The 57,671-nt window shown below is 72.6% G+C and carries 45 protein-coding genes and 1 other RNA gene (1 of these 46 running past the window's edge); 30 read left to right on the top strand and 16 right to left on the bottom strand.

Annotated elements, in window-relative coordinates; genetic code table 11:
* Positions 1 to 178 carry the beginning of a winged helix-turn-helix domain-containing protein gene (locus IE096_RS30240; protein ID WP_189457147.1) on the bottom strand. 1,085 nt of this gene lie to the left of the window's left edge, so only the first 178 of its 1,263 coding nucleotides appear in the window; it begins with the start codon at positions 176 to 178; its stop codon lies off the left edge, out of view.
* A gap of 13 nt (positions 179 to 191) precedes the next feature.
* Complete coding sequence (locus tag IE096_RS30235) at positions 192 to 785, bottom strand: GNAT family N-acetyltransferase (RefSeq protein WP_189457145.1); 594 nt, start codon at positions 783 to 785, stop codon at positions 192 to 194.
* Between the two features lie 227 nt (positions 786 to 1,012).
* On the opposite strand from IE096_RS30235, the gene secA reads away from it, so the two are divergent.
* Complete coding sequence (gene secA / locus IE096_RS30230) at positions 1,013 to 3,832, top strand: preprotein translocase subunit SecA (protein ID WP_189457143.1); 2,820 nt, start codon at positions 1,013 to 1,015, stop codon at positions 3,830 to 3,832.
* A 64-nt stretch (positions 3,833 to 3,896) separates the two neighbouring features.
* Here secA and IE096_RS30225 read toward each other — a convergent pair whose 3' ends face one another.
* Complete coding sequence (locus tag IE096_RS30225; RefSeq protein WP_229820720.1) at positions 3,897 to 4,427, bottom strand: Rv3235 family protein; 531 nt, start codon at positions 4,425 to 4,427, stop codon at positions 3,897 to 3,899.
* 292 nt (positions 4,428 to 4,719) lie between these two features.
* Here IE096_RS30225 and IE096_RS30220 point away from each other — a divergent pair, with 292 nt between their 5' ends.
* The 4 genes from IE096_RS30220 (at position 4,720) to IE096_RS30205 (ending at position 12,564) form a co-directional block, all read left to right on the top strand.
* Complete coding sequence (locus IE096_RS30220; RefSeq protein ID WP_189457139.1) at positions 4,720 to 5,223, top strand: DUF6912 family protein; 504 nt, start codon at positions 4,720 to 4,722, stop codon at positions 5,221 to 5,223.
* 50 nt (positions 5,224 to 5,273) lie between these two features.
* Entirely contained in the window at positions 5,274 to 5,981 is a 708-nt protein-coding gene (locus tag IE096_RS30215; protein WP_189457168.1) for an HAD family hydrolase, read from the top strand.
* A 331-nt stretch (positions 5,982 to 6,312) separates the two neighbouring features.
* Positions 6,313 to 11,319 carry an NAD-glutamate dehydrogenase gene (locus IE096_RS30210; RefSeq protein ID WP_189457138.1) on the top strand — a complete coding sequence of 1,669 codons (5,007 nt, stop codon included), beginning with the start codon at positions 6,313 to 6,315 and terminating at the stop codon, positions 11,317 to 11,319.
* Positions 11,320 to 11,403: 84 nt separating this feature from the next.
* Complete coding sequence (locus IE096_RS30205) at positions 11,404 to 12,564, top strand: hypothetical protein (protein WP_189457137.1); 1,161 nt, start codon at positions 11,404 to 11,406, stop codon at positions 12,562 to 12,564.
* On the opposite strand, the gene IE096_RS30200 is transcribed toward IE096_RS30205, so the two are convergent.
* Entirely contained in the window at positions 12,492 to 13,055 is a 564-nt protein-coding gene (locus IE096_RS30200) for a GtrA family protein (protein WP_189457166.1), read from the bottom strand. The two genes, IE096_RS30205 and IE096_RS30200, sit on opposite strands and share 73 nt — an antisense overlap.
* Positions 13,056 to 13,188: 133 nt before the next feature.
* On the opposite strand from IE096_RS30200, the gene manB reads away from it, so the two are divergent.
* The 6 genes from manB (at position 13,189) to IE096_RS30170 (ending at position 22,144) form a co-directional block, all read left to right on the top strand.
* On the top strand, positions 13,189 to 14,268 hold the full coding sequence (gene manB, locus IE096_RS30195; protein WP_189457135.1) for a mannose-1-phosphate guanylyltransferase: 1,080 nt from the start codon (positions 13,189 to 13,191) through the stop codon (positions 14,266 to 14,268).
* A gap of 127 nt (positions 14,269 to 14,395) precedes the next feature.
* A complete protein-coding gene (locus IE096_RS30190; RefSeq protein ID WP_189457133.1) occupies positions 14,396 to 15,211 on the top strand; it encodes a polyprenol monophosphomannose synthase in 816 nt (271 codons plus the stop codon).
* A 3-nt stretch (positions 15,212 to 15,214) separates the two neighbouring features.
* The gene (locus IE096_RS30185; RefSeq protein WP_189457131.1) at positions 15,215 to 16,792 is read left to right on the top strand and encodes a hypothetical protein; all 1,578 of its coding nucleotides are present in this window, start codon (positions 15,215 to 15,217) and stop codon (positions 16,790 to 16,792) included.
* Positions 16,789 to 18,087, top strand: coding sequence for a glycosyltransferase family 87 protein (locus tag IE096_RS30180; RefSeq protein ID WP_189457129.1), 1,299 nt, complete (start codon positions 16,789 to 16,791; stop codon positions 18,085 to 18,087). The genes IE096_RS30185 and IE096_RS30180 overlap by 4 nt, the downstream gene beginning before the upstream one ends.
* A gap of 2 nt (positions 18,088 to 18,089) precedes the next feature.
* Positions 18,090 to 20,948 (top strand): bifunctional glycosyltransferase/CDP-glycerol:glycerophosphate glycerophosphotransferase, encoded by a 2,859-nt coding sequence (locus IE096_RS30175; RefSeq protein ID WP_189457127.1) that lies wholly within the window; start codon positions 18,090 to 18,092, stop codon positions 20,946 to 20,948.
* Positions 20,945 to 22,144: a glycosyltransferase gene (locus tag IE096_RS30170; RefSeq protein ID WP_229820718.1), complete on the top strand. Its 1,200-nt coding sequence runs from the start codon at positions 20,945 to 20,947 to the stop codon at positions 22,142 to 22,144. The genes IE096_RS30175 and IE096_RS30170 overlap by 4 nt, the downstream gene beginning before the upstream one ends.
* Positions 22,145 to 22,209: 65 nt before the next feature.
* On the opposite strand, the gene IE096_RS30165 is transcribed toward IE096_RS30170, so the two are convergent.
* Positions 22,210 to 24,057, bottom strand: coding sequence for a glycosyltransferase family 2 protein (locus IE096_RS30165; protein WP_189457124.1), 1,848 nt, complete (start codon positions 24,055 to 24,057; stop codon positions 22,210 to 22,212).
* Between the two features lie 89 nt (positions 24,058 to 24,146).
* Between IE096_RS30165 and IE096_RS30160 the strand changes: the two genes are divergently transcribed.
* On the top strand, positions 24,147 to 25,712 hold the full coding sequence (locus tag IE096_RS30160; protein ID WP_229820717.1) for a glycosyltransferase family 39 protein: 1,566 nt from the start codon (positions 24,147 to 24,149) through the stop codon (positions 25,710 to 25,712).
* A gap of 43 nt (positions 25,713 to 25,755) precedes the next feature.
* On the opposite strand, the gene IE096_RS30155 is transcribed toward IE096_RS30160, so the two are convergent.
* From IE096_RS30155 to IE096_RS30140, 4 genes are all read right to left on the bottom strand, one after another.
* Positions 25,756 to 26,637, bottom strand: a complete 882-nt coding sequence (locus tag IE096_RS30155; RefSeq protein WP_126914394.1) for a carbohydrate ABC transporter permease — start codon at positions 26,635 to 26,637, stop codon at positions 25,756 to 25,758.
* 109 nt (positions 26,638 to 26,746) lie between these two features.
* Entirely contained in the window at positions 26,747 to 28,114 is a 1,368-nt protein-coding gene (locus IE096_RS30150) for an ABC transporter permease (protein WP_189457122.1), read from the bottom strand.
* Positions 28,115 to 28,128: 14 nt separating this feature from the next.
* The gene (locus IE096_RS30145; RefSeq protein ID WP_189457120.1) at positions 28,129 to 29,565 is read right to left on the bottom strand and encodes an ABC transporter substrate-binding protein; all 1,437 of its coding nucleotides are present in this window, start codon (positions 29,563 to 29,565) and stop codon (positions 28,129 to 28,131) included.
* Between the two features lie 210 nt (positions 29,566 to 29,775).
* Positions 29,776 to 33,426 carry an FtsK/SpoIIIE domain-containing protein gene (locus IE096_RS30140; RefSeq protein ID WP_189457162.1) on the bottom strand — a complete coding sequence of 1,217 codons (3,651 nt, stop codon included), beginning with the start codon at positions 33,424 to 33,426 and terminating at the stop codon, positions 29,776 to 29,778.
* Between the two features lie 267 nt (positions 33,427 to 33,693).
* On the opposite strand from IE096_RS30140, the gene IE096_RS30135 reads away from it, so the two are divergent.
* The 5 genes from IE096_RS30135 (at position 33,694) to IE096_RS30115 (ending at position 40,051) form a co-directional block, all read left to right on the top strand.
* A complete protein-coding gene (locus IE096_RS30135) occupies positions 33,694 to 33,972 on the top strand; it encodes a hypothetical protein (protein ID WP_189457118.1) in 279 nt (92 codons plus the stop codon).
* Positions 33,960 to 35,804 (top strand): serine/threonine-protein kinase, encoded by a 1,845-nt coding sequence (locus IE096_RS30130; RefSeq protein ID WP_189457116.1) that lies wholly within the window; start codon positions 33,960 to 33,962, stop codon positions 35,802 to 35,804. The genes IE096_RS30135 and IE096_RS30130 overlap by 13 nt, the downstream gene beginning before the upstream one ends.
* 212 nt (positions 35,805 to 36,016) lie before the next feature.
* On the top strand, positions 36,017 to 37,360 hold the full coding sequence (locus IE096_RS30125) for a serine/threonine-protein kinase (protein ID WP_189457114.1): 1,344 nt from the start codon (positions 36,017 to 36,019) through the stop codon (positions 37,358 to 37,360).
* Between the two features lie 264 nt (positions 37,361 to 37,624).
* A complete protein-coding gene (gene prfB, locus IE096_RS30120; RefSeq protein WP_189457112.1) occupies positions 37,625 to 38,731 on the top strand; it encodes a peptide chain release factor 2 in 1,107 nt (368 codons plus the stop codon).
* 270 nt (positions 38,732 to 39,001) lie between these two features.
* On the top strand, positions 39,002 to 40,051 hold the full coding sequence (locus IE096_RS30115) for a hypothetical protein (protein ID WP_189457110.1): 1,050 nt from the start codon (positions 39,002 to 39,004) through the stop codon (positions 40,049 to 40,051).
* Between the two features lie 104 nt (positions 40,052 to 40,155).
* On the opposite strand, the gene IE096_RS30110 is transcribed toward IE096_RS30115, so the two are convergent.
* Entirely contained in the window at positions 40,156 to 40,350 is a 195-nt protein-coding gene (locus IE096_RS30110; RefSeq protein WP_189457108.1) for a hypothetical protein, read from the bottom strand.
* Positions 40,351 to 40,592: 242 nt separating this feature from the next.
* On the opposite strand from IE096_RS30110, the gene ftsE reads away from it, so the two are divergent.
* The 5 genes from ftsE (at position 40,593) to ssrA (ending at position 44,672) form a co-directional block, all read left to right on the top strand.
* A complete protein-coding gene (gene ftsE, locus IE096_RS30105) occupies positions 40,593 to 41,282 on the top strand; it encodes a cell division ATP-binding protein FtsE (protein WP_126914385.1) in 690 nt (229 codons plus the stop codon).
* A gap of 28 nt (positions 41,283 to 41,310) precedes the next feature.
* Positions 41,311 to 42,225, top strand: a complete 915-nt coding sequence (gene ftsX, locus IE096_RS30100; RefSeq protein ID WP_126914384.1) for a permease-like cell division protein FtsX — start codon at positions 41,311 to 41,313, stop codon at positions 42,223 to 42,225.
* A gap of 131 nt (positions 42,226 to 42,356) precedes the next feature.
* A complete protein-coding gene (locus IE096_RS30095) occupies positions 42,357 to 43,664 on the top strand; it encodes a S41 family peptidase (protein WP_189457106.1) in 1,308 nt (435 codons plus the stop codon).
* A gap of 18 nt (positions 43,665 to 43,682) precedes the next feature.
* Entirely contained in the window at positions 43,683 to 44,192 is a 510-nt protein-coding gene (smpB, locus tag IE096_RS30090; RefSeq protein WP_189457104.1) for an SsrA-binding protein SmpB, read from the top strand.
* A 110-nt stretch (positions 44,193 to 44,302) separates the two neighbouring features.
* Positions 44,303 to 44,672: a transfer-messenger RNA gene (ssrA, locus tag IE096_RS30085) on the top strand.
* 67 nt (positions 44,673 to 44,739) lie between these two features.
* On the opposite strand, the gene IE096_RS30080 is transcribed toward ssrA, so the two are convergent.
* From IE096_RS30080 to IE096_RS31695, 3 genes are all read right to left on the bottom strand, one after another.
* Positions 44,740 to 44,940 carry a hypothetical protein gene (locus IE096_RS30080; protein ID WP_189457102.1) on the bottom strand — a complete coding sequence of 67 codons (201 nt, stop codon included), beginning with the start codon at positions 44,938 to 44,940 and terminating at the stop codon, positions 44,740 to 44,742.
* Between the two features lie 78 nt (positions 44,941 to 45,018).
* Complete coding sequence (locus tag IE096_RS30075; protein WP_189457100.1) at positions 45,019 to 45,840, bottom strand: hypothetical protein; 822 nt, start codon at positions 45,838 to 45,840, stop codon at positions 45,019 to 45,021.
* Positions 45,841 to 46,054: 214 nt separating this feature from the next.
* Complete coding sequence (locus IE096_RS31695; protein ID WP_229820716.1) at positions 46,055 to 46,498, bottom strand: GNAT family N-acetyltransferase; 444 nt, start codon at positions 46,496 to 46,498, stop codon at positions 46,055 to 46,057.
* Between the two features lie 73 nt (positions 46,499 to 46,571).
* Here IE096_RS31695 and IE096_RS30065 point away from each other — a divergent pair, with 73 nt between their 5' ends.
* The 3 genes from IE096_RS30065 to IE096_RS30055 all read left to right on the top strand — a co-directional run bounded on the left by IE096_RS30065 (position 46,572) and on the right by IE096_RS30055 (position 49,692).
* A complete protein-coding gene (locus IE096_RS30065) occupies positions 46,572 to 47,846 on the top strand; it encodes a hypothetical protein (protein ID WP_229820715.1) in 1,275 nt (424 codons plus the stop codon).
* Positions 47,847 to 48,129: 283 nt separating this feature from the next.
* Positions 48,130 to 49,107: a LysR family transcriptional regulator gene (locus IE096_RS30060; RefSeq protein WP_308430399.1), complete on the top strand. Its 978-nt coding sequence runs from the start codon at positions 48,130 to 48,132 to the stop codon at positions 49,105 to 49,107.
* Between the two features lie 18 nt (positions 49,108 to 49,125).
* On the top strand, positions 49,126 to 49,692 hold the full coding sequence (locus IE096_RS30055) for a flavodoxin family protein (protein WP_189457094.1): 567 nt from the start codon (positions 49,126 to 49,128) through the stop codon (positions 49,690 to 49,692).
* Here the strand turns inward: IE096_RS30055 and IE096_RS30050 are convergent.
* From IE096_RS30050 to IE096_RS30040, 3 genes are all read right to left on the bottom strand, one after another.
* Complete coding sequence (locus IE096_RS30050) at positions 49,689 to 49,889, bottom strand: DUF397 domain-containing protein (RefSeq protein ID WP_189457092.1); 201 nt, start codon at positions 49,887 to 49,889, stop codon at positions 49,689 to 49,691. The genes IE096_RS30055 and IE096_RS30050 overlap by 4 nt on opposite strands.
* 384 nt (positions 49,890 to 50,273) lie before the next feature.
* Positions 50,274 to 50,645, bottom strand: a complete 372-nt coding sequence (locus tag IE096_RS30045) for a hypothetical protein (RefSeq protein ID WP_189457090.1) — start codon at positions 50,643 to 50,645, stop codon at positions 50,274 to 50,276.
* 149 nt (positions 50,646 to 50,794) lie between these two features.
* On the bottom strand, positions 50,795 to 51,691 hold the full coding sequence (locus tag IE096_RS30040; protein ID WP_189457089.1) for a helix-turn-helix domain-containing protein: 897 nt from the start codon (positions 51,689 to 51,691) through the stop codon (positions 50,795 to 50,797).
* 688 nt (positions 51,692 to 52,379) lie between these two features.
* On the opposite strand from IE096_RS30040, the gene IE096_RS30035 reads away from it, so the two are divergent.
* From IE096_RS30035 to IE096_RS30015, 5 genes are all read left to right on the top strand, one after another.
* The gene (locus tag IE096_RS30035) at positions 52,380 to 52,985 is read left to right on the top strand and encodes a CGNR zinc finger domain-containing protein (RefSeq protein WP_189457088.1); all 606 of its coding nucleotides are present in this window, start codon (positions 52,380 to 52,382) and stop codon (positions 52,983 to 52,985) included.
* A gap of 139 nt (positions 52,986 to 53,124) precedes the next feature.
* Complete coding sequence (locus tag IE096_RS30030; RefSeq protein ID WP_189457087.1) at positions 53,125 to 53,664, top strand: sigma-70 family RNA polymerase sigma factor; 540 nt, start codon at positions 53,125 to 53,127, stop codon at positions 53,662 to 53,664.
* Positions 53,661 to 54,452, top strand: coding sequence for an anti-sigma factor family protein (locus IE096_RS30025; RefSeq protein WP_189457086.1), 792 nt, complete (start codon positions 53,661 to 53,663; stop codon positions 54,450 to 54,452). Before IE096_RS30030 ends, IE096_RS30025 begins: the two co-directional genes overlap by 4 nt.
* Positions 54,453 to 54,564: 112 nt before the next feature.
* The gene (locus IE096_RS30020) at positions 54,565 to 56,901 is read left to right on the top strand and encodes a HelD family protein (protein WP_229820713.1); all 2,337 of its coding nucleotides are present in this window, start codon (positions 54,565 to 54,567) and stop codon (positions 56,899 to 56,901) included.
* A gap of 486 nt (positions 56,902 to 57,387) precedes the next feature.
* Positions 57,388 to 57,671, top strand: a 284-nt coding sequence (locus IE096_RS30015) for an ACT domain-containing protein (RefSeq protein ID WP_506005078.1), incomplete at its 3' end; no start/stop codon positions are given.

Raw genomic sequence — 57,671 nt, 5'->3', positions numbered from 1 at the left:
CCGCCTTGCGGTCCGGCGCGCCGAGGAGGCCCTGCGCGCGGAGGGCCAGCCGGCGCGCCTCGTCGGCGGAGAGCCGGACGGCGGCCCCCCGGTCCCCGGAAGGGCGTGCGCCGGGCGTACCGGCCTTGACGGTGACGGCAGTTGTCATGCCGATCACCCTAGAGGGGACCACTGACATCACCCGGTGATGATCAGCCGCGCCCGGGAAACGGCAGGTAGGGGGTGTGCGTCGGCCGGCCGAGGTCCGAGGGGAGCAGCGAGCCGATCCAGGCGTCGCGGCGGGTGCCGTTGTAGACGATCTTCGAGCGCATCGTGCCCTCCATCCGGAACCCGGCCTTCAGGGCGACGGCGCGCGAGCCCTCGTTGCCCGCCTCGGCGTACCACTCCAGACGCTCGACGCCCAGGTCCTCGAAGGCCCAGCGGATCACCTCGCGCGCGGCCTCCACGGTGTAGCCGCGGCCCCGGCCCTCCTTCGCGGTCCAGTAGCCGAGCTCGGCCTGGCGCTCGGGGGTGCGCAGCTCGGCGAGCCGCACCAGGCACATGGAGCCGATCAGCCGGCCGTCCTCGCGGGAGAAGAGACCGAAGGTGTACATGGAGTCGTCGCGCCAGCCGTCCGGGCACTTCGTCCCGATGAACGCGCGGGCGTCCTCCAGGGTGTAGGGGGAGGGCACGCTGGTGTAGCGCGGGATGTCGGGGTCCTGGCAGGCCGCGTGGACGGCGGGTACGTCCGACGAGGTGAACGGGCGCAGCAGCAGGCGTTCGGTGGTCAGATGTATGGGCTCCATGGGCGGAGTCTAGATTCGGGGCGCTTCGGACGTGTCCGAATTTCGCCGCTCCGGCACCTTCCGGGAGTGCCGTTCGTTCTCACAGTGGGTGACACCCGGCCTCGGTGATGACGGACCTCCCGGCGTGGTGGGGTCCTCGCTTACGATGGCCGTTGCGGCGGGGACTGTCCCGTCGTGCCCGCGCACCCCAACCGTGCCCAGGCCCGACCGGCAAGGAGCCAGCCTACGTGTCCGTCTTCGGCAAGATCATGCGTGCAGGAGAAGGCAAGATCCTGCGCAAACTGCACCGCATCGCGGACCAGGTCAATTCCATCGAAGAGGACTTCCTGCACCTCTCCGACGCTGAGCTGCGCGCCCTGACCGAGGAGTACAAGCAGCGGTACGCCGACGGCGAGAGCCTGGACGACCTGCTGCCCGAGGCCTTCGCGACCGTCCGCGAGGCCGCCAAGCGCGTCCTGGGCCAGCGGCACTACGACGTCCAGCTCATGGGCGGCGCCGCGCTGCACCTGGGCTATGTCGCGGAGATGAAGACCGGTGAGGGCAAGACCCTCGTCGGCACCCTCCCGGCGTACCTGAACGCGCTGTCGGGCAAGGGCGTCCACCTGATCACGGTGAACGACTACCTGGCGGAGCGCGACTCGGAGTTGATGGGCCGGGTGCACAAGTTCCTGGGCCTGTCGGTCGGCTGCATCCTCGCCAACATGACCCCGGCGCAGCGCCGCGAGCAGTACAACTGCGACATCACGTACGGCACGAACAACGAGTTCGGCTTCGACTACCTGCGCGACAACATGGCGTGGTCGCAGGACGAGCTGGTCCAGCGCGGGCACAACTTCGCCGTGGTCGACGAGGTCGACTCCATCCTGGTCGACGAGGCCCGGACGCCGCTGATCATCTCCGGTCCGGCCGACCAGGCCACGAAGTGGTACGGCGACTTCGCCAAGCTCGTCACCCGTCTGACCAAGGGCGAGCCGGCGAACCCGCAGAAGGGCGTCGAGGAGACCGGCGACTACGACGTCGACGAGAAGAAGCGCACCGTCGCCATCCACGAGGCCGGCGTGAGCAAGGTCGAGGACTGGCTGGGCATCGACAACCTCTACGAGTCGGTCAACACCCCCCTCGTCGGCTATCTGAACAACGCCATCAAGGCGAAGGAACTGTTCAAGAAGGACAAGGACTACGTCGTCATGGACGGCGAAGTCATGATCGTCGACGAGCACACCGGCCGTATCCTCGCCGGCCGCCGCTACAACGAGGGCATGCACCAGGCCATCGAGGCGAAGGAAGGGGTGGACATCAAGGACGAGAACCAGACGCTCGCCACGATCACCCTCCAGAACTTCTTCCGCCTCTACTCCAAGCTGTCCGGTATGACCGGTACGGCCATGACCGAGGCCGCCGAGTTCCACCAGATCTACAAGCTCGGCGTGGTGCCGATCCCGACGAACCGTCCGATGCAGCGCAAGGACCAGTCGGACCTGATCTACCGCACCGAGGTCGCGAAGTTCGCCGCCGTCGTCGAGGACATCGCGGAGAAGCACGAGAAGGGCCAGCCGATCCTGGTCGGCACGACCTCCGTCGAGAAGTCGGAGTACCTCTCGCAGCAGCTGTCCAAGCGCGGCATCCCGCACGAGGTCCTCAACGCCAAGCACCACGAGCGCGAGGCCCAGATCGTCGCCCAGGCGGGCCGCAAGGGCGCCGTCACCGTCGCCACCAACATGGCCGGCCGCGGTACGGACATCAAGCTCGGCGGCAACCCCGACGACCTCGCCGAGGCGGAGCTGCGCCAGCGCGGCCTGGACCCGGTGGAGCACGTCGAGGAGTGGGCGGCCGCGCTGCCCGGCGCCCTGGAGAAGGCCGAGGCCGCGGTCAAGGCCGAGTTCGAGGAGGTCAAGAGCCTCGGCGGGCTCTACGTCCTCGGCACCGAGCGCCACGAGTCGCGCCGCATCGACAACCAGCTGCGCGGTCGTTCCGGCCGTCAGGGCGACCCGGGCGAGTCCCGCTTCTACCTGTCGCTGGGCGACGACCTGATGCGCCTGTTCAAGGCCCAGATGGTCGAGCGCGTGATGGCCATGGCCAACGTTCCCGACGACGTGCCGATCGAGAACAAGATGGTCACCCGCGCCATCGCCTCCGCCCAGTCGCAGGTCGAGCAGCAGAACTTCGAGACCCGCAAGAACGTCCTGAAGTACGACGAGGTGCTCAACCGCCAGCGCGAGGTCATCTACGCCGAGCGCCGCCGCGTCCTGGAGGGCGAGGACCTCCACGAGCAGGTCCTGCACTTCATGGACGACACCATCGACGACTACATCCGCCAGGAGACCGTCGAGGGCTTCGCCGAGGAGTGGGACCTGGAGCGGCTGTGGGGCGCCTTCAAGCAGCTCTACCCGGTCAAGGTCACCATCGAGGAGCTGGAGGACGCGGCGGGCGACCGCGCGGGCATCACCGCCGAGTTCATCGCCGAGTCCGTCAAGGACGACATCCACGAGCAGTACGCCGCCCGCGAGGAGCAGCTCGGCTCCGACATCATGCGTGAGCTGGAGCGCCGCGTCGTGCTGTCCGTCCTGGACCGCAAGTGGCGCGAGCACCTCTACGAGATGGACTACCTCCAGGAGGGCATCGGCCTGCGGGCCATGGCCCAGAAGGACCCCCTGGTCGAGTACCAGCGCGAGGGCTTCGACATGTTCACCGCGATGATGGAGGGCATCAAGGAGGAGTCGGTCGGCTACCTGTTCAACCTGGAGGTCCAGGTCGACCAGCAGCTGGAGGAGGTCCCCGTCGAGCAGCGCGAGGCGCCGTCCCTGGAGAAGGTCCAGGACACCGTGCCCGCCGCCCGTCCGGAGATCCGCGCGAAGGGCCTGGGCGCCCCGCAGCGCCCCGACCGGCTGCACTTCTCCGCCCCCACGGTGGACGGCGAGGCCGGTCTCGACGAGCGCGACCTCACGGCCGACGAGATGACCGAGTTCCGCTCCGAGGCGGACGGCATGACGCGCGCCGAGCGCCGCAAGGCGCAGCGCGGCGCCGGCGGCCGCCGCCGCAAGAAGTAACGGCGCGGCACGACGGTCTCTTCAGGGGCGGGACACCCACGGGGTGTCCCGCCCTTCGCCGTGTTCACGCCCGGGCTCCGCCCAGTTCCACCGCGGCGCAGCGCCACCGCCGGTCCGGGCAGTGCTCCAGCCGGAAGGCCAGCGCCCGCAGCCGGTCGCCGGCGGCGATCCGGGCGAACGCCTCGATCACCCCGGGCCGGGGCTGGAACTCGTCGCAGTGGCGCACGAAGGGGATGCCGCGGTCCGGCGGGACGGGCCGCAGGGGCGCCCCGGGCGCGAGCTCGGCCAGCTGGTCGTAGGCCGGGGGCAGGGCGTGCCCGAGCATCCAGTGCACCGGGCGCTGGCCGCTGAGGGTGAGCAGCAGCCGTTCGGCGAACCAGTAGCGCGGATGGCGCCGTTCGCGTTCGTGACGCCGGGCGGCGGTGGCGGCGCTTGGGCGCCGCGAGTCGGTGCGGCGGGAATCCGAACGTCCCGGCGGCCCGCTCGCGTCGCTCCTGCCCCTGGACACGTGGCTGGACGCCCGGCTCCGTGGCTCGCTGACAGGGTGGGTGGACGGGTGGCTCGACACCTGCTGGTTCGGCTGGTTCCTGTACATGCGATCCCCCGTGGTGGCGGGCCCGGGACACTCGTCATACCGGGCGGTAGCGTCGGTCGTCGCATCTTCTATCGGCGGCGGCCGAGGAGCGGCAAGGAGCCGTCAGCGGTCTTGGGCCTCCCGGTCCCGTTCACCTATCAGGAGGACGACAGCCGGTTCGGCGGCCGACGGCGGGGGTGTGTGAGCCGTGGTCATCGCCGCCCGCAGGGCCTCCGGCACTTCGAAGGGGGACTCGCGCCCGTATGCTGGCAGCACTGTTCGTAAGCCCTCAGGAAGCAGGAAAGCGGCGGTCATGCGCGTCTACGTCCCCCTGACCCTCCACAGCCTCGCCGAGGCGCACAAGGCGGGCCTGCTGGGCCCGGCACCGGTGGACGCCTACGCCGTCACCCCCGCCCTGCGAGAGTGGTACGTCTCGGACGACATCGAGGAGCTGGAGTACGCGGCGCTCAGCCGTGCCGCGCAGGGCTCGCTGCGGCGGCTGGCGGCGGATCCGCGGGCGCCGCGACGGCGCGTGGTCGTCGCGGTCGACGTGCCCGACGCGGCGGTGACCGCCGACCCGGATCGCGGGCTGGACCAGTCGGCGCTCGGCGAGGTGCGGCTGGTGGAGGCGGTGCCGTTGAAGAAGGCGGCCTCGGTGCACGTCGACGCGGACGACGCCGAGGAGGACGTGGCCGCCGCCGCGGCGGCCCTGGGCGCGGCGGACCAGGGCGACGACGACGCGCAGTTCACCGTGGACGGCGCCGACGACCACGAGCTGATGTGGTTCGGCGTCCAGGAGATCCCGAACCTCGTCTGAGGGGTCTGTCGGACCCGGACGGTACGGTCGTGAGCATGGGGACGCACAGCATGGGCACGCGGAGCACAGGGCACGAGCGTGGCACGGGGGAGCGGGGCGGGGAAGCCGCGCCGCACATCGTCTGGGACTGGAACGGCACCCTGTTCCACGACATCGACGCGGTGATCACGGCGACCAACGCCGCCTTCGCCGAGATCGGCCTGGCGCCGATCACCCTGGCCCGGTACCGGGAGCTGTACTGCGTTCCGATCCCGCGCTTCTACGAGCGCCTGATGGGCCGCCTCCCCACCCAGGACGAGTGGGACCACATGGACGTCGTCTTCCACCGGCACTACGCGGACCATCACATACGCTGCGGCCTCACGGCCGGCGCCGAGTCGCTGCTGGCGCGCTGGCAGGACACCGGCGGCACCCAGTCGATCATGTCGATGTACGGGCACGAGGACCTGCTGCCGCTGGTGCGGGGCTTCGGCATCGAACGCAGATTCATCCGGGTGGACGGACGCACCGGTCCTTCGGGCGGCAGCAAGACGGAGCACATGGCGCGCCATCTCGCGGGGCTGTCCGGTGTGGCCGCCGGTCGTACGGTGGTCATCGGGGACGCCGTGGACGACGCCGTCGCGGCGGCGCATGTCGGTGCCCACGCCGTGCTGTACACGGGCGGTTCGCACAGCCGGGGCAGTCTCGCGGCGGCTGGCGTTCCGGTGGTGGACAGCCTGGAGGAGGCCGTCGCCGAGGCGGAACGTCTCGTTGTCTGAGGCCGGGCTGTCCAGAGTGCGAAGGTTTCGTGGCCGTAATGTATAGAAGCTGCTCATGGACGCGTCCCGGGGGAAGAGCGATAGCCTTACCAGGTGATCAGCGCGATATCCAGCAGGGGCGCCGTCGCCCCTGTCCTGCTCCCGGGCCGCCACCGCGCCCGGGTCATCGCAGCGGATCCCCGGAGCCGGGCTCTCCTGACGGCGTTCGCCGTGTTCCGCCCGGCCACCCCTCATCCCGGCGGACCGTCGGTGACGACCGGACACCCCGCGTCGCGACGTGAAGCCATCACCACCTATGTCACGCAACGGCGCGCGACAGGAGCCAGAGGACATGCAGACCAAGCTGGACGAAGCAAAGGCCGATTTGCTCGAGCGGGCGGCCCGCGTCGCTGAAGGCAGCCCCGGGGGAGCGCACCCGGCCGGCCCCCAGGGCGAGGGCGGGCTCGACCAGAAGACCCTGACCGCCTACCTCCAGCGCTACTACCTGCACACCGCACCCGAGGACCTCACCGGCCGTGACCCGGTCGACGTCTACGGCGCGGCCATCTCGCACTACCGGCTGGCCGAGAACCGGCCGCAGGGCACCGCGAACGTGCGCGTCCACACGCCGACGGTCGAGGAGAACGGCTGGACGTCCAGCCACTCCGTCGTCGAGGTCGTCACCGACGACATGCCCTTCCTCGTCGACTCCGTCACCAATGAGCTCTCCCGCCAGAACCGCGGCATCCACGTCGTCATCCACCCGCAGGTCGTCGTCCGCCGCGATGTGACCGGCCGCCTCCTGGAGGTCCTCGGCTCCGCCTGCGACGCGCACGGCAACGGCAAGGACGCCGAGCTGCCGCACGACGCGCTCGTCGAGTCCTGGATCCACGTCGAGACCGACCGCGAGACCGACCGCGACGACCTCAAGCAGATCGCCGCCGACCTGCTGCGCGTCCTGTCCGACGTCCGCGAGACCGTCGAGGACTGGGGCAAGATGCGCGACGCCGCGCTGCGCATCGCCGAGGGCCTGGCCGAGGAGCCGACCGCCGACGTCCCGTCGACCGAGCTCGACGAGGCCCGTGAGCTGCTGCGCTGGCTGGCCGCCGACCACTTCACCTTCCTCGGCTACCGCGAGTACGACCTGACCAAGGTCGTCACCGACGGCGAGGAGGAGGACGTCCTCACGGCCGTCCCCGGCACCGGCCTGGGCGTGCTGCGCTCCGACCCCCCGCACACCGCCGACGGGCACCACGGGGGCCACCACGCCCCGCTGCCCCGCCCCTCCTCGGCCTCCTTCAGCCGGCTCCCGGCGGACGCCCGCGCCAAGGCCCGTGAGCACAAGCTGCTCGTCCTCACCAAGGCCAACAGCCGCGCCACCGTCCACCGCCCCTCCTACCTCGACTACATCGGGGTGAAGAAGTTCGACGCCGCCGGCAACGTGGTCGGCGAGCGCCGCTTCCTGGGCCTGTTCTCCTCGGCCGCCTACACCGAGTCCGTCCGCCGCGTCCCGGTCATCCGCCGCAAGGTCGCCCAGGTCCTGGAGGACGCCGGCTTCAGCCCCGACAGCCACGACGGGCGCGACCTCCTCCAGATCCTGGAGACCTACCCGCGCGACGAGCTGTTCCAGATCCAGGCCGACCAGCTGCGCGCCATCGCCACCAGCGTGCTCTACCTCCAGGAGCGCCGCCGGCTGCGGCTGTACCTGCGCCGCGACGAGTACGGGCGCTTCTACTCCGCCCTGGTCTACCTGCCGCGCGACCGCTACACCACCGGCGTCCGGCTGCGCCTGATCGACATCCTCAAGGAAGAGCTCAACGGCACCAGCGTCGACTTCACGGCCTGGAACACCGAGTCGGTCCTCTCCCGGCTGCACTTCGTCGTCCGCGTCGAGCCCGGCTCCGCGCTGCCCGAGCTCTCCGAGGCCGACGCCGACCGCATCGAGGCCCGCCTGGTGGAGGCCGCCCGCTCCTGGGCCGACGGCTTCGCCGAGACGCTCACCGCCGAGGTCGGCGAGGAGCGCGCCGCCGAGCTGCTGCGCCGCTACGGCCAGGCCTTCCCCGAGGGCTACAAGGCCGACCACTCCCCGCGCGGCGCCGTCTCCGACCTCGCCCACCTGGAGAAGCTGACCACCGCCGGCGGTGCCCGGGCCTTCGAGCTCAGCCTGTACGAGCCGGTCGGCGCCGGCCCCGGCGAGCGCCGCTTCAAGATCTACCGCAAGGGCGAGCCCGTCTCCCTCTCCGCCGTCCTGCCGGTGCTCCACCGGCTCGGCGTCGAGGTCGTCGACGAGCGCCCGTACGAGCTGCGCTGCGCCGACCGGACCAACGCCTGGATCTACGACTTCGGGCTCCGGCTGCCCGAGAACATCGTGGGCGACAACGCGCGCGCCCGCTTCCAGGAGGCCTTCGCGGCCGTGTGGACCGGCGCCGCGGAGAACGACAACTTCAACAACCTCGTGCTGCGGGCCGGTCTCGACTGGCGCCAGGCGATGGTGCTGCGGGCCTACGCCAAGTACCTCCGGCAGGCCGGTACGACCTTCAGCCAGGCGTACATGGAGGACACCCTCAGCAACAACGTCCACACCACTCGCCTGCTGGTCAACCTGTTCGAGGCCCGGATGTCCCCGGCGCTCCCGCAGGACGGCCGCAACGAGCTGATCGAGGGCCTGCTGGAGGAGCTGGACGGCGCCCTGGACCAGGTGGCGAGCCTGGACGAGGACCGCATCCTGCGCTCCTTCCTCACCGTCATCAAGGCCACGCTGCGCACCAACCACTTCCAGCGCGACGAGCAGGGCGAGCCGCACGCGTACCTCTCGCTGAAGCTGGACCCGCAGGCCATCCCGGACCTGCCCGCGCCCCGCCCGGCCTTCGAGATCTGGGTCTACTCGCCGCGCGTCGAGGGTGTGCACCTGCGCTTCGGCAAGGTCGCCCGAGGCGGTCTGCGCTGGTCCGACCGGCGCGAGGACTTCCGCACCGAGATCCTGGGCCTGGTCAAGGCGCAGATGGTGAAGAACACCGTCATCGTGCCCGTCGGCGCCAAGGGCGGCTTCGTCGGCAAGCGGCTCCCGGACCCGTCCGTGGACCGCGACGCGTGGCTGGCCGAGGGCATCGCCTCGTACAAGACCTTCATCTCCGGTCTGCTCGACATCACCGACAACATGGTCGGCGGCGAGGTCGTCCACCCCAAGAACGTCGTCCGCCACGACGAGGACGACACCTACCTCGTCGTCGCCGCCGACAAGGGCACCGCGACCTTCTCCGACATCGCCAACGAGGTCGCCGAGTCCTACGGCTTCTGGCTGGGCGACGCGTTCGCCTCCGGCGGCTCGGCCGGCTACGACCACAAGGGCATGGGCATCACCGCCCGGGGCGCCTGGGAGTCGGTCAAGCGGCACTTCCGCGAGCTGGGCCACAACACCCAGACCGAGGACTTCACGGTCGTCGGCGTCGGCGACATGTCCGGTGACGTCTTCGGCAACGGCATGCTGCTCTCCGAGCACATCCGCCTGGTCGCCGCCTTCGACCACCGCCACATCTTCATCGACCCGAACCCGGACGCGGCCGTCTCCTACGCCGAGCGCCGCCGGCTCTTCGAGCTGCCCCGCTCCTCCTGGGCCGACTACAACACCAAGCTGCTCTCCGCGGGCGGCGGCGTCCACCCGCGCAGCGCCAAGTCGATCCCGGTCAACGCCCATGTGCGCGAGGCCCTGGGCATCGCCCCCGGCGTCACCAAGATGACCCCCGCCGAGCTGATGAAGGCCATCCTCAGCTCCCCGGTCGACCTCCTGTGGAACGGCGGCATCGGCACGTACGTCAAGGCGTCCACCGAGTCGCACGGCGACGTGGGCGACAAGGCCAACGACGCCATCCGCGTCGACGGCCGGGACCTGCGCGTCAAGGTCGTCGGCGAGGGCGGCAACCTCGGTCTGACCCAGCTCGGCCGCATCGAGTTCGCCCTCACCGGCGGCCCCGAGTCGACCGGCGGCCGGGTCAACACCGACGCCATCGACAACAGCGCCGGCGTGGACACCTCCGACCACGAGGTGAACATCAAGATCCTGCTCAACGCCCTGGTGACCGACGGCGACATGACCGTCAAGCAGCGCAACAAGCTGCTGGCGGAGATGACCGACGAGGTCGGCGAGCTGGTGCTGCGCAACAACTACGCGCAGAACGTGGCCCTGGCCAACGGTGTGGCCCAGGCGCCCAGCCTGCTCCACGCCCACCAGCGGATCATGCGCCGCCTCACCCGCGACGGCCACCTCGACCGCGCCCTGGAGTTCCTGCCCACCGACCGGCAGATCCGGGAGCGGCTGTCCGCCGGGCGCGGCCTGACCCAGCCCGAGCTGGCCGTCCTGCTCGCCTACATCAAGATCACTACGGCGGAGGAGCTGCTCACCACCGAGCTGCCCGACGACCCGTACCTCCAGCGACTGCTCTACGCCTACTTCCCGCAGGCCCTGCGCACGTCGTTCGGCGAGCAGATCGACAACCACGCGCTGCGCCGCGAGATCGTCACGACCGTCCTCGTCAACGACACGGTCAACTCCGGCGGCTCGACCTTCCTCCACCGTCTGCGGGAGGAGACCGGCGCCTCGCTGGAGGAGATCGTCCGGGCGCAGACCGCGGCCCGCGAGATCTTCAGCCTGAACGAGGTCTGGGACGCCGTCGAGGGCCTGGACAACGTGGTCGCCGCCGACGTCCAGACCCGCATCCGGCTGCACTCGCGCCGGCTGGTCGAGCGCGGCACCCGCTGGCTGCTCAACAACCGCCCGCAGCCGCTGGCGCTCGCGGAGACCATCGCGTTCTTCCGCGACGGCGTGGACATGGTCTGGGCCGAGCTGCCCAAGCTGCTGCGCGGCGCCGACATGGAGTGGTGGCAGTCCATCCACGACGAGCTCGTCGCCGCCGAGGTGCCCGCCGAGCTGGCGGTCAAGGTCGCGGGCTTCTCGTCCGTCTTCCCGGCGCTGGACGTCGTCGCCACCGCCGAGCGCACGGGCAAGGAGCCGCTGGGCGTCGCCGAGGTCTACTACGACCTGGCCGACCGGCTGCACATCACCCAGCTGATGGACCGCATCATCGACCTGCCGCGCGCCGACCGCTGGCAGTCGATGGCCCGCGCCTCCATCCGTGAGGACCTCTACGCGGCCCACGCGGCGCTGACGGCCGAGGTCCTCTCGGTGGGCAACGGCTCCTCCACGCCGGAGCAGCGCTTCGCCGAGTGGGAGGAGCGGAACGCCGCGATCCTGACCCGGGCGCGGACGACGCTGGACGAGATCCGCGGGTCGGACGCGTTCGACCTGGCCAACCTGTCGGTGGCCATGCGCACGATGCGCACGCTGCTGCGTTCGCACACCTGACGGGTGACCGCCGCACCGGCATGAAGGGGGCGGCTCCGGGGGAAAACCCCGGGGCCGCCCTTTTCGCATGCGTGAGAGAGTCGGATGACAGTCGTTCCGCGGCTCGCGACCACCCGGACGGCGTACCGGGAGGCGGTCGTCGCGGCGGCCGTCCAGCTGGCCGTCGCCGCCGTCGGCTTCGCCGTCCTGCTGCTGGTCAACCACCACCTCGGGCATGGGGCGCGCTGGCTGCTGTACCGCTGGGACAGCGGCAACTACCTCCGGATCGCCGAGCGGGGCTATCCCGCCCACATCCCCCACCGCCCCGACGGCACGCCCGACTACAGCCGGCTCGCCTTCTTCCCGCTCGTCCCGGCGCTGATCCGCGGTCTGCACCTGGTGACCGGCCTGCCCCACGACTGTGCCGGGGTGCTGGTCTCCTGGTGCGCGGCGGCGGTGGCCGGGGCCGGGGTGTACACGCTCGTGCGGTGCTGCGGGGGAGGCCGGGGTGCCGGGTACGCGTGTGTGGCGCTGTGGTCCTGTTCGCCGTACGCCTTCGCGCTGTGGGTGCCGTACTCGGAGGCGGTCTTCAGCGCCCTGCTGATGTGGGCCCTGGTGACGCTGGTGCGGCGCCGCTGGGTCGCGGCGGGCGTCCTGTGCGCCCTGGCGGGTGCCGTACGGCCGACGGCGACGGTGCTGATCGCCACGGTGCTGCTGGCCGCCGCGGTGGCCCTGCTGCGCCGCCGGGACGGCGCCCGGCCGTGGGCGGCGCTGGCCCTGGCACCACTGGGGCTGCTGGCCGGCTGGCTCTATCTGGGCAGCCGGGTGGGGCGGTGGGACGGCTGGTTCGAGGCGGAGCGGGCCTGGGGGCAGACGTTCGACTTCGGCGCGGGCACCGCGGACTTCCTGCGGCAGGTCCTGCTCTACGGTGATCCCCGCGCGGTCGCCGACGTGCGCCACACGGCCGTGCTCGCCGTGGTCCTGCTGACGGCGGCGGCCGTGGTGGCGCTGGCGCTGGACCGGCGGGTGCCCTGGCCGCTGGTCGCGGTCGTCGCCGGGGCCTGGCTGCTGATGGTGGCGACGCCGGGCTCGCCGTACTCCAAACCACGTTTCATGCTGCCGTTCCTGCCGGTTCCGCTGCTGTTGGCGGCCCGGCCGCTCGCGCGTGTTCCGCTGGGGGTGCGGGTGTGTCTCTACGGTGGAGGTGCGGTGGTCTCGGGTTGGTACGCGGCCGGGTTGCTCGTGCTGTTCGACGGATCGCCGTGATCCCCGTGGGGAGAGTCGTGGCGGATCGCCCGCCCCGGCAGGGCCCTGAAGACCCAGGCCCGGTAGGACCAGAAGCGGAACAAGGTCGCCGTGCCGATGCCCAGGAACTTGAAGAGGTTGCCGAGCAGCGCCCCGCCCCAGCCGAAGCCGTAGGTGGCGACGTAGAGGACACCGTTCTCGATCACCAGTCCGATGCCGCTGAAGGCCGCGAAGAGGGCGATCTCCCTGCTGCGCCGGCTCTTGTCGCGGTCGCGGTAGGTGAAGTGGCGCAGCCCCAGATAGTTGAAGGCGATGGCGACGGCCGTCGCGACCACGCTGCAGCGCACCACCGGCAGCCCGGTGGCCCCCCGGCACACATTGAAGACGCCGAGGTTGACGAAGATCCCCAGGCCGCCCACCGTGCCGAACTTCGCGAACTCCCGGACCAGCGCCGTCAGCCTCCCCCGGCCGGGCGAAAGTCCTTCCCTCGATTCCGTCGGTCGCAAGGGCATCTCCAGATACGGTCGCCACGCGTAGCGGACATCGCGCTTAGACAACCGATTGTAGTGTAAATTGCCGCAAAAACTGACGCAGTGCGACGAAGTGACCACAATGGGCGAGGGTCTGGTATGACGAGGAACTGGCATGACTGAGGCGGTACTGCTCGTCGGAGGCAAGGGAACCCGGCTCCGGCCGCTCACCATCAACACGCCGAAACCCATGGTCCCGGCCGCCGGGGTGCCCTTCCTCGCCCATCAGCTGGCCCGCGCCAGAGCCGCCGGCGTGAAGCACGTCGTCCTCGCCACCTCCTACCTCGCCGAGGTCTTCGAGCCGTACTTCGGCGACGGCTCCGCCCACGGCCTGCGGCTCACCTACGTCCACGAGGAGGAGCCGCTGGGCACGGGCGGGGCCATCCGGCAGGCCTCCATCGCCCTGACCTCCGGGCCCACCGAACCGGTGCTCGTCTTCAACGGCGACATCCTCACCGGCCTCGACATCGGCGACCTGCTGCTGCGCCACGAGCGGGCGCAGGCCGACGTCACCCTCCATCTCACCCGGGTGGCCGACCCCCGCGCGTTCGGTCTGGTCCCCACCGACCCCGACGGCCGGGTCCTGGCCTTCACCGAGAAGCCGCGCCGCCCCGAGGAGATCGTCACCGACCAGATCAACGCCGGGGCCTACGTCTTCCGGCGCGAGGTCATCGACACCATCCCGCAGGGGCGGCCGGTCTCCGTCGAGCGGGAGACCTTCCCCGGGCTGCTGGCCGCCCGGGCCGTGCTGCACGGGGTGGTCGACGCCTCCTACTGGCTGGACCTGGGCCGCCCCGCCGCCTTCGTCCAGGCGTCCGCCGACCTCGTGCGCGGCGTCGTCCACTCCCCGGCCGTCCCCGGCGACCCCGGTGAGTTCCTGGTGCTGCCCGGGGCGCGGGTGGCGGACGGGGCGCGGTTGCTGGGCGGCACGGTGGTGGGCGCCGGCGCGTACATTGCGGCGGGCGCCGTCGTGGAGGGCTCCGTCGTGCTGGACGGCGCCCGGATCGAGGAGGGCGCGCGCGTCCGGGCGTCCATGATCGGCACCGGCGCCCGGGTCGGCCCCCGGACCCTCCTCGACGACGTGGTGATTGGGGACCGCTCCGACATCGGCGCGGACAACGAGCTGCGCGAGGGGGCGCGCGTCTGGTGCGGGACGGCGATCCCCGACGCCGCCATCCGCTTCTCGGCCGTCTGAGCGTCACGGCCTGCCCCCGTGCGAACACCGACTTAGTGTTTGACCGTCTTCAGCGTTTGAACGTCCGTCGACCACCAACTGTCGACAGCCGCCCGATTGGCCCTCTCCGTCTGCCGAGGATCCGCCCATGAGCCCTCCGCGCACCCCCGCCGCCGCGACCCCGCTGCCCGCCGAATGGGGCCGTACCCCGCTCACCGTGGTGATGCCGACGTACAACGAGGCGCAGAACCTGCCCACCATGGCCGAGGCCCTCATGGCCCTGCCCCTCGAAGGGCTGCGGCTGCTGGTGGTCGACGACAACAGCCCCGACGGCACGGGCACCGTCGCCGAACAACTGGCGGAGAAGTACAACGAGCCCGGCCGGACGCGCATGGGCGTCATGCACCGCACCACCAAGGACGGCCTCGGCCGCGCCTACGCGGCGGGCATGGAGCGGGCCGTGGCCGAGGGCGCCGAGTACGTGCTCCAGATGGACGCCGACGGCAGCCACCCCACCGGCAAGATCTCCGAGATGCTCGGCGTCGCCCTCGCCACCGGCGCGGACGTGGTCGTCGGCAGCCGGTACGTGCCCGGGGGCACCCTCTCCGACGCCTGGAAGGCCCACCGCAAGCTGCTCTCCCGCTGGGCGAACGCCTACGCCAGCGGGATCCTCGGCACGCGCGTCCGTGACATCACCAGCGGCTTCAACCTGTGGAGCGCGGACGCGCTGCGGGCCGTGGGCCTCGGCAGCGTCGACAGCGCGGGCTACAGCTTCCAGGTCGAGACCAAGTACCGCGCGCTGCGCGCCGGTTTCACGGTCATGGAGGTGCCCATCCACTTCGAGGACCGCACCGCCGGGGAGTCGAAGATGAACCTGGCCGTGCAGCTCGAATCCGTGGCCATGCCCTGGCGGCTGCGGTCCAGAACGCTCCGCGGCCCGGCGGCCGGCAAGCGTGCCCGCTGACCCGTGAGCCCGCCCACGGCCTTCAGGGCGCCGTCGTTCCCCCGGGTGCGCATGCCGCGCCGGGCGGGTCTGCCGCGCCGGGCGGCCGCGGTCGCCGTCCTGCTGCTGGGCGTCCTGCTGCTGCTCATGGTGGTGCGGCTGCCGTGGTCCGGCGACCTGGGGATGCACGCCGCCGTCCTGGAGCGGCTGCGAGCGGACCTGATCCACCCGGGCAACCCCCTGGTGGACGAGGACACGCCGAGTCCGTACTACTCGCCCTGGACGGTCGCGCTGGCCCTGGTCGCGAGGGCGACCGGCTGGGGCACCTTCGGCGTGCTGCGGCTGGCCGGTCTGGCCGGTCTCGTGCTGCTGGCCACGGGCCTCGCGGCCTTCACCCGGACGTTCAGCCGGGCGCGGACGGCCGTCCCGCTCGCGCTGCTGTGCGTGCTGCTGCTCTACGGGGTGGTGCCGTTCGCGTGGAGCGGGATGCCGGGGCTGGCCTCGCTCAGCCTGACCCTCGCCTACCCGGGCACCTTCGCCCTGGGTCTCTCCTGCTGGCTGTGGGCGCTGCTGCGCCGGGCACGGACGGCCGGCTGGGGGCTGCCGGGGCATCTGGGGCTGGGGTTCCTGCTGGGTTCGGTGCTGCTGGTGCATCAGTTCACCGGGGTGGTGGCGGTGCTGGGCGTCCTGGCGGTGCTGCTGGGGACGCGGCCGGGGCCGGCCGGGGCCGGGTGGGCGCTGGTGGCGGCGGGGGGTGCCGTGGCCCTGGTGCTGCCGCTGTGCTGGCCGTACTACTCGTTTCCCGCGCTGCTCGGCGGGGGCGGGCTGGACCCCGTCCACCGGGCGCTCTACGGCCGGGCGGCGGAGCGGTTCTGCCTGGTGGCCGTGGGGGTGGCCGCTCTCGGGGCGCGGTGGTGGCGTGATCGCCGCGATCCCCTGGCGCTCCTCTTCGGGCTGGGCGTGGTGGTCGTCTCGGCGGGGTGGGTGAGCGGGCACTACGCGTGGGGGAGGGCGCTGCCGGCCGTGCTGATCCCGGCTCAGCTCGCGCTCGCCGTCGAGACGGCCGAGGCTCTCGACGGCCGTGGGGCGGACCGTGGGGCGGGTGGTGGGCGGCGGCGGAGTGTGCGGCGCGCTCTGCCGGTGGTGGCGGTGGCGGCGCTGCTGGCGGGGGCGTGGGCGCAGGCGGGGGTGCTGTCGTACGTGCTGCGGCGGGAGGCGGTGCCGCCCGGGCTGCGCGAGGCGCCCGTCATCGCGCTGTGGCCGCGTTTCGGCTGGGTCGCGGCGCACGTGCCCAAAGGGGCGACGGTGATGACGGACGACTACTACGCGCTGCGGATGCTCCCCGCGTACGGCCCGTACACCGTCGCGCCGGCCTATCCCGACCTCTTCCTCCCCGACGAGAAGCGGCGACGCGACGCCACGCGGCGCTACTTCGCCCCGGTCACCTCCCGGGCCGAACGGCTCGGCATCCTCAAGGAGTACGGCGTGCGGTGGGTGTTGCGGAAGAACGGGGCGGCGGGCCTGGCGCCCGGCGATCCCGCGCTCAGGAAGGCGGCCCAGGGGCCGGGCGGGCGCGTGCTGCTGGAGGTCGTCGGACGATGAGCGCGACGGAGACCGCGCCGGTGGCCGGGCCGTCCTTCGGGGACGCGGCCGCCGGGTGGCTGCGCGGCCGGGCTCCCGTGCCGGCGCTGGTCTCGGCGGCGCTGGTGTTCACCCTGAGCTCGGTGCGGGCGTACGGCAAGGCGCGTTCCGGTATCGACAACGCGGTCGTGGTGCGGGCGGCGCGGGCGCTGTTGAGCGGCGGGTCGCCGTACGCGGACAAACGTTTCCTGTATCCGCCGGGGGCGGTGTTCGCGGCGCTGCCGCAGACGCCGTTCCCGGAGAAGGTGCTGTTCTACGCCGTGCCGGTGGTGACGGGCGCGCTGGTCGCGGTGGGCGGGGTGCTGGCGCTGCGGATCTTCGGGGTCCGGGCGGACAGCCGGCTGGCGGTGGCGCTGGCGCTGGGGACGGCGCTGTTCCTGCCCTTCCAGAGCCTGGTCTTCCTGGGCAACTGGACGGCGGCGTCGGTGGTCGCCTTTCCGGCGGCCCTCCTGCTGGCGCGGCACGGGCGGTGGTCCGCGGCGGGCATGGTGGTCGGGGCGGCCGTCGCGCTGAAGCCGATGCTGGTGCCGCTGTTCCTGCTGTTCCTCCTGGCGCGGCAGTGGCGGGCGTTGGCGTGGGCGCTGGGGCTGCCCGCCGTGATCTCGCTGTCGGCGGCGGTCGCGTTGCCGAGGCCGGGGCTGTTCTTCACCCGGACGCTGCCGTTCCTGTTGCACGGTCAGGACGCGTACGCCCGTCCGTACGACGCCTCGTGGCCTGCCGTGCTGCCCCGGCTGGGGGTGCCGCACCTCCTGGCGTTCGCGCTGGCGGCGGTGGCCGGGACGGCGGTGCTGTACTTCGCGTGGCTGCGGTGGCGGTGCGGGGGTGACCAGGCGCTGCGGCTGGTGGAGTGCGCGGCGCTGCTGATGCTGGCCGCTTTCGTGGTCTCGCGGCCGTCGTTCCTCAACTACGCGCTGGTCGTGGTGCCTTCGCTGGCCGCGTCGGTGGCGGTACGGGGGGCGGCGGCGAGGTCGGTGTGGTTCTGGGTGCCTCTGGTGCCGCAGTTGGGCGGTGTGCCGTGGCCGGGGGTGGACAGCGCGCGGCATCACGCCTTCCGGGACGTGGTGATGTTCGGCGGGCTGGCGGTGGTGCTGGGACTCGCGGCGTGGCGGGAAAGGGGGAGGGTGTGGAACGAGGGGGTTGTCACGGAGAGTAGTTGTGATTACTCTCTGTGTTCGGAGGTCGAGGCCCGGCGTCGTTCGGAGGCCGAGGCCCGGCGTTCAGGGGCCGAGGCACGGCCCGATCCCGAAGCGAGGTGAACATGTCCGCTCCCGCGCCCTCCGCCACCCCGGAGGTCAGCGTAGTAGTGATCGTCCACAATGACGCCGGGCGGCTGCCGCGCGCCGTCCAGTCGGTCCTCGGGCAGTCGCTGCGCCACCTCGAAGCGATCGTCGTCGACGACTGCTCGACGGACGACACTCCCCGCGTCGCCCGGGAACTGGCCGCCGGTGACCCACGTGTGCGCCTGCTGCGGCTCCCGGTCAACAGCGGCGGCTGCGGCGCCCCGCGCAATGCCGGCCTCGCCGCCGCCCGCGCCCCCTATGTGATGTTCCTCGACAGTGACGACGAACTCCCCTACCACGCCTGCAAATCGCTGCTGCTGACCGCGGAGGAGACCGGAGCCGACCTCGTCACCGGCGAGGTCACCCGGATCTTCGAGAAGAGCGGCACCACCGCCCTGTGGTACCCCGAGCTCTTCGGCGACACCCGCCTCGTCGCGGGCCTGCGCGCCGCCCCCGAATACCTCCTCGACCACCTCTCCACCAACAAGCTCTACCGCGCCGCCTTCCTCGCCCGGCACGGCCTGCGCTTCCCGGAGGACCTGCACTACGAGGACCAGCTCTTCACCGCCCAAGCCCTCACCCTGGCCCGGTCCTTCGCCGTCGTCCCCTGGCCCGTCTACACCTGGCGGCTCGCGGGCGACCCGGCCGCCGGCCCCTCCATCTCCTCCAGCCGCCACAAACTACGGAACGTCGCCGACCGCGTCGCCGTCGCCCGGCGCGTCGACGCCTTCCTGGAGGAGTCGGGCCACGCCGATCTGCGGCCCGCGAAGGACGCCAAGTTCCTCCGGCACGACCTCCGCCTCCACCTCGGCGACCTGCCCTTCCGCGACCGGCGGTGGATCGAGGAGTTCGCCGCGCTCGTCGGCCCCTACCTCGCCGGCATCGCCCCCGGCGCCTGGGAGACGGTGTCGCGCGAACAACGCGTCTGCCAGTACCTGCTCCTCACCGGCCGCCTCGACGAGGCCGCCGAATGCGCGCGCAGCCTGGACCGGCCCCGCGTCGCCCCCCGCCACACCGTGCGCGACGCCACCGGGCGCCGGTACTGGGGACGGGAACTGCCCGGGGACGAACGGGCCGCCCGGGAACTGGACATCACCGAATGGCGCCTGGACGACCAGCCCTTCACCACCGGCCCCCTGCGGCACGAGGTGACGCACGTCGAACCGGCCGGAAGCCGCCTGCGCCTCACCCTGCGCACCTACGACCCCGCACGGCTGCTGGCCGGGCCCGTGCCCGTCACGGCGGAACTGCGCGTCGCCGTGACCACCGAGCCCCTCGTCGTCCCCCTCCGCTACGAGCCGGGCGAGGAGACTGCGGAGGGCACGGAGGGCACGGAGGGCACGGAGGGCACGGAGGGCACGGGGGGCGCGGGAGGTGCGGAGGCGCGTACCGCCCGGGTCGAGATCGATCTCCGCCGGGTGCCCCTCGGGCCCACCGGGTTCCGGGGCCGGCGCCACCCCCACGTGGTGCTCACCCGGCAGGGCCTGACCCGCGCCGATCCGCTGCTGGCCCCCGCCCCGGCGCCGTCCCTGCGGGCGCGGATCGGCGGGCACCTGGTGCGGGCGGGATGCGAAGGACACGGAGCCGGACGGTTCGAGCTCGCCTGGGAGCGGACGGGCGCCCTCGGCCGGGCCGAGGCCCTCGTCCCCGCCCGGCCGGTTCTGCGCCGCGCCCACCGGCTGATCCGCCGCGCGACAGGGCCGCGCGCCAAGGCCCTCGCCTACCACGAGCTGCGGAAACTGCCCATCGACGACCGGCTGGTCGTCTTCGAGGCCCTGGAAGGGCGCGGCTACGCCGACAGCCCCCGCTACATCCACGAGGAACTCGTCCGGCGCGGACTCCCCCTCCGCGCGGTCTGGTCGTACACCGGCGACCGGTCCTCCTTCCCCGAGGGCGTGGAGCTCGTCCGGCGCGGCAGCTGGGAGCACGCCCGTACGGTCGCCCGGGCGCGCTACTGGGTGGACTCGCACGGCTTCCCGGCGTCCTACGCCAAACGCGCGGGCACCCGCTACCTCCAGACCTGGCACGGCCAGGCGTTCAAGCACATGGGGTTCGATATCCCCGAGCTGCGGCTGGCCAGTCCCGAGCGGCGCCGACGGCACCGCGCGACGGTGGCCCGCTGGGACGCGCTGATCTCCCCCAGCGAAGAGTTCGAGCGGACCTTCGTGCGGGCCAACGGCTACGCGGGCCGGCTGCTGCGCACCGGGCTGCCGCGCAACGACGTCCTCGTCCGCTGGAACGAGCCGGAGCAGCGCGACCGCGCGGTCCGCGCCCGGGAGCGACTGCAGATCCCCGACGGCCGGAAGGTGCTGCTGTACGCCCCGACGTTCCGGGACGGCGAGCGCGGCAGCGGGGCGTCGATCCGGATCGACCTGACGGAGCTCGTCGGCGCGGTCGGCGAGGAGTGGACGGTCGTGGTCCGCCCGCACTACTACGACCGGTTCACCGTGCCCCGCGAGCTCGGGCACGCGGTGCGCGACGGAAGGGAGTTCACCGATCTCAACGATCTGCAGCTCGCCTCGGACGCCCTGCTCACGGACTACTCGTCGGTGATGTTCGACTACGCCAACCTGGGCCGGCCCATCCTCCTCTACACCGACGACTACGAGGACTACCGCTCCGTCTCGCGCGGCGCCTACTACGAGCTGCCGGACATCGCCCCCGGCCCGATGCTCACCACCACGAAGGAACTGGCGGCGGCGCTGGCCGATCTGTCGGGGGTGCGCGAGCGGTGGGCCGGGGCGTACGCCCGCTTCCATGAGCGGTTCAACCCTCTGGAGACCGGATGGTCGAGCAAGGCCGTGGTGGACCAGTTCTTCGTGGGGAGCGACCGGTGAACCGCCACGACGGGCGGCCCGGGGCGAGGGCTTCGGCTCCGGCCTGCCGGAGGCGCCTGTTCCTCCTCGGCATCGACGTCGATTCGACGGGCGGCTCCCAGCGGGTGCTGCACACCCTCGCCCAGGGGTTCGCCGAGCGCGGCCACGCCGTCGAGCTCATCGGCATCCGGCCGAGCCCCCGGCCCCACGCGTACATCGCCGACCCCGCCTACCGGCGGACCACGCTCTACCGGGCGCCCGCTCCGCCCTCCTGGCGGGCGGACTCCCTCGCCGAGCGGCTGAGCCCGGCGCGGCTGTGGTCGGCACGGGCCGAACGCCGGGAGCGACAGCGGGCCCGGGAGCTTCTCGCCCGACGGTTCGCCGGGACACCGGAGGACGGCAGGGGGTATGTGATCGCCGGTTCGCCCTGGGCGGCGGTCTGGCTGGAGTCGGTGGCGCGGCCGGCCCGCGTGCGGGCCATCGGCCAGTACCACGAGTCTTTCCACCAGGCGCGGGCGTCCGTCAACCTGGAGCTGATCCTGCGGCACTATCCGGCGCTGGAGAAGTCGCTGTTCCTCAGCGAGCCGGACGCGGCGGAATTCCGTCGCAGACGGCTGCCGAACGCCGGAGTGATGCCCAATCCGCTGCCCTTCGCTCCCCTCACCCCCGCGCCCCTGGACGGCCGGCGCGTCGGCGCGGTCGGGCGGCTGGAACCGGTCAAACGGCTGGACCGGCTGCTCGACGCCTTCGCCGCAGCCTCGGCCGAACACCCCGGCTGGGAGCTGCACTTCTTCGGCGACGGCCCCCAGGAGCCGGAACTGAGGGCGCGGGCGGCCCGGCTCGGCATCGAGCACAGGGTCCGCTTCCGGGGCACCGTCCGCGACATGGCCGCCGCCTACCGGGAGCTGTCGCTGGTGGCCCTCACCAGCGAGCGCGAAGGACGGCCGATGGCCCTCGCCGAGGCGTCCGCCGCCGGAGTGCCCTGCGTGAGCTTCGACCTGTCGGGCGGCGTCCGCGAGCTGGTCGTCCACGGACGTACGGGAACGCTCGTGCCGCGCGGGGACACGGCGGCGTTCGCGACCGCGCTGGGGGAGCTGATGGGGGACGGCCCGGCGCGCGAACGCTATGGGCGGGCCGCGCGCGAACACGTCGCGCCACTGGCCCTCCCGGCGGTCCTGGACCGCTGGGAGGCGCTGTTCGAGGAGATCGACCGCTAGGTCCGCCACCGGACCGGCCACAAGAGACGGCACACAAGGGGGGATGGGGCATGAGCGTCGTGAGGCTAGGGGCGACCGTCGGTACGGGCCGCCGCCGTGCGCCGCAGGAAGGGCAGCAGGGGCAGGAGCGTACGGGCCCTGCGCAGGGCGACACCGAGCGCGCAGCGGACGCCGGGCGCGAGCCGAAGGACGAGCGAACCGCTCGCCGTGGCGTGCGGCTGCGCCAGCAACAGGCCGTACCGCGCGCCGAGCAGCACGGCGGGCCGGGAGCCGGCGCCCACGGCCCGTACGGCCGTCCGCAGGGTCCCGCCGCGGGCGCAGTGGATGCGGACGCGGACGTCCCAGGCCTGTGGCCCGGTCGCCAGGGCCCTGCGGGCCCTGGCGTCGAGGCGCCCGCGCGCGGCCAGCGCCGCGAGGTCCACGGGCACGGAGACCACCCACGAGGTCGCGGCGCCCGGCGCGACCGGTCCGCCGCCGCTTGGCCTACCCGATCCGTCCGGCTCGTGCAGCCCATCCGGCTCGCCCAGCCCATCCGGCTCGTCCAGCCCGTCCGGCCATGGCGAGGCGGGGTGTTCCTGGACGGAGGTGCCGTCCCGCAGGCGGAGCTCGACGGCGACGCCGTGCGGCCGGGCCGCCGCCAGCCGGCCGTACAGCTCGTGCACCCGAAGCCGGAGTTCGGCGTGGCGGCCGCGCCCCGCGCGGCGGCGCAGGGCGGCGTCGACGGTGACCGGCAGGCGGCGGGCCGGCTTGGCGCCCGGGCCGGTGAGGCCGTCGAGGACGGCCCTCGGCAGGTCCGCCGCCCAGACCGGCCGCCCCGCCGCCTCGGCGTAGGGCGGCAGCAGCCGGGCGGGCCGGGCGGCCAGCTGGGCGAGCCGGTCCAGATCGCGCGGCGTCTCGGAGGCGAGCACGACCCGGGCGATCCAGCGGGCCGGGGCCCGGGCGGCGCGCAGGTCCGCCTCGTCGCAGGCGGCCAGCGCGGCGCGCGCCGCCCGCCACCAGGCCGCGCGGTACGCCGGGCCGTGGCCGGGCAGCTCCCGGACGTACATCCGCAGGTCGTGGTCGAGGAACTTCACCCGGGCGGCGTGGGCGAGCGGCTCGTTGCCGGCGTCGCGGAAGACCTCCACGGCCCGCTCGTGGGCGCGGACGCGCGCCTGCCAGTTGGCCACCCGCTCGCGGTCCAGGGAGATCGAGGGCCGGGCCGCGCCCCGGCGCACGTGCCAGACGTAGACCGGGTCCGGGACGACGGCCACGCGCGGACCCGCCGCCATGACGCGGGCGCTGAAGACGAAGTCCTCGTAGGGGAACGGGCCTTCGGGGAAGTGGATGCCGTGCGTGTCGAGGAAGTGGCGGGCGTAGAGCTTGTTGACGCACAGCGTGTCGCGCAGCAGCGCCGGGTGCTCCTCGGGGGAGGCGTGGACGGCGGGCCGCCGGTAGAGGGCGGGCTGCCAGGGCGTGTCGCGCCGCCGGGGGAGTTCCCTGCGGACGCACAGCCCCGCCGTCACCGGCGCGTCGTGGGCCAGGGCGCCGCGCAGCAGGGCGGCCACCGCGCCCCGGGGCAGGACGTCGTCGCTGTCGAGGAACATCACATAGGGCGTGGTGACGGCCCGGAGGCCGTCGTTGCGGGGGGTGCCGCAGCCACCGCTGTTGACGGCCCGGTGGAGGACGCGCAGCCGGGGTTCGCGCGCGGCCAGCCGGTCGAGGAGGGCCCCGGTGCCGTCGGTGGACGCGTCGTCCACGGCGACGACCTCGGTGACGGCCGGGCCCTGGCCGAGGGCGGAGCGCACGGCGTGGCCGATGTGGGCGGCGTCGTCGTAGCCGATGACGACGACGCCGACGCGGGCGTCGGCCGGGGCGGCCGCCGGATGCCCGGCGGCGGGGTGCGCGACAGGGATTCCACTCCCGTTCACTGCCATAAAGCACAGTTTTATCCAATAAGTATGCGTAATCGGGGCATTCTGCGACCGCGTGTGGCCGGCAGGAACGGAAGCGGGGAGGGACGACGATGGCGCGGACCGCGGTACGGCCCGAGCTGAGGAAGCTGAGGGGGGAGCCGGGGAAGGGGCCCGGGGAGTCATGGGCGGTCACCCTCGGGGCCGCGCTCCGGGGGCTGACCCCCGCCGTGCCCCTGGCCGTGATCGTGCCCGCCGCCGTCATGCTCCTCCTCGGCCTGTGGGGGCTCGACCGGGGCACGATGTGGCGGGACGAGGCCGCCACCTTCCAGGTGGCGCGCCGCTCGCCGGGCGAGATCCTGCGCCTGCTCGGGCACGTCGACGCCGTGCACGGGCTCTACTACCTGCTGATGCGTCCGGTGCTGGCGCTGCGCGCCGACGAGACCACGCTGCGGTTGCCGTCCGTCGTGGCCGCGGCCGTCACCGCGGGGCTGATCGGCGCGATCGGCTGCCGGCTGGCCCGGCCCCGGGTGGGCCTGTGGGCCGGGCTGCTGTACGCGGCCACCCCGTTCGTCAGCCACTACGCCCAGGAGGGTCGTTCGTACGCCCTGGTCGCGGCGGGCGCGGCGCTGGCCACGTGGCTGTTGCTGGAGGCCGTCGAGCGGGGTTCGCCCGGGCGCTGGGCCGGCTACGGCGCGGTGGTGGCGGTCACGGCGCTGCTGCACGAGTTCGCGATCCTGCTGCTGGCGGCCCATGGGCTGACGCTGCTGCTCTCCCGGGTGCCGGGGCGGACCTGGCGCGGGTGGGGCTGCGCCGCGGCCGCGGCCTGCGTCGTGCTGGCGCCGCTGGCCGTGCTCTCCCAAGGCCAGAGCGAGCAGGTCTCCTGGCTCCGTGCGCCGGGATACGGGCAGGCGAAGGCGCTCTTCCACGCCTTCACGGGTCCCGGCGAGCCCGTCGTGGCCGTGGTGGTCGCGCTGATGGCCCTCGCCGTGCTCGCCCCTCTGCCCCGCACCGGCCCGCTGCGGCTGACCGCCGTCGCCCTGCCGCTGGCCGTCGTTCCACCGGTGCTGCTCTACGCGGCGTCCCGGTGGCAGCCGCTCTTCCTCGACCGTTATCTGCTGTTCTGCCTCGCGGGCGTTCCGCTGCTGGCGGCCGCCGGGGCGGAACGGCTCCTGGGGCTCCTGCCGTGGCGGAGTGCGGCCACTGCTGCCGGGGCCGCGGCCGTGGCGGCGGCCTTCGTGACGCAGCTGCCCATCCACGAGCGCGAACGGCTGCCGTCCAGCCGGGGCGACGAGCTCGCCCGGGTGGCCGCCGCCGTCGGGAGGACGGCCCGGCCGGGGGACGCGGTGCTCTTCCTCCCGCTCCACGAGCGCCGGATATCCCTGGCCTATCCGGAGGCCTTCGCGGGGCTGCGGGACCTCACCCTCAAGAGGTCGCCCGCCGCCTCCGGCACCCTCTACGGCCAGGAGGTCGGGGCGGGGGAGCTGCGCTCCCGGCTGCGGGCGCTCTCACCGGGCATACGGGTGTGGGTGGTGGCGGACACGACCACGGTCGGGACGCCCTGGTTCCGGGCCCAGCGCGCCGAGTCCGCCAGGGCGAGGGAGCTCGACGCGCTGTACCGGGAGGAGTCCACGGTGTTCGTCCGGGGAGGGGCCGTGTCGCTGTACCTGCGCCGCTAGCCGCGCGCGGGCCGTCGCGCCGCTCGTCCGCCCCCGCAGGCGGTCACTTCACCGCGCCTGCCATCACCCCGCTCACGAACTGGCGCTGGAAGGCGAAGAACACCGCCAGCGGAACGACCATCGAGAGGAAGGCGCCCGACGCGAGGATGTCCACGTTGTCGCCGAACTGCCGGACCTGCTGCTGAAGGGCCACCGTGATGGGAGGGTTGCCACTGTCCGCGAAGATCAGCGCGACCAGCATGTCGTTCCACACCCACAGGAACTGGAAGATGCCCAGGGAGGCGATGGCCGGCCCGCCCAGCGGCAGCACGACGCGGGTGAACAGCCGTAGCTCGCCCGCGCCGTCCAGTCTCGCCGCCTCCAGCAGCTCGCGCGGTATCTCCGCGAAGAAGTTCCGCAACAGGAACACCGCGAAGGGCAGCCCGAAGGCGGTGTGGAACAGCACCACCCCCACCGTGGACTCGAAGATGCCGAGGGCGCTGAAGAGCTTGGCCACCGGGATCAGCGCCACCTGCACGGGTACCACCAGCAGCCCCACGACGACCATGAACCACCAGTCCCGGCCGGGGAAGTCCAGCCAGGCGAAGGCGTATCCGGCGAGGGCGCCGACGAGGATCACCAGCACCGTCGCCGGGACGGTGATCAGCGCGGTGGTCAGAAGGGAGTGGGTCACCTTGTCGTTGGCGAAGAGCGTGCGATAGCTCTCCGTCGTCAGCTGGGACGGGTGGGCGAAGACCTGCCACCAGCCGGAGGCGGCGATGTCCGACTTGTCGCGCAGCGACGACAGCAGCAGCCCCACGGTCGGCATCAGCCAGAACAGCCCGACCACGACGAGGAAGCCCCGCGTCGCCCCCGCGCCCAGGCGGGCGGCCAAGCGGGCGGGAAGGGATCGCTCGCCCCGTACGACGGTGTCTTGAAGGCTCATCGTTGCCGCTCCCTCCGGATCCGGCGAATGCCGCAGTCTTCCGGGGGACGCGGCGTCTTACAGCGGCTTCGCCGCGGACCGTACCCCCGGCCGGGAGTGTGGCGAAGGTTCATCGCTGCCTGTCCCTCCGGATCCGGCGAATGTTCACGATCACCACCGGAGTGACGAGCAGCAGCAGGAAGACGGCGATGGCGCTGCCCACGCCCTGGTTGACGTCCGTACCGAAGGAGGACTGATAGAGCTGGAGGGCCAGCACATTGGCGTTGTCGAGGCTGGAGCCCGGGGCGATGATGTAGACCAGGTCGAAGATCTTCAGCACATTGATCATCAGGGTGACGACCACCACCGCCAGGACCGGTGCCAGCAGGGGCACCGTCACCCGGCGGAAGACCTGCCACTCGTTGGCGCCGTCGACGCGCGCCGCCTCCAGCAGTTCGCGCGGCACGCCTGCCAGGCCGGCGGCGATGAGCACCATGGCGAAGCCCGCCCACATCCAGATGTACGCGCCGATGATGGAGGGCGTCACCAGGGAGGGGCCGAGCCAGTCGACGCCGTTGTAGGCGGAGGCGAAGTTGGCCGCGGGCAGCCGCAGCCGGGCGCCGTCCGCCACCGTGGGCAGGGTGAAGGTGCCGTCGGGGTCCGTGGTGGTGGAGGCGACGGTCCTGCCGTCCTTGACGGCCTCCACCGTCACCCCGGCCAGGGCCTTCTCACCCTCGTCGATCTTCCCGGCCGTTCCGCCGCCGCCCCGGCTGAAGTCCATCCACACCGTGCCGGTGACCTTCCCGGCCACGTCCCGGGCGGGAATGGCGTCCCTGGCGCCGGAGACGTCCTCCGGCTTCACGGCCACCAGCGGCAGCGCCACGGCGCTGCCCGCCCGCGCCGCCGACTTCGTCGCGAACGCGCCGTCGCCGCTCGCCACGAGGTCTCCCGTCGGCCGGGGGTGCGCCCCCGGGAAGGGGGCGGGGGCGGCGAAGGTGTCGTGGATGCCGACCCAGACGGCGTTGGCGACGCCGCGGTCCGGGTTCTGCTCGTACACCAGCCGGAAGATGATGCCCGCGGCGAGCATCGAGATGGCCATCGGCATGAAGACGACGAGTTTGAACGCCGTGCCCCAGCGCACCCGTTCGGTGAGCACGGCGAAGATCAGGCCGAGCGCGGTCGCCACGGAGGGCGCGACGACGACCCAGATGACGTTGTTCTTCAGGGCCGTGCGGATCCGCGCGTCGGTGAAGACCTCCTGGTAGTTGTCCATGCCCACGAAGCCGTGCCCGGAGGCGTCGAAGAGGCTGCGGTAGACGGAGAAGCCGATGGGGTAGACGACGAGGGCGCCCAGCAGGGCCAGCGCGGGCAGCAGGAAGCAGGCGGCCACCCAGGGCCGCGTGCCGAGCGCCCCCCGGCCCTTGCCCCGAGGAGCCGGGGCCGGGCGGACGACGGAGTCGGGGGGCGGCGGTGGTGGGACGGCGGTGGCGGTGGTCATGGTGACCGGTCCCGTCAGTTCTTGAACGCCTTGGCCGCGTCGGACTCCAGCCGCTGCTGGGTGCCCTCCACGTCCGCCGGGTTCCGCAGGAAGTCCTGGAGCTGCTTCCACTCGCCCTGTCCCGGCTTGCCGCCGAACGCGGCGGGCGCCTGGTCGGACATGTCGAAGCGGAAGGAGTCGCCCGCCGAGACCAGCGCCTTGGCGATGGAGCGCTGGACGTCGTCGGGGTAGGAGGCGAGGTCGAGGTTCTTGTTCGCGGAGATGAATCCGCCCTCCCTCGCCCAGATCCCGGCGGCGTCGGTGGAGGCCAGGAAGGTCAGCAGCGCCTGCGCCGCCTGGCCGTCCTTGAGCGCCACGCCCACGTCGCCGCCGGTCACCACGGGCGGCCGGCCGCCGACCGCCGGGAAGGGGAAGACCTTGGCATCGGTGCCGATCTTCGCCTTGGCGGCGGTGATGTTCGCGGCCGCGAAGTCCCCCTCGAAGACCATGGCGGCCTTCGCCTTCTCGCCCCCACTGAAGGTCTGGGTGACGGACGTGGGGAACTGCGCCTGGAGCGCGCCCTCCTGCCCGCCCGCCAGCAGCTCCTTCTTGCCGAAGAGCTGGCCGAGCGTGGTCAGCGCGTCCTTGACGGAGGGATCGGTCCATTTGATCTTGTGCTGGGCCAGCTGGTCGTACTTCTCCGGACCGGCCTGGGAGAGGTAGACGTTCTCGAACCAGTCCGTGAGCGTCCAGCCGTCCGCGCCGCCCACCGACACCGGGGAGACGCCGAAGTCGGCGACGGCCTGGGCGGTGCGCAGGAACTCCGGCCAGGTCGCGGGCACCTTGACGCCCGCCGCGGTGAAGATCTTGGTGTTGTACCAGACGAGGGACTTGTTGCTCGCCTTGAAGTAGACGCCGTACTGCTTGCCGTCGGCGGAGCCCAGGTCCTGCCAGCCCTGCGGGAAGTTCTTCTTCAGCTGCGCCCGCGCCTCCTCGCTCAGCGGTTTGAGCCACCCCTTCCCGGCGAACTCGCGCAGTGCTCCGGGCTGTTGCAGCATGGCCACGTCCGGCGGGTCGCCGCCCGCCACCTTCGAGCCGATGAAGGCCGCCATGTCGTCGCCACTGGGCACGTACGCGACCTCGGCACCGGTGCGCTTGGCGAACTCGTCCAGGACCTTGGTGAAGCTCTTCTGCTCGACGCCCGTCCAGACAGCGGTCACCTTGAGCTTCTGCCCGTTGAGCTTGGGGAGTTGCACGGTGTGCGTGATGAGGTCGGAGCGCCCGGGTGCGGGTTTGTCGCCGCTCTTGTCCTTGTCCCCGCCGCTGTCCCCGCAGCCGGCGGCGGTCAGCGCCAGGGCGCCCGCCACCGCGAGGGCCAGGGCGCCGCGCCGCGCGCCCGCGCCGTCGCCCGCTCTGCGCCGGCCGCGTGACGCGCGTGCCGCGCGGAACGATGTACGTGTTGCCGTGCGCATGGCCCGTACCTCCCGTGCCCGGTCCCCGTCGACGGCCGCGCCGCACGTCGCCCCGGCATACGGCCGCACTCCCGTGCGACAGGTCTACGCCCCGGCACGGACCGCCGCAATACCGTCTCCGACGTCAACCAGCCGATCGTGACAGGGCTGTGACGCTCCGGCACCGACGGCCGGCCCGGGCCGCGACCACAGCGGCACCACAGCGGCGGACTACAGCAACGGGGGTGCCGCCTGGGCCCCGGCGGACTGCGCCGCGCGCTGGAGGGCGCTGGCGAGGAGGGCCAGGTCGGTGGGGCCGTTGCCGAGTTCGCGCACCGGACGGCGGGTGGGCGGGTCGCCCATGCGCTGCCAGTCGAGAGTCACGACCGTCGGCCGGAGCGTCGCCGTACGGGGGATGCGGCCGGTGACCCGGCCCGCCTGGAACGGGGTGGTCGCGTCGTCGTCCGGACGCCGCAACCGGCCGCGCCCCGGGGCGGGTTCGCCCGCGCCCGGCCCGTCGCCGGACGCGACGGCGTCCGCCGACGGCGGGGCGATGTCCAGCGTCACCCGCAGCCCGGCCCGCTCGACCGCCGCCGTGTCGGCCGTACGGTCCGGACGCCCCGACGCGGCGATCAGATGCACCCCGAGCCGTTCGCCGTCCCGCGCCACGGCCTCCAGGGCCCGTACGACCGAACCGGCCGCCGGCCGGCCCGTGCTGCCCAGCGCGGGGGCGACCAGGGCGTCGAAGTCGTCGACGAGCACGACGAGCCGGGGCAGGGCCGTCTCGGCCGTACGTGCCCGACCGCCGCTCTGCGTACGCAACTTGAGCGTCCCGCTCGGCGCGGACTCGAGGTCGGCGGCACCCCCGCCCACACCCACGCCCACCCCCGCGGCGGAACCGGCCCCCTGTCCGGAGGCGGCCGCCGCGACCGCGGCCGGGGCCGTCGCCGGCTCGGCCGACCGGCGCGGGCCGACGACGTTCGGGCCGGGGGCCGGGTTCCGGTCGTGCCAGCCGACGAAGTCCAGCGTGCCCAGCAGCTCGGCGCGGCGCTTGAGCTCGGAGATGAGCGCCTGGGCGAACTCCCGCATCCGCACCGGGTCGGCGGCGGCGAGATACGTCGAGACGTGCGGCAGGTCCGTACAGACCCGCAGCCCCTCGCCCCGCTCGGCGGCCGCTCCGTCGACCAGGACGAGCGAGAGCCGGTCCGGCCGGTCGGCCGCCGCGAGCGACGCGGCGAGCGAACGCAGCAGCTCGGTCTTCCCGCTGCCCGGGGAGCCCTCCACCAGCAGATGCGGCCCGTCCGCCGCCAGGTCCACGGACAGCGGGCCGTGCGGCCCGGCCCCCAGCACGGCCACGGCCCGGCCGCCGGGCCGGGTGCCCCGGTCGGTGGCGGCCGCCCAGCGCGCGGTCAGCGAGGCGGGCGTGGCTCGGGCCAGCCCCAGCTCGTCCAGGAGCCGGGACGACCGGGGCAGCGCCGCCGCGATGCGCGAGGCGTGCGCGGGGTCGCCCGCGGTGTCCGCCATGCGCAGCGGCGCCAGGGCCCGTGCGAAGCGCTCGGCCCACGCGCCCGACACCGCGTCCAGCGCGGCGATCATCGTGTGGCCCGGGCGCACGGGGTGCGCCACGGGCGCGGCCGGCGCCGAGGCGCGGTGGATGACCTGCACCACCGTCGCCACGTCACCGCTCAGCAGCGCGACCGCGCCGCAGTGCGCGAACGCGGGGGAGACCGCCTCGGCCGACGCGAGCGTCGCCGAGACGGGGGAGGCGGGCGTGGTGGCCGGGGCCTCCGCCAGGCACAGGACGTGGATGCCCGCGGCCGGACCGCCCGTCGCCAGCCGCGCGACCGTCTCGCGCAGGGCCGTCGAACCGGGGTCGCCGTCGACGATCAGGACCGTGTACGGGCCCTCGTGCCGCGCGGCGGCCTCCGCGACGGCCTCGGGCGGCGCCGTCGTCCAGCCGGTGCCCAGCGGGCCGTCGTCCAGCCGCCGCACCAGCTCGGCGGTACGGGCCTCCGCCTGCTCCCGGTCGTAGCCGACGAGCAGCCGGCAGTCCTGCCCGTGCGCCGGCCGCGAGTGCGGCAGCCAGCCCAGCCAGGACCACTCCGCGGCCCGTTCCTCGGCCGGGCGCGAACGATCGGTGCTGATCAGCACGTACTCCAGGGTGCCCGGCGCGTGCAGCGCGGCCAGCTGCGCCAGCACGGAGCGGGCGAGCCCGGACAGCCGCTCCCGGGGCCCGGTCATGCCGAGCGCCCCCACCTCGCGCAGCCCGACCGTCACCGGCACGGACGGCAGCGGCCCGCCGCCGTCGGGCGCGTAGCGGTCGGCCGTGCCCAGCCGGACGGTCAGCAGGTCCGGGTGGCCCGGGCCGCGCTCCCACAGCCGGGGGCCCGGGCCCAGCGCGGTCAGCAGTACGGCGGCGGGGTCCGGCCAGCGCTCGCGCAGCGCGGCGGCGGTGTCGGGCACGTGCTCGGGCGCGGCGGCGGCCCGTTCCTGCGGGCCCTCACCCGGCACCGTCTCGTGCTGCGCGGCGGCGCGGCCGCCGCCGGTGAGGCGGCGGGCCCACGCCCCTATGCCGCGGGGGCGGCGCTTGCCGCCGTCCGCCCGCGCCGGTTCCGCCGTGGGCGCGCCGGCCGCGCCGGGGGTCAGCGCGGCGTTGCCGCGCACGGTGTGGGTGGCGTGGCCGCCGTCGGCGAAGGCGTCCGCCTGGTGCGAGGGGTACGCGCCGGGGGCCGTCGCGGCGTCGGCGCCGTCCGCGCCGCCGGGACCGGCCAGGTTCGCGAACCCGGCGGCCCGGTTCGTCCCGCCGTCGTCGTGCCGGCTGTGCGTCCGGTCCCCGTCCTGGTCCTGGTGGGCGTCGAGGGGGCCGTCGCTCCGCCACGAGGGCCGCTGCCCGGGGTCACCTTCGTGGGTCGCGCGGGCGTCCGAGCCCCAGCTGGCCGGCGCCCGGCCGGACCCGGCCGCGCCACCGACGCCTCGCGCCGAGCCGCCGCCCTGGCCGTTCGCGTAGCCGGCCCGCGCGCCCGCGCCCCAGCCCGGCTCTCCGCCGTCGTCCGAGGGGCTCGCGTAGCCCGCCGCTTCGGCCTGTCCGCCCGCCCGTCTCGCGTCCGCCGGTCCCGTGGCCGGCGTTCCGGGGACACCGGGGGCGCCCGTCGCGCTCCGCGCGCCCGGTAGCGCTACCGCGCTCTCCTCGTCCGCCCCACGCGCCCGTACAGGTACCCGGAGGTGTCCCTCGCCGTCCGGCGCCGCCGGAAGGGTGTCGGGGGCGCCGGCCCCCGTGCCCGCCCCGTACAGGCTCAGGGTCGACTCGCCGACCCGCAGCAGCGCGCCCGGTGCCAGGGGGACGGCGGTGCCGTCGACCGGGGCGCCGTCCAGGGTGGTGCCGTTCGTCGAGCCCAGGTCGTGGAGGGTGACGGTGCCGTCGTCCTCCAGCGTCACCGCGCAGTGGAGGCGGGAGACGTCGGGGTCGTCCAGCGGGATGTCCGCCGAGCTGGAGCGGCCGACGCGGACCTCGCCGCCGTGCAGCAGGTGGACGCCGCCCGCGTCCGGGCCGGAGACCACGTGGAGGCGCGCGGCGGCGGGGAGGGGGCCGGTGAGGGGGACGCCGCCGTGGTGTTCGGGGTCGGCGGGGGCGCCCAGGGAGAGCACCGCGCCGTCGATCAGCGGCGGCTCGCCCAGTACACAGCGCTGCGGGTCGAGCCGTCGCTCGCCGGAGTGGACGACGACGGCACCGCTGCCGAGGTCGGATCCCGCCGCCGCGACGGCGGTGGCGAGGCCGCTGGTCACGGCGGCCAGAGCGGTCCCCGCGGGGGCGGTCACGAGCACATCGCAGGCGCACGTGGTGTGGCCGCTGAGCGGCCCGAGGACGGTCAGCCGGATCTGCATCGCCGTCAACGGTCCCTTCCTGCCCGAAAGTACGCGGCAGGGGCGGCGCCAGCCTTCCCCCACCTCGCACGGGCGCGTCGGCACGTACAGGTCACCACGTCGCGCGGGGTCTTCCCGCTCCCTCCCCGCCGCAGCCGTGCTGGCGAGCAGCATCCTCTCGCCAGCGAGCATCCTCGCATCCACCGCGGACGACTCGCCCGGCGAGACTCGATTCGTGATCTTGAACGACGGTCCGAGTATGCGAAACCCGCTGGTCGCGGTGGGGCGATGGCTGATTTCTTCTGGGAATTGCCTGCTCTCGACCCCTTTGTTGCCGATATTGAGGGGAGCGGCACCACTCGCGGCAACCATCCGCACCCGGCCCGCGTCTTTCCCACAAGCCCCACGGATTCGCCGGGCCGACGGTCCGGACGGCGGCACTACAGTGGGGCGAAGGTGCCGCCCGCAGGCGACGGTATCGACGGTACCGAAGGTTTCGGCACGGGCTTCGGCACAGGTTTCGGCATCCGGATCACGACCAGGGAGCGCATGACGTGCGGCCGGTAGGCAGCAAATACCTGCTCGAGGAGCCGCTCGGACGCGGCGCCACGGGCACTGTCTGGCGCGCCCGCCAGCGTGAGGCGGCCGGCGCCGAGGCGGCGGTGGCCGGACAGCCCGGCGAGACCGTCGCGATCAAGGTCCTCAAGGAGGAGCTGGCCCACGACGCGGACGTCGTGATGCGCTTCCTGCGCGAGCGCTCCGTGCTGCTGCGGCTGACGCACCCCAATATCGTCCGCACCCGCGACCTGGTCGTCGAGGGCGATCTCCTCGCGCTCGTCATGGACCTGGTCGACGGCCCGGATCTCCACCGCTACCTCCGTGACAACGGCCCCTTCACGCCCGTCGCGGCCGCGCTGCTCACCGCGCAGATCGCCGACGCCCTCGCCGCCAGCCACGCCGACGGCATCGTCCACCGCGACCTCAAGCCCGCCAACGTGCTGCTGAAGAGCGAAGCCGGGCAGATGCACCCGATGCTCACCGACTTCGGCATCGCGCGCCTCGCGGACTCGCCCGGCCTGACGCGCACCCACGAGTTCGTCGGCACCCCGGCCTACGTCGCGCCCGAATCCGCCGAGGGCCGCCCGCAGACCTCCGCCGTGGACATCTACGGCGCGGGCATCCTGCTGTACGAGCTGGTCACCGGCCGTCCGCCGTTCGCGGGCGCGACGGCCCTGGAGGTCCTCCACCAGCACCTCAGCGCCGAGCCGCGCCGCCCCACGACCGTGCCCGAGCCGCTGTGGACGGTCATCGAGCGCTGCCTGCGCAAGCGCCCCGAGGAGCGGCCCAGCGCCGAGAACCTCGCCCGCGGCCTGCGCGTCGTCGCCGCCGGCGTCGGCGTCCACGCCTCCCCGGACCAGGCCGAGGCGGCGCTGGGCGTCGCCGCGCTGCTCGCGCCCGACCCCGAGCCCACCCGGGTGCCCGGGACGGGCCTCCACACCCTTCCCGGCGCGGGTCCCGCCACCGGCGACGCCGACCCGACGCAGGTGCTCCCGTCCTCCGCCGGGACGGCCCCGGCCGGACTCCCGGCCGGGTACGACCCGAACGCCGCGACGAGCGTCCTGCCCAGCACCGGCCTGCCGGCCTCCGGCCATCCCGGCTCGGGGCGCACGGGCGACGCCGACCCCACGCAGGTGCTCTCCGCCGGCTCCGGTCCGCAGGGCGGCGGCGACCCCACGCGCGTCATGCCGCCCGTGCCGCCGGGGCCCCCGTCCGACCGGCCGGCGCAGGGCGACAGCCCGCACCCGTGGCAGACCCAGATGCGCGCGGCCCGCGACCGCAACGAGCAGACCCAGTACCTCGACCCGGGCGAGGACCCGCTGCGCCGCAGGCCCCAGCGCCGCCCTTCGCCCCAGCCGCCGCAGGGCTACCAGCAGCAGCCGCCCCAGCAGCAGTACGCCCCGCAGCCGCCGCAGCAGCAGTACCCGCCGCAGCGGCCGCCCCGTCGGCAGCCGCAGCCCCAGTCCCAGCCGCAGCCCCAGCGGGCTCCGCGCTACCAGCAGCCACCGCAGCCGCCCCAGCCCCAGAGCCGGCCGCAGCGGTACGCCCCGGCGCCCCCGCCCGAGCCGACGCCCGCCCCGCGCCGGGAGCCGCGCCCGCCGCGTCAGCGCAGCGCGAACCCCATGCGGATCCCGGGCCTGGGCTGCCTCAAGGGCTGCCTGTTCATGATCGTCGTGCTGATCGTCGGCTCCTGGCTGGTGTGGGAGTTCACGCCGCTCAAGGACTGGGTCGCCGACGGCAAGAACTTCTGGGACGCCGCGTCGGACTGGATCACCAGCGTCAAGGACTGGCTCTCCAGCCTGGGCTCCGATTCCGGAGCGGGGTCGGGTTCCGGCCAGTGATGACGGGGTGGTGGGGGTTGTGGAGAACCGATAAGGCAGTCGATATGTCGACACCCGAAGGGTGTTTTCTGCCTCAGAAGTAACGGTTGGCACTGAATCGGTGTCCCCAACGCCCCTCCGGCCGCGTAGCTTGGTCGCCAGCGCGGGTGACGGCCGCCTGGCCGCGCCCGTCGGATGATGTCGCCGGATGGCGGAGGAGTCGGGGAACAGTCTTGGCACGGAAGATCGGCAGCCGGTACACCGCCCACCAGGTCCTGGGCCGGGGCAGTGTCGGGACGGTGTGGCTCGGCGAAGGCCCCGAGGGGCCGGTCGCCATCAAGCTCCTGCGGGAGGATCTCGCCTCCGATCAGGAGCTCGTCGGCCGCTTCGTGCAGGAGCGCGCGGCCCTCCTCGGTCTCGACCACCCCCATGTGGTCGGCGTCCGCGACCTCGTCGTCGACGGCAACGACCTCGCCCTGGTCATGGACCTCATCCGGGGCACCGACCTGCGGACCCGGCTCGACCGCGAGCGGCGCCTCGCCCCCGAGGCGGCCGTCGCCATCGTGGCCGACGTCGCCGACGGCCTCGCCGCCGCGCACGCCGCCGGGGTGGTCCACCGCGACGTCAAACCCGAGAACGTCCTCCTCGACATGCAGGGTCCGCTCGGGCCCGCCGGCGCGCACCCCGCGCTGCTCACGGACTTCGGCATCGCCCGGCTCGTGGACGTGCCGCGCCCGGCGCCCGCCCGCGACCGCGAGCGGGACCGTTCGCCGGGCGCCCGCAGCGTCATCGGCACGCCCGACTACCTCGCCCCCGAGATCATCGAGGGCCTGCCGCCGCGCGCGTCCGTCGACGTCTACGCCCTGGCCACCGTCCTGTACGAGCTCCTGGCCGGCTTCACGCCCTTCGGCGGCGGCCACCCCGGGGCGGTGCTGCGGCGCCATGTGACGGAGACGGTGGCGCCGCTGCCCGGCATCCCCGACGAGCTGTGGCAGCTCGTCGTGCAGTGCCTCGCCAAGGCCCCGGCGTCGCGGCTGCGCGCCCCGGAGCTGGCGGCCCGGCTGCGGGAGCTGCTGCCGCACCTGGCCGGCATCCCGCCGCTCGACATCGACGAGCCGGAAGAGGAGGAGGCGGCGCCCTCCGCCGCGCCCGCCGGATACGCCGAGGGCACCCCCGCGCCCGCCGCCACCGCCGCTGCCGCGCTGTCCGAGCCGCGGCGGCGGGGCGTCGTGCCGCTCGTGCCCGGGGCCGGGGTGTCGGACTCCAGCCGTGACACCCACACCAGCATGCGGGTGCCCGGGCCGGAGGAGCTCGCGGGCGGCCCCCACGGGACGGCTCGCGCTCCGCGCTCGCCGGGGCAGCCGCGGGCGGGCTCCGCGCGCCACCGCTCCCCGGCGGAGAAGGCGCGGCGCCGCCGCATCCGCCTCGGCGCGGCGGCCGTCGCGCTGGCCGCGGCGGCGGGGGTCGGCGGCTGGTTCGCGACGAGCGGGGGCTCGGACGCGGGCGACGCGAAGCCGGGTGGCTCCCACCCGCCGGGCATCCACCGCACGGCTCCGCCGGCGACGGGGGCGCGGTAGCGGGTCCCGGCCCTCCCGGACCCCGAAGGGCGAGGGGGCCGGGGCGGGAGCCCCGGGAAACGGTGAAAGGGCGGGACCGGGGCCTCCCTCCCGCCGCGGCGGCGACCGGCCCCCACCGGGGAGCCCGGCGGTGCCGAACCACCCTCGCCGGGGCACCCGACGCGGCCCCCGAAGCGCCCCCGAAGCGCCCCCGGAGCCGATCCGGAGCCCGATCCGGGCCGTCCTTCGGACCGGGAAGCCCGGCGCAGCCGTTAGGCTGGGTGCGTGGCAGTCGTTGATGTATCCGAAGAGCTGAAGTCCCTCTCCTCGACCATGGGGTCGATCGAGGCCGTTCTGGACCTCGACAAGATGAGGGCCGACGTCGCCGTGCTCGAGGAGCAGGCGGCCGCCCCGTCACTCTGGGACGACCCGGAGGCGGCGCAGAAGATCACCAGCAAGCTGTCGCACCTCCAGGCGGAGCTGCGCAAGGCGGAGACGCTCCGCGGTCGCATCGACGACCTCGGGGTGCTCTTCGAGCTCGCGGAGGCCGAGGACGACGCGGACGCCCTCGCCGAGGCCGAGGCGGAGCTCACCTCCGTCCGCAAGGCGCTCGACGAGATGGAGGTCCGCACCCTCCTCTCCGGCGAGTACGACTCCCGCGAGGCCCTCGTCAACATCCGCGCCGAGGCCGGCGGCGTCGACGCCTCCGACTTCGCCGAGCGCCTCCAGCGCATGTACCTGCGCTGGGCCGAGCGCCACGGCTACAAGACCGAGATCTACGAGACGTCGTACGCCGAAGAGGCCGGCATCAAGTCGACCACCTTCGCCGTCCAGGCGCCGTACGCCTACGGCACCCTCTCCGTGGAGCAGGGCACCCACCGCCTGGTGCGCATCTCGCCCTTCGACAACCAGGGCCGCCGCCAGACGTCCTTCGCGGGCGTCGAGGTGCTGCCGGTCGTCGAGCAGACCGACCACGTCGAGATCGACGAGTCCGACCTGCGCGTCGACGTCTACCGCTCCTCCGGCCCCGGCGGCCAGGGCGTCAACACCACGGACTCCGCGGTCCGCCTGACGCACCTTCCCACCGGCATCGTCGTCTCCTGCCAGAACGAGCGCTCGCAGATCCAGAACAAGGCGACCGCCATGAACGTCCTCCAGGCCAAGCTCCTCGAGCGCCAGCGCCAGGAGGAGCGCGCCAAGATGGACGCGCTCAAGGGCGACGGCGGCAGCTCCTGGGGCAACCAGATGCGTTCGTACGTCCTCCACCCGTACCAGATGGTCAAGGACCTCCGTACGGAGTTCGAGGTCGGCAACCCGACCTCCGTCCTCGACGGCGACATCGACGGGTTCCTCGAGGCCGGCATCCGCTGGCGCAAGCAGCAGGACAAGTAGAACAACTCCCTCCGCTTGTTTGTCGCAACCCCCGCATAGCTGGACATCGCGCCCTTAAGTTCCTTGACGCTGCCCGGAAAACTGGGAAGGCTGGCGCGCGGCATGCGAATCACTGGGGCGCGTGTGGCGGGGGGCGAGCGGCCCGGCCCGTATGGCATGCGTTCACGACATGCGTACGGGGCCGGATCGGTCACGCCGTCCCCCTTCAGCGCCGCGGCCCCGTGCACAGCTGCTCCATCGACGAGTTCAGCTACTGGGGGTAGCAGGCAGATGACGAGTAAGACGCGACTGCGCGTTGCGCGCATAGCCGCCGGCGCGATGATCGCCGCCGGTGCTTCACTGACGGCCGCGGGTGCGGCCTCGGCCGCCGGTCTCGATGTCGAGGTCGGCGGTTTCGGCGTGAAGGGCGGCGCCGACGTGCGCGCCGCGGCCGCCGCCGACCCCACGACCAACCCGACCGAGATCCCGCAGCCCCCGACCACGGGCGGCTCCACCGGCGGTTCCACGACGGGCGGTTCCACGACCGGTGGATCCACCACCGGCGGTTCCACCACGGGCGGCTCGACGACCGGTGGCGAGACCACGACCGGTGGTTCCTCGACCGGTGGCGGTTCGACCACCGGCGGCTCCACGACGGGCGGCGAGACCACGACCGGCGGCTCCACCACCGGTGGTTCCACGACCGGTGGTTCCACGACCGGTGGCGAGACCACCGGCGGTGGTACGACGGGTGGCTCCACGACCGGCGGCGAGACCACCACCGGCGGCTCGACGACCGGCGGCTCCACCACGGGTGGTTCGACCACGGGCGGCGGCACGACCGGCGGCTCCACGACCGGCGGCGGCTCCACCGGCGGTTCCACCTCGGGCGGCTCCACCACCGGCGGCGGTACGACCGGTGGCTCGACCACCGGTGGTTCCTCGACCGGCGGCGGCTCGACCACGGGCGGCTCCACGACCGGTGGCGGTACCACCGGCGGCCACAGCGGCTCCGCCACCGGCGGCTCGGGCTCCACGGGCGGCGACGGCGGCGACGACGCCCGTACCTGCCCGGTCGACACCGACGGCAACTGCAACACCAGCCCCGACAACGCCGGCGTCCAGCCCGTCCAGCAGGGCAAGCCCAAGGAGGAGCTGGCCCAGACCGGCCCGTCCGGGCAGGGCGGCCAGTCCGGCCAGCCCGCGCAGGCCGGTCAGCTGGCCGAGACCGGTGCCGGTCAGACCACGTTCCTCGTGGTCGGCGCCGCCACGATGATCGCCGGCGGCATCGGCTTCCGGATGCTGCCGCGCCTGATCGACCGCGGCGCTGCCGCCGCCTGACGGCCCCGGCCGCATCAGCGCACGCACGACGACCGAGGCCCGGGACGCGGACAGCGTCCCGGGCCTCGGCCCGTAAGCATCGATATCGGAGAGCGACCGAGCCGCTACCCCGTGAAACCGCGCGCGAGCACCGCGAGGGCGACGAGCACCACCAGCAGCGCGATCAGCGCGGCCGGGGTCAGGCCGCCGAAGATGCCTTCCTGGTGCTGCAACCGCTCGCGGCTCGCCCGGCAGACCGGGCACCTGCCCTCACTGACAGGGGCCGCGCAGTTGGCGCACACCAGTCGGTCGCATGTCATGCGAAGTCCTCCTCCGGTACGTCCAACGCGCGGGAACGTCGTGCGGTTCCCCTTACCACTGTGCCAGCTTTACCGCCGTCCGGCGCGGCCGGCCCGGTGAAGCGCGAAATGGAACCCAATTGTCCCGTTGACTCCGGAGGCCGACTGCGCGTGCACGGACGGTTCGGTATGGTCACGCACACCGACGGGAGCCGCGAACGCGGCGTTCCGTGCCGCTCTCCAGGCCGACACGTGGTGCACTCGTGATCCGATTCGACAACGTCTCCAAGTCCTACCCCAAGCAGAACCGTCCGGCGCTCCGGGACGTCTCGCTCGAGATCGAGAAGGGCGAGTTCGTCTTCCTGGTCGGTTCCTCCGGCTCCGGCAAGTCGACCTTCCTTCGTCTGCTGCTGCGCGAGGAGCGGGCCACCCACGGTCAGGTCCATGTCCTGGGCAAGGATCTGGCCCGGCTCTCGAACTGGAAAGTGCCGCACATGCGCCGCCAGTTGGGCACGGTGTTCCAGGACTTCCGGCTGCTGCCCAACAAGACCGTCGCGGAGAACGTCGCCTTCGCCCTGGAGGTCATCGGCAAGCCCCGGGGCGAGATCCGCAAGGCCGTGCCCCAGGTCCTGGAGCTGGTGGGCCTCGGCGGCAAGGAGCAGCGGATGCCCGGTGAGCTCTCCGGCGGTGAGCAGCAGCGCGTCGCGATCGCCCGCGCGTTCGTCAACCGGCCGCGGCTGCTGATCGCCGACGAGCCCACCGGAAACCTGGACCCGCAGACGTCCGTCGGCATCATGAAGCTGCTGGACCGGATCAACCGGACCGGCACCACGGTCATCATGGCCACCCACGATCAGCAGATCGTGGACCAGATGCGCAAGCGCGTCATCGAACTCGAACAGGGCCGTCTCGTGCGCGACCAGTCGCGCGGCGTCTACGGCTACCAGCACTGAAACCGCCCGAGGGCACTGAAAGGACGCCATGCGCGCCCAGTTCGTCATGTCGGAGATCGGCGTCGGTCTCCGCCGCAATCTCACGATGACCTTCGCGGTGATCGTCTCCGTCGCCCTGTCGCTCGCCCTGTTCGGCGGTTCCCTGCTCATGCGCGAGCAGGTCGGCACGATGAAGGGCTACTGGTACGACAAGGTCAACGTCTCGATCTACCTCTGCAACAAGAACGACGCCCAGAGCCAGGGCGGCGCCTGCGCCAAGGGCGCGGTCACCGAGGACCAGAAGAAGGAGATCAAGGCCGACCTGGAGAAGATGCCGGTCGTCCAGTCGGTCCAGTTCGAGACGGCCGACGAGGCGTTCAAGCACTACAAGGAGCAGTTCGGCAATTCCCCGATCGTGCCCTTCCTCACCCCCGACCAGATGCAGGAGGCCTTCCGCGTCAAGCTGAAGGACCCCGCCAAGTACCGGGTGGTCTCCAGCGCCTTCTCCCAGCGGCCCGGCGTCCAGGAGGTGGAGGACCAGCGCAAGACCCTGGAGCCCCTGCTCAACCTGCTCAACGGCATGAACCTCGCGGCCCTGGGCGTGATGGCCCTGATGCTGGTGGTCGCCCTGATGCTGATCATCAATACGGTCCGGGTCTCGGCCTTCAGCCGGCGCCGGGAGACCGGGATCATGCGCCTGGTCGGCGCGTCCAGCTTCTACATCCAGACGCCGTTCATCATGGAGGCCGCCTTCGCCGGGCTGCTCGGCGCCGGCCTCGCCTGCGTCCTGCTGGTCAGCGTCCAGTACTTCCTGGTCAACAACTGGCTGGCACACCAGATCGACGTGATCCAGTTCATCGGCTGGGACGCCGTGTTCGCCAAGATGCCCCTGGTGATCGCCATCGGGCTGCTGATGCCCGCGCTGGCCGCGTTCGTCGCCCTGCGCAAGTACCTGAAGGTGTAGCGCTCCCGGGACGGCCCGGACGGCCCGAAGGGGCGGGATGGTGCAGAAGCTGTAGAGAGGCGTGGAACAGTCAAGGGCGTCGTACGGTCAACTCCCCGTACGGCGCCCTTCGGTGTCCTAGACTCACGCGCATGCCCGGCCCGACGTTGTTCGTACCGCCGCGCCGCGCCCGGCGCGGGGCCGCGCTGACGTTGGTCTTCATGGGGGCGCTGGCGGCGGGCGCCGCGACCGCCGCGTGGGGGGCCGCCGACGGGCGGTCGGCCCGGCCCCCGGCGGGGGAGCACGGCGAGCGGCAGGTGCTCTCCCACCCCGCCGGCCGGAGCGCCGTGGCCCCCCGCGCCGCCGACCGGCACGCCGCGGACCGGCACACCGTCGACCGCCGTGCCGTGGAGGCCGCCGCCGAGCGGGCCGTCCAGGACGGCAAGTCCGGCTCCGAGGCCGCCGCCGAGCTGCTGAGCCGCAGTGGGGACGCCTGGAGCGCCGTATACACCCCCCGGGAGTACGAGGGCTTCGCGCTCGCCCTCGACGGCGCTTACGTCGGCGTGGGGCTCACCACCCGGCGCGCCGAGGACGGCCGGATGGAGGTCGACGGGGTCCGCCCCGGCGGCCCCGCCGAGCGGGCCGGCATCGCCCCCGGCGACCGGCTCCTGACCGTCGACGGCGCCGACGTCACCGGCCGCCCCGTGACGGAGGTCGTCTCCCTGCTGCGCGGCGACGGCCGCTCCCTCGGCTCGTGGCCCGCCTCCGCGCCCGGCACGACCGTCCGGCTGGGCCTCCAGCGCGGCGCGGAGCGCTGGGAGCGGACGCTGCGCCGCGAGCGGCTGGTCACCGAGAGTGTCGAGGTCGAGGAGCTGAGCGGGGGCGCGGCGGGCACCCTCCCGGCCACGCTGATCAAGGTCAGTTCCTTCACCCGGGGCACCGGGGAGCGGGTCCGGGCGGCGGTCCGGGAGGCCGCGCCCGGCGAGGGGATCCTGCTGGACCTGCGCGGCAACTCCGGCGGGCTGGTCGCCGAGGCCGTCACGGCCGCCTCCGCGTTCCTCGACGGCGGGCTCGTCGCCACGTACGACGTGCGCGGCAGCCGGCACGTCCTGCGGGCCGAGCCGGGCGGGGACACCCGCCGCCCCCTCGTCGTCCTCGTCGACGGCGGCACCATGAGCGCCGCCGAGCTGCTGACCGGGGCGCTGCAGGACCGGGGGCGCACGGTCGTCGTCGGCTCCCGGACCTTCGGAAAGGGCTCGGTCCAGATGCCCAGCCGCCTCGCGGACGGCTCCGTCGCCGAGCTCACCGTCGGCCACTACCGCACCCCGGCGGGCCGGGCGGTCGACGGCGCCGGGATCACCCCCGACCTGGCCGTCCAGGGCCCCGCCGGGGACGGCGGCGAAGGCGACGCCGAGGCGCGGGGGCGCAGAGTATTGAGTGGCCTCGGGGGCGGGGCGTAGTGCGAGAATGACGGTGCTATGGCTAAAGACAAGAAAGAGTCGGGTCGCAAGCTCGTCGCGCAGAACAAGAAGGCGCGCCACGACTACCACATCCTGACCACCTACGAGTGCGGCCTGGTGCTCACCGGCACCGAGGTCAAGTCGCTGCGCCAGGGTCGCTCCTCGCTGGTCGACGGCTTCGTCCAGATCGACGGCGGCGAGGCGTGGCTGCACAACGTGCACATCCCCGAGTACGCCCAGGGGACGTGGACCAACCACAGCGCGCGGCGCAAGCGGAAGCTGCTGATGCACCGCGCGGAGATCGACAAGCTGGCCTCCAAGGCGGACGAGACGGGCCACACGGTCGTCCCCCTGTCCCTGTACTTCAAGGACGGCCGGGCCAAGGTCGAGATCGCCCTGGCGAAGGGCAAGAAGGAGTACGACAAGCGGCAGACGCTCCGCGAGAAGCAGGACCTGCGCGAGTCGAACCGCGCGATCGCGGCGGCGCGGCGCCGGCAGCGGGCGTCGGCGGCCGCGGCCCGGGGCTAGCCGGGGGCCGCCCCGGCGGGAATACGCTGGCCCCGCCCGGCGTCGTTCCAGTACGATGGGCAACGCAGCACACCGGGTGGTACCGGGTGCGCACCTTGAAAAAACAACATGGGGATGATCGGTTTCGACAGCGGATGTCGAAGCAGGGGAAGCGTGTCGAGGAAGCGGCAATGATCTCGTAAACCATATGTCGCAACCAATAATCGCCAACACCAAGCGCGATTCCTTCGCCCTCGCTGCCTAAGTAGCGACTTGCGAAGTGTCAGCCCGGGGCTGTTCCCGACCCGGATCCTGGCATCATTGAGGGAACTAAACCACTGAGCCCGGCCACGGGGCTCGGTGGGAAATCAAACAGTGGCTGAGCCCGTCGGAGACTTGTTCGCGTGATCTCCGGGGCCGAGAAAATCGCAGCGAACTGCACACGGAGAAGCCCTGATTCCGCACCGTTGGACGCGGGTTCGATTCCCGCCATCTCCACTCATCCCATGTAGACGTACGGCCCGCGAGTCCACCTCGCGGGCCGTACGTCTTTTCGTGCCCGGGGCGGTCAGGGCCTGTGCGGGCGCAGGGAGTGCAGGACGGTGGCGATCCCGGCCCTGACGCGACGCAGCAGCTCCTGACCGTGATGCGTGGGCCGCAGCACCCTCGCCGACGACTGGAGCACCCCGGAGACATAGACGTCGGTGGACACCTCGCCGGCCATCCACTTCCGTCCCGATTCGATGATCGCCGATTCCTGCTCACCCATGACCGTTCCCCCAACTGTCCGTAGTCGCGCATCGACTGTAGTGAGCCCCGGGCGGTCGCGCTTGCCTATTCACTTTTCCTACCCCCTGCTCGGGCTGCCGTCACCTGATCGTTCACCGCTCGGTTGCTCCGGTAGAGAGGGAAAGTGGGGGAGGAGGGCGCTCGATGTGCCGTACAGGGCCGCATAGACCCAGACGTAGTATTCGGACACCTTGTCCCGGGAGAGCTCTCCGGGGTTCGGGGCCTCGATGAACAGGATGCCCTTCAGTTCCGCGCCCGCGAATGCTCCCGAAACGATGGACGACCGGTATCCGCCGCCGAGCGTCACCGTGAGATTCGCATCGCGATCCAGGTTGTCCTCGGTGTAGATGGGGCTCTTCCGGCCCTTCTCCTTCATGGCGTCCATCAATTCGCCGAATTCCTTGGAATCCTTCCCGAATTCATTCGGCAGGCCGTTCTGGCCGCCCGAGACGGCGACTCTTTTGAGGCGCTCGTTTTTTCTGTCGTAAAGGTAGTACGCGACCCGTACGTCCCCGGTCAGGTTGTCCGCCAGCAGCGGGGTCAGGCGCTCGTGGATCTGTGCCACCTTGGTCGGCGCCTCGTGGGGCTCCTCGATGCAATCACCCATATAGGTGATCACCGGCGCCAGCAGCGCCTGCTGGCGCTCCCTCTCGGCGATGCGCTCCCGCTCCTGCTCGGCGCGGTCCTTCCGATGTCGCAGGAATGCCCACCCGGGAGGCACTGTCGCCAGGGCCGCGGCGAGGGCGTACCAGGAGGACTGCGCCAGGCCGTGGGTTTCCCTGGCTATCCAGTTGGCGATCAGAACAAGCGCGGGAGGCAGGACGGTGCACGCAAAGAAGAGCCAGTTATACAATTTCGATTTAATCGGGGTGTTCGGCATCGTACCTTCTTTGCGAGGCCCGGAGTTCCGCGAGGAGCCATTATCCCCGAGCTCTGCGTTCACCTCTCCGCTGAGGTCGGTGTGAGGTATCGGTGCGGGAGGGAAATCGAGGTAACCTGGGGGCGCATTTCTTATTCACGCGCCCCCGGCTAACATTCGTGCGCCCGCGTCGGCGCTGATGCGCTGCGCACGATGGGGTACGCGCGATGGGCCCTCAGAACAGTCGCGCCATGCCCACCGACACCGGGGCCACCTCGGTCCAGCCGAACTTCGCGTAGAGGTGGCGGGCGTCCCCGTCCGCGATCAGGGAGACATAGGCGCCCTCCGGCGCCCGGCGCTCCAGCTCCGCCGTCAGGGCCTCCATGATCCGCTTGCCCAGGCCCTGGCCCTGGTGCTCGGGCAGGACGCAGATGTCGACTATCTGGAGATGGCAGCCGCCGTCCCCGACGATCCGGCCCATGCCCACCGGCTCGGGGTCACCGTCCTGCCGGACGAGCACTCCGAACCAGGTGTTGGGGAGCCCGACGGCCGATCCCTCGACCGATTTCGCACCGAGGCCCGTCGCGGCGCGCAGGGCACGGTAGGTCTCTATCGCCGGTACCCCCGGGCGGAGTTCGTAGCTACGGTTCGTATGGGTGCTGCTCGCTTCGTCGCTCACGCGCGGAAGGGTAGCCGCCGTGCAACCGCCGGGCCGGACGGGCCCTCTTCCTGAGTGACATAGGGGGTGGCCGGTGAACTGGACACGAACTGCTGTCGCCGTGGTGGGCACGGGCACGCTGTGGCTGGGCGGGCCGGCCGCGGCCGTCGCGCACGACGGGGCCCGTGGCACTCCTGGGGATCCCGGTGGGGTGCAGGTGCTGCTCAACGGGGCCTTCGGCAACCGGCCCGGTGAGCTCATCGACATAGACGTCCGGGGACTGCGGGCCGCCTCCGGTGCCAGCGTCACCTCGCCCGTCTTCGACCGGCAGGTGCGGCTCGCGCCCTATGACAACGCCGGTGACCCCGCCGCCACCGGCCCGGACGCCGGCGAGGGGCTGCACGCGCGGCCCGCGATCTCGGCGCGGGCCCGGCCCGGGACGTATCCGCTGCGCGTGCACGCCGGCGGGCGGGTCGTCGCCGAGGAACAGGTGGAGATCAGGGCTCCGCGCCGGCCGGAGTTCCGGGTGGGCGCCAAGGACGACGTGCTGAGGCCCGGGGAGCAACTGGGCGTCTCGTACGACGATCTCTACCCGGGGGAGACGGGCGACTCCTTCGCCGTCGCCTCACCACTGCTTCCCGCGCCGGTTCCGCTGGTTCACGATCCGCGTGGCACTCATTGGAACAACCCCCGGATGTTCACCGCCCTCGTCTCCGTGCCGCCGGACGCCAAGGACGGCACGTACAAGGTGACGCTGACGGCGCCCGGCGGCCGGCGCGTCGACGAGAAACCGCTCGTCGTGCGGGCCGCCCGCGCCGGCGACAGCGACTACGTGGGCAGGGCGCGCGGCCCGGCCTTCTTCCCCTTCGACGGCCGCCCGGAGGCCGCCCGCGCGTACGGCCACCGGGTTCCGCCGGGCGGCACGGTCAACGTCCTGTGGCGCGACGCCGCCCCCGACCCCGGCGAGGACGACCGGCTCACCGCGACCTCGCCCGCCTTCGAGCGCCCGGTGCCGCTGCGACGCGACGACAGCAAGGCGAGCGACGGCGACGATCCCCGCTACTTCGGGCCCGCCCGGATCCGGCGGGGGCTGGAGGCCGGCCGCTACCCCGTGACCGTGATCAGCCACCACGGCCGGGTGAAGCGGACGGGGCATCTCCAGGTCACCGGCGCGACGGTGGGGGCCCTCGCCGCGAAGGCGGCCGGTGACGACGGCCCCGACCCTCTGGCGATCGTCGCGGGAACGGGCGCGGGGCTCGCGGCGCTGGGCGTCGGGGTGGGGGCGGTGGTGCTGGTGGTGCGGCGGAGGGGCCGGGGTCGGGGCGGGCCGGACCCCGGCGGGGGCTGCGCTCTTCGCGGTTCCTGGTAACCCGTCACCGCTCACCCCGCACCTCGCACCAGCGGCGAAGAACGCTTTACGCCCCCATCGGGGCCCGTCCCGCCCCGCCCCCTCCTCGCCGTGTCTGCCGTGCCCGCCCCCGGATGTGGCGGATTCGGGTGCGGAGGGTGGGGTGTGCGGGCTCGGTCGGCTCGGTCCAGCGCGGGGGAGTGGTGAGGAAGAGGAGCATGCCTCTACGGTCGTCGTCGGTGGGGTGTGGGGTCCAACACCTGATGGGTGGCCATTCACGCGCCTGTGTTGTTAACTGCCGTGCGTGTCCGTGTCCTACGCCTCGTTCGACGTGGAGCCGCGGCTGCTGCGCGCCTTCGTGACCGTGGCCGAGGAGCTCCACTTCACGCGCGCCGCCGCGCGGTTGTACCTCGCCCAGCAGGCGCTCAGTCGTGATATCCGGCGCCTGGAGCGCGAGGTGGGCGCCGAGTTGTTCTCCCGGACCACGCGCGCGGTCGCGCTCACCGCGGAGGGGGAGCGACTGCTGCCGTACGCGCGCCGGGTCCTCGCCGCGTACGAGGAGTTCGCGGCGGCGTGCGCGGGGGAGAGCCGCCCCCTGCTTGTGGACGTCGGCGGCCCGGTGAGCACCGGCCGACGGGTACTGGCGGAGGCCCGGCGGTCGGCACCCCGGCTGGAACTGGTGGCCCGCTATCACTCCGGCCTCACGGGCGCGGCCGAGCGGATCCTCGCGGGGCGGCTCGATGTCTCCTTCGGCCGCGTTGCCGGCCTTCCGGCGGGCGTACGGGCCGGGCTGGAACATCTGCCCGTACGGCTGGAGCGGATGGCCGTACTGCTGTCTGATGATCATCCTTTGGCGGGGTGTGACCGGGTGCCGCTGGACGCGCTGCGGGGCGAGACGCTCTACGCGGGTGCGGGCAACCCGGACACGGCCGAGTGGACGGACCTCGCCGAGCGGCTCTTCGCCGGCCGGGGCATCGCCGTGGCCGAGCCGTTCCCGGGGATCGAGGGTGAGGAGGAGTTCGTCCGCGTCATCCGGAAACGGGGGTGGGTGGTGCTGGCGAGCGAGGAGTTCATCGAGGTGCCGGGGATGGTGCTGAGGCCCCTGGTCGATCCGGTGCCGCTGTCGCCCGTGGCGATGGTGTGGCGGCGGGGACTTCGGCATCCTGGGCTCGACGCGCTGCGGGACGCCGTACGGGAGTTGGCGGGTGCGCGCGGGTGGCTGGAGCGACCCTCGGGCTCTTGGCTGCCGGAAGCCGACGTGGCTGGAATGAGTGTGAGTTGAGCGCTGTTGTGTCTGATCATGACGGATGTTGATCAGAACGTTAAGCGCTCCTTTCTCTTTCTGCTGGGCAGTGGCCGCGAGGGCGGCAACACGGAGACACTGGCACGGGAGGCGGCCGCCCAACTCCCCTCCGACGTACGGCAGACCTGGCTGCGGCTGAGCGACTATCCGCTCCCCCCGTTCGAGGACCTCCGCCACAGCGAGGACCGCACGTTCGCCCCTCCGGCCGGCAACGAGAAGCTCCTGCTCGACGCCACGCTCGACGCGACCGACCTGGTGATCGCTTCACCGGTCTACTGGTACAGCGTCTCCGCCGGCACCAAGCTCTACCTCGACTACTGGGTCAACTGGCTGAGCCTCCCCGAGCTGCGCTTCCGCGACCGGATGCGGGGCTCCACCCTCTGGGCTGTCGCCGCCTCCAGCAACGAGGACCGCACGATCGCCGAACCCCTCCTCGGCACACTGCGCGCGTCCGCCGCGTACATGGGCATGCGGTGGGGCGGGGGACTGCTGGGTTCCGGGACCAGGCCGGGGGCGGTGCGGGAGGACGCGGACGCCATGGCGGGGGCGAAGGGGTTCTTCTAGCTGCCGCCGGGGCCGGACAACTCCGCCAGGAATTCCGTCCAGGCGGGACGACCGAAGTGAAGAATGGCCCGGTCCGGTGAATTCGAGTCGCGTACCCATACCTTTCGAAAGTGGTAGGCGACTTCGACGCATTCGTTGTTGGCGCTGGCGCTGAAACTGCTTCTGTGCCAGTGCAGACGAGGGATTCCGTTGCCCATGTGAGTCCCCTTCCGGCTGGGTGCTCCATCCAGAATGGCAACCCGGCGTTGATGAGGGAAGGGGAGTCTCGGCGGACTGCGGGATATCGCTGGAACACAGTATTTACACGCATATATACAGCTACGGTTACGGTCGTGCGCCTCATCCTCTAACCTGGGCCCAACTGCTTCCTCTGTCGGAGGACCTCATGATGAGCGCAGATGCCAACGGTCCGCCCCGGAACGTGAGGCGACTCCTGTGGGCGGTCTACATCCTTGCCGCAGGTATCACGGCGACCGGTGTGGGAGTGCTGGCGGCTTCGGTCGCCGGGCGATCGGTCCTGGTGCAGGTCGTGGCCTCGGGGCTGGTCGTACTCGCGGCGGGGGTGGTCGCACCGACCGTGCTCAGCCTGGTGTTTCGGTCGTGGCCTCCTCTCCGTCCAGCCCGCCGCCCTGCTGCTCCGGCACGCCGACAGGCGGGCTCCCGGCGCTGAGGAGGGATGTGCGCCTGGAAGCGCGTGATCGACGCCGCACCGTCACCGCTGCCACCGCGGATGTGCCGAGAGAGCAGGAGAGCACCGCCGTCAGCACCGCTCCCGGGTCGGGTATCAGCAGGAGCACCACCGTCAGCGGCGCCGAGACGACCACCAACGGCGGCACGGTGACCAGCAGAATCAGATGGAGCGTCCTGCGGGAATCCGGTAGGACCTCCCGCAGGACCACATGGACGGCGTCCCAAGCGTCCTTGATGTGCTGCCTGGTGCTACCACTGGCCATTTTTCTGCAACTCGTTCGCATGTCCCCGTGCCGATGGCGCGGCCGCGGCGGGGCTGACTGTGCACTTCACGACATACTCCGATATCAACCGACTTCCGATCGGACACCCCGCTGCCCTGCAGCTGCCGCTGACGTGGGGACGAATCTCACTACGTCATCACGCCGGCCTCTTCCTGCGATGTGGTGACGGGCTGTTCGCTCAATCCTTCGATCGCGTTGTCCACCAAACGGTGGAGATCCTCTCGCGGCGCCAGTCGCTCCAGCTCCCAGAAGCGCTCCAAATACATTGCGGTCGCCTCGGGTGCGTCACTGAAGACGGATTCGCCTGTGTATTTCTCCAGATAGAGAATGTGGTCGATGTCCCCGTCGAACTCGAGCAGGACGAAGGGGCCTTGCAGGCCGACGTGCGCGCCGGTCGTGAACGGGACGACCTGGACGGAAACGCCGGGGCGGGCGGCCATCTCCTTGAGATGGTTCAGTTGCCCCCGCATCACCCCGGGGCCGCCGACCCACCGGTGGAGCGCCGCCTCGTCAACGATGAAGAAGAACTCCGGCCGCCCGTCGCTCTCCAGGAGCTCCTGACGCTGTTGCCTGACTTCGATCAGGCGGTCGAGCCGATCGCCCGCGAGATCAGGTGCGAAAGCGAGGTTCACCGCCCGGGAGTACTCCTCGGTCTGCAGCAGGCCGGGGATCAGCAGCGGCTGGTATGTGCGCACGATGGACGCGGAGGTCTCGTACGACAGCAGGTCCAGGAACGGTTTCGCGAGCAGCCCTCGGTACTCCCGGTAGGGCATCTTCCGGCTGGCGCGGGCCAGCGACAGGAAGAATTCCACCTTCTCCGGGTCGGTGATCCCGTACTCGCGCACGAGTGCCCGGAGGTCGTTGGTGGAGATTCCCACCTGTCCTGCTTCGATACGGATGAGCTTGGAGGGGCTCCAGTCCATCCGTTCGGCCACTTGGAGCTGAGTGAGCCCTGACTTGGTGCGCGCTTTCTTGAGCTCCGTGCGTAGTTGTTGCCGCTGTACTACGGCACCCGGAGTAACCACGATTCCTGGTCCTTCCCGCACATCAGGGCACCGTGGGACGCCCTAATCTGCAAGCTAGCAGTTTGGGTGGTGCTTGTCGGCCCCTGGCGCTTGGGCAGTTCAAACCGACGGATGGCGCTGACCAGCGAATTCGACGCCGATCATCAAGCCGATCATGGCATGCGGCCAGCTGGCTCAGTGGGTGCCGCCTGTCCTCCGGTCGGCTGATTGCCTCGGCCCTTCCCGTAAGGTCGATCTTCGCTCTGACGCACTTCTGTCGCCTATCTTGTGCGGCCGATTCGGCACTATCCCTGGTCAGGACGACTATTGGATTCATAGGCGCGCGGCCCGGCGCCCTCGCCGGCCGACGCGCGATACGGGTGATCAAGCGCTCCCGATGCACCAGGGCCTTCTCTGTGAGAAGCAGCGGCCCTTGCCCCACGACGCGGATCGTCGTATGGCGAACGTTGGTCGACTGGCCCGCAAGGAAAGGGGAGCAGTTCGTACATCCGTGTCCGTGGTACTCCGTCAGCAGGCGTGCCACGGCTCCCCTGGGCGGCCGACCCCTGACGGGCGCTCAGGCGGCGTCCGGACACCCGGGAGGCCTGGCGGAAACCCGTGATCCGCCCCTTCCCGCCGTCCGCCCCACCGGGCACCCTGTAACGGCGGGGGATCCCGGGGAACACCCATACGGAAAAGGTGACGACGCATGGCACCGGCCGCGGCGGCCACGAATGGTCTGAGGTTCGACTGCGGGCGGCTCTGCCTGGACCTGCTGGCCACCGCCGAGCCACCGGACCGGCTCGACGGCCCCCGGCGCTTACGGGCGTGGCTGGCCGGGGCCGGGGTCGTCCCGCCGGGCACGCCGCTCGACGCCGTGGACGGCGGGTGGCTCGCGCGCTTCCAGGCCGCCCGGGAGCTGCTCGCGCGCGTGGTGCACGCCGAGCTCGACGGGGACGGCCGAGTCGCCGGGCCCGACCTGGAGCGGATGAACGCCCTCGCCGCCACCGCCCCGCCCGCCCCCGTGGCCGCCCGGGGCGCCGACGGGCGGCTCGTCCGGCGGCTCGCCGGCGCCCCGGACTGCGGCGCGCTCCTCGGGCAGGTCGCCCGCGACGCCGTCGATCTGCTCACCGACCCCGTCGCCAGAGGACAGCTGCGCCGTTGCGAGGGCGAGAACTGCCCCCTGATCTATCTCGACACCTCCCGCGGCCGCCGCCGACGCTGGTGCTCCAGCGAGGTCTGCGGAAACCGCGAGCGCGTGGCCCGGCACCGCCGCCGCGCCGGCGAACCCCTCCCGGTGGGCGACAAGGCATGACGGCGCGGCGGCACTGAGCGGCACTGAACGGCGCTGAACGGAGAGCCGCCGCCCTCCGTACTCCTGGTCGAAGGGCCATGGCACGGCCACGGCCCGGCGGCGACACCCCGGCCCCGTGCTCTCGACCAAGGGGGAAGGCTTGCGCAAGGATGCCGTCGTGGCTGACAGGACCAGTCCGGACGAGGACCTCATGCGGTCGCTCTACGAGGAGCACGCGGGTCCCCTGCTGACCTTCGTCCTCCGGCTCGTGGCGGGCGACCGCCAGCGGGCGGAGGACGTCGTCCAGGAGACGCTGCTGCGCGCCTGGCGCAACGCCGACCGGCTGCGCGGCGCCACCGGCTCCGTACGGCCCTGGCTGATCACCGTCGCCCGGCGCATCGTCATCGACAACCACCGCAGCCGGCAGGCCCGGCCCCCCGAGGTCGACCCGGGGCCACTGGAGCTGCTGCCCGCCGCCGACGAGATCGACCGGGCACTGCGCCTGATGACGATCTCCGACGCGCTGGGCGACCTTTCCGAAGCCCATAGAGAGGCCCTGATCGAGACCTATTTCAAAGGACGTACCGTGAGCGAGGCGGCGGAAGTGCTGGGTGTACCCGCCGGGACCGTACGGTCCCGGGTGTTCTACGCGCTGCGCTCCATGAGGCTCTCGCTCGAGGAACGAGGAGTGACGGCATGAACCGGCCGGCACCGCACCATGAGCACCCGCACCGCGACGACGAGCACACCGCCGTCGGTGCCTACGCGCTCGGCGTGCTGGACGAGGCGGACACCGCCCGTTTCGAGGAGCACCTCGCCGACTGTCCCCGGTGCGCCGCCGAACTGGAGACGCTCCTGGGCCTCACCACCCCGCTCCTCGCCGAGCTCAAGGAGGCGACGCCCGACCCGGCGGCCCTCGTGCCCGAGCCCCGCCCCCACCTGCTGGACCGGCTGCTCGACGACGTCACCGTCACCCGCAGGGCACGGCGCACCCGCCGGTTGTGGCTGGTCGCCGCCGCCGTCGCCCTGATCGTCGCCGGGCCGTTCGCCGGCGCCGCCCTCATCGGGCAGGACACCGGACACGGCCACACCGGGGTGAGCGCCGCCAAGGAGATGTACGACGAGGGCGAGAAGTACGGCGGCGTCACCGACCCCGTCACCAAGGCGAACGCCACCGTGTCCCTCCAGGACAAGGCCTGGGGCACCCATGTCGCGCTCAAGCTCGGCAATGTCAAAGGGCCCCTGACCTGCGATCTCGTCGCCGTCGCCAAGAACGGCCAGGAGCAGGTCGCCACCACCTGGGCCGTCCCGGAAGCCGGCTACGGCATCGACAAGGGCGACAACAAGAGCGGGAGTCCCTCCGGGTACCAGGGGCCCGCCACGGAGCCCCTCTACACCCACGGCGGAGTCGCGTTCAACGAGAAGGACATCGTCCGCTTCGAGGTCCGCACCCTCGACGGAAAGCACCTCGTGACCGTCAATATGTGATCCGTCAACAGCCGACACTCGTGGCAAACCCCTCATGTCCTGACAGGTGCGCTCACTACCCCTGTTCGCGTACGGTTGACGGCTGCCCTACGCACAGCAGAAGGGGGCCTGGGTGGCCGCGCAGAACGCCACACACGCGCACGTGGCGACAGGATCGGCGACGGAGTCCGAAGGGATCCGGGACCGTGAGATCGGTGCCGAACAGCACCATCTCGACCGGGTGTACCGACGCCTCGAGGAGAAGATCCACGAGGCGGAGTTCCTCATGGACGACGCGGCCAAACGCGGCCAGGTCGGCACCCCCGGAGCGCTCGCCGAGCGCGACGCCCAGGTGTTCCGCGCCGGTGTGCACCTCAACCGGCTGAACAACGAGTTCGAGGACTTCCTCTTCGGCCGGATCGACCTCCTCCTCGGCAAGGACGGCAAGAAGGGCCCCGACGGCGCCTACACCTCCGTCGAGCCCGCCGACGACGCCGTGCGCGGTGACGAGGCCGAGATCGCCGAGACGCTCCACATCGGGCGCATCGGCGTGCTCGACGCCGACTACTCCCCGCTCGTCATCGACTGGCGGGCGCCCGCCGCCGCGCCCTTCTACCGGTCCACCCCGGTCGCCCCCGGCCGGGTCGTCCGCCGCCGGGTCATCCGCTCCAAGGGCCGCCGCGTCCTCGGCGTCGAGGACGACCTGCTCCGCCCCGAGCTGCGCGCCACCCTCGACGGGGACGCCCTGCCGGTGGTCGGCGACGGCGCCCTGATGGCCGCGCTCGGCCAGGCCCGCAGCCACACGATGCGCGACATCGTCGCCTCCATCCAGGCCGAACAGGACCTGGTCATCCGCGCCCCCGCCGCCTCGGTCACCGAGGTCGAGGGCGGCCCCGGCACCGGCAAGACCGCCGTCGCCCTCCACCGCGCCGCCTACCTCCTCTACCAGGACCGCCGGCGCTACGCGGGCGGCATCCTCGTCGTCTCGCCGACCCCGCTGCTCGTCGCCTACACCGAGGGCGTCCTGCCCTCGCTCGGCGAGGAGGGCCAGGTCGCCATCCGCGCGGTCGGCAACCTCGTCGACGGCGCCGAGGCCGAGGTCTACGACGAGCCGGACGTCGCCCGCGTCAAGGGCTCCTCCCGGATGGTCAAGGTGCTGCGCAAGGCGGTCCGGGGCGCCCTGGACGTCCCCGCCTCCGGCGCGGAGGTGCCCGAGCGGCTGCGCGTCGTCGCCTTCGGCGCCCGGATCGAGCTGGGAGCCGACGAGCTGCGGCGCATCCGGAACACGGCCCTCGGCGGCACCGCCCCGATCAACCTGCTGCGCCCCCGCGCCCGACGGCTGATCCTGGACGCCCTGTGGTCGAAGTCCGGCGGCCCCCGCCGCTACACCGACCCCGAGCTCGCCGCGGAGGCCCGGTCGGCCTTCGACGAGGACATCACCACCGAGGACTACTTCATCGAGTTCCTCGACGCCTGGTGGCCCGAGCTCACCCCGCGCCGGGTGCTGGGCTGCCTCGCCGACGAGAAGCGGTTGAACCGCTGGGCCCGCCGGGACCTCAACCCCCGCGAGATCCGCAGGCTGGCCCGCTCGCTGCGCCGGCTCGACGCGGCCGGCCGGGGCCCGCTGTCGGTGCACGACGTGGCGCTGCTGGACGAGCTGGAGACGCTGCTCGGCGTCCCGGCCCGTCCCAAGAAGCCCCGCGAGGCCGACCCGCTCGACGCGCTCACCGGGCTGGAGGAGCTGATGCCGCAGCGCACCGAGTCCCGTCGCGAGCGCGCCGAGCGGCTCGCACAGGAGCGCCGCGACTACGCGCACGTCATCGTCGACGAGGCGCAGGACCTGACGCCCATGCAGTGGCGGATGGTGGGCCGTCGCGGCCGTCACGCCACCTGGACGATCGTCGGCGACCCGGCGCAGTCCTCCTGGTCCGACCCCGACGAGGCCGGCGCCGCCCGGGACGAGGCGCTGGGCACCCGCCCGCGCCGCCGCTTCCGGCTCACGGTCAACTACCGCAACCCGGCGGAGATCGCCGAGCTGGCGGCGAAGGTGCTGGCGCTGGCCATGCCGGGAATGGAGTCGCCCTCGGCCGTGCGCTCCACCGGCATCGAGCCGCGCTTCGTGGTCGGCGGCGCGGACCTCGCCGCGTCCGTGCGCGCGGAGGCGGAGCACCTGCTGGCGGACGTGGACGGCACGGTCGGCGTGGTCGTCCCCATGGGCCGCCGCGTCGAGGCCCGGGAGTGGGTGGCCGGGCTGGGCGACCGCGTGGTGGTGCTGGGCAGCCTGGAGGCCAAGGGCCTGGAGTACGACGCGACGATCGTGGTCACCCCGGCCGGGATCGCCGACGAGTCCCCGGCCGGTCTGCGGGTGCTCTACGTGGCGCTCACGCGAGCCACGCAGCGGCTGACGGTGATCTCGGGCGAGCGGGACGACCCGGACGAGCTCGGGGTGCCCGACCTGCTGCGCGACTGAACGGGCCGAAAGGGGCCGCTACGGGCCCGCCGGCGTGGGCCGGATGGCCGGACCGGTGCGGCCGAACGGCCTGTTCCAGCCGCCCGTACGGCCCGATCCGCCGCCGGAACGCTCCGTACGGAATCAGTTCAGCGGACTGTTTGTTAGCCTGGATACGACACCGGCTCGATCCAAGCCCCCGGGCCCAACCTTCGTCGCTACGAGCGACCACTTGCCGCGAGGCGAGCATGGCGGGTCGGTGTCGCTCTTTGTGAACCGGCGGGCGTTCTTCCTCTGCGGAAGGGCGCCCGCCGGTTTTTGTCTTCCCAAGTTTCCCAAGATTCCGGAAGCTTTCTTCCGGAATGAGGGCCGGGTTACCCCCTACTCACCGGTAGGTGGGACGATCGAACGTCTCGTCCTCCACGGGACATGTCGCGTCTTCGTGACGCGAACCACGCCGAAGCGATCCAACCAAGCGAAGAACAGCGAAAGCAGGGGAAAGCGGCCATGGCAACGGCGCCCAGCGTCTCGTACTCGATGACGGTCCGGCTGGAGGTTCCCGCGTCGGGGACCGCGGTCAGTGAGCTGACCACGGCCGTGGAGTCCTCCGGCGGGTCCGTGACCGGCCTGGACGTGACCGCTTCCGGCCACGAGAAGCTGCGCATCGACGTCACCATGGCCACCACCTCGACCGAGCACGCCGACGAGATCGTCGAAAAGCTCCGCGGCATCGAGGGCGTCACCCTGGGCAAGGTCTCCGACCGCACCTTCCTGATGCACCTCGGCGGCAA

The sequence above is a fragment of the Streptomyces abikoensis genome, assembly GCF_014648775.1.
GTDB classification, from domain to species: domain Bacteria; phylum Actinomycetota; class Actinomycetes; order Streptomycetales; family Streptomycetaceae; genus Streptomyces; species Streptomyces abikoensis.
This window is presented reverse-complemented; position numbering and strand designations above follow the sequence as displayed.

Excerpts from the sequence above, each read along its gene's own strand:
- IE096_RS30235 (WP_189457145.1), bottom strand. The coding sequence starts at position 785 with ATGGAGCCCATACATCTGACCACCGAACGCCTGCTGCTGCGCCCGTTC.
- IE096_RS30225 (WP_229820720.1), bottom strand. The coding sequence starts at position 4,427 with ATGTACAGGAACCAGCCGAACCAGCAGGTGTCGAGCCACCCGTCCACC.
- IE096_RS30220 (WP_189457139.1), top strand. The coding sequence starts at position 4,720 with ATGCGCGTCTACGTCCCCCTGACCCTCCACAGCCTCGCCGAGGCGCAC.
- IE096_RS30215 (WP_189457168.1), top strand. The coding sequence starts at position 5,274 with ATGGGCACGCGGAGCACAGGGCACGAGCGTGGCACGGGGGAGCGGGGC.
- IE096_RS30210 (WP_189457138.1), top strand. The coding sequence starts at position 6,313 with ATGCAGACCAAGCTGGACGAAGCAAAGGCCGATTTGCTCGAGCGGGCG.
- IE096_RS30205 (WP_189457137.1), top strand. The coding sequence starts at position 11,404 with ATGACAGTCGTTCCGCGGCTCGCGACCACCCGGACGGCGTACCGGGAG.
- IE096_RS30200 (WP_189457166.1), bottom strand. The coding sequence starts at position 13,055 with ATGCCCTTGCGACCGACGGAATCGAGGGAAGGACTTTCGCCCGGCCGG.
- manB (WP_189457135.1), top strand. The coding sequence starts at position 13,189 with ATGACTGAGGCGGTACTGCTCGTCGGAGGCAAGGGAACCCGGCTCCGG.
- IE096_RS30190 (WP_189457133.1), top strand. The coding sequence starts at position 14,396 with ATGAGCCCTCCGCGCACCCCCGCCGCCGCGACCCCGCTGCCCGCCGAA.
- IE096_RS30180 (WP_189457129.1), top strand. The coding sequence starts at position 16,789 with ATGAGCGCGACGGAGACCGCGCCGGTGGCCGGGCCGTCCTTCGGGGAC.
- IE096_RS30175 (WP_189457127.1), top strand. The coding sequence starts at position 18,090 with ATGTCCGCTCCCGCGCCCTCCGCCACCCCGGAGGTCAGCGTAGTAGTG.
- IE096_RS30165 (WP_189457124.1), bottom strand. The coding sequence starts at position 24,057 with ATGGCAGTGAACGGGAGTGGAATCCCTGTCGCGCACCCCGCCGCCGGG.
- IE096_RS30160 (WP_229820717.1), top strand. The coding sequence starts at position 24,147 with ATGGCGCGGACCGCGGTACGGCCCGAGCTGAGGAAGCTGAGGGGGGAG.
- IE096_RS30155 (WP_126914394.1), bottom strand. The coding sequence starts at position 26,637 with ATGAGCCTTCAAGACACCGTCGTACGGGGCGAGCGATCCCTTCCCGCC.
- IE096_RS30150 (WP_189457122.1), bottom strand. The coding sequence starts at position 28,114 with ATGACCACCGCCACCGCCGTCCCACCACCGCCGCCCCCCGACTCCGTC.
- IE096_RS30145 (WP_189457120.1), bottom strand. The coding sequence starts at position 29,565 with ATGCGCACGGCAACACGTACATCGTTCCGCGCGGCACGCGCGTCACGC.
- IE096_RS30140 (WP_189457162.1), bottom strand. The coding sequence starts at position 33,426 with ATGCAGATCCGGCTGACCGTCCTCGGGCCGCTCAGCGGCCACACCACG.
- IE096_RS30135 (WP_189457118.1), top strand. The coding sequence starts at position 33,694 with ATGGCTGATTTCTTCTGGGAATTGCCTGCTCTCGACCCCTTTGTTGCC.
- IE096_RS30115 (WP_189457110.1), top strand. The coding sequence starts at position 39,002 with ATGACGAGTAAGACGCGACTGCGCGTTGCGCGCATAGCCGCCGGCGCG.
- IE096_RS30110 (WP_189457108.1), bottom strand. The coding sequence starts at position 40,350 with ATGACATGCGACCGACTGGTGTGCGCCAACTGCGCGGCCCCTGTCAGT.
- ftsX (WP_126914384.1), top strand. The coding sequence starts at position 41,311 with ATGCGCGCCCAGTTCGTCATGTCGGAGATCGGCGTCGGTCTCCGCCGC.
- IE096_RS30095 (WP_189457106.1), top strand. The coding sequence starts at position 42,357 with ATGCCCGGCCCGACGTTGTTCGTACCGCCGCGCCGCGCCCGGCGCGGG.
- smpB (WP_189457104.1), top strand. The coding sequence starts at position 43,683 with ATGGCTAAAGACAAGAAAGAGTCGGGTCGCAAGCTCGTCGCGCAGAAC.
- IE096_RS30080 (WP_189457102.1), bottom strand. The coding sequence starts at position 44,940 with ATGGGTGAGCAGGAATCGGCGATCATCGAATCGGGACGGAAGTGGATG.
- IE096_RS30075 (WP_189457100.1), bottom strand. The coding sequence starts at position 45,840 with ATGCCGAACACCCCGATTAAATCGAAATTGTATAACTGGCTCTTCTTT.
- IE096_RS30055 (WP_189457094.1), top strand. The coding sequence starts at position 49,126 with ATGACGGATGTTGATCAGAACGTTAAGCGCTCCTTTCTCTTTCTGCTG.
- IE096_RS30050 (WP_189457092.1), bottom strand. The coding sequence starts at position 49,889 with ATGGGCAACGGAATCCCTCGTCTGCACTGGCACAGAAGCAGTTTCAGC.
- IE096_RS30045 (WP_189457090.1), bottom strand. The coding sequence starts at position 50,645 with ATGGCCAGTGGTAGCACCAGGCAGCACATCAAGGACGCTTGGGACGCC.
- IE096_RS30035 (WP_189457088.1), top strand. The coding sequence starts at position 52,380 with ATGGCACCGGCCGCGGCGGCCACGAATGGTCTGAGGTTCGACTGCGGG.
- IE096_RS30025 (WP_189457086.1), top strand. The coding sequence starts at position 53,661 with ATGAACCGGCCGGCACCGCACCATGAGCACCCGCACCGCGACGACGAG.